The sequence below is a fragment of the Rhizobium sp. P2_G2 genome, assembly GCF_056403555.1.
Genome location: NZ_JBFUFF010000014.1, coordinates 56346 through 114016, shown reverse-complemented (window position 1 = coordinate 114016; position 57671 = coordinate 56346). Strand labels below are relative to the sequence as shown.

The window sequence follows — 57671 nt, the reverse complement described above, 5'->3', positions numbered from 1 at the left end:
ATCGAGCAGCTATGATCCGACCGCGCTTGCCGATGGCCAGCACACGGTCACCATTACGGAGACGGACCTGGCTGGTAATGTCTCCACCTCCGCCAGCATTACCTTCACGCTCGACACCAGCGCTGCGGCGCCGACCGTCGGCCTCACCAACGACACCGGTTCCTCCAGCACGGATACGGTCACGAATGATGGCAGCCTGACCATCGATGGCAAGGAGACGGGTGCGACGCTGAGCTACAGCGTCGACGGCGGCACGGCATCGGGCAGCTACGACCCGACTGCGCTTGCTGATGGGCAACATACGGTCACCGTCATCCAGACGGACAAGGCCGGCAACGTCTCCACGGCCGGCAGCATCACCTTCACGCTCGACCGGACCGCGCCGGACGCGCCAGGCCTCGCCTTGACCGACGACACCGGCACATCGAGCACGGACAATGTGACGAGCGACGGCAGTCTGACCATCACAGGCAAGGAAGCCGGCGCGACCTTGAGCTATGTCGTCGATGGCAGCAGCGCATCGGGCAGCTATGATCCAACCGCGCTTGCGGAAGGACAACATACGGTCTCGATCACCCAGACGGATGCGGCAGGCAATGTCTCCGCCGCAGGAAGCATCACCTTCACGCTCGACTATAGTGGCGCCACGCCGGTTATTAGCCTGACCAGCGACACGGGCACGTCCAGCGCCGACCAGATCACCAGCGATGCCGCCCTGACCGTCACCGGCATAGCGAGCGGCGCGACGCTGACCTATGTCGTCGATGGCGGCACCGCGTCGAGCAGCTATGATCCGACGGCGCTCGCCGATGGCGAGCATACGGTCACCGTCACCCAGACCAATATGGCGGGCGTTGTCTCTGCCGCCGGCAGCATCACTTTCACGCTCGACACCAGCGCTGCGGCACCGACCGTCAGCCTGACCGACGACACCGGCTCCTCCGACACGGACGAGATCACGAGCAATGGCGCCCTGACCATCACCAAGGAGTCCGGCGCCACGCTGAGCTATAGCGTGGATGGCGGAAGTGCATCGAGCAGCTATGATCCCACTGCGCTCGCCGATGGGCAGCATACGGTCACCGTCACCCAGACGGACAAGGCCGGCAACGTCTCGACCGCGGGCAGCATCACTTTCACGCTCGACACCAGCGCCGCGGCGCCGACCGTCGGCCTGACCGATGACACCGGTTCCTCCAGTACAGACAACGTGACGAGCGACGCCACCCTGACCATGACCAAGGAAGCCGACGCGACATTGAGCTATGTCGTCGATGGCGGAACGGCGTCGAGCAGCTACGATCCGACTGCGCTTGCCGACGGCCAGCACACGGTCAGCGTCACGGAGACGGACAAAGCGGGCAATGTATCGACCGCAACCCGCATCACCTTCACGCTCGACCAAAGCGCACCCTCGGCTCCCTCCGTCGCACTGACGGCCGATACCGGCTCTTCCGACACCGACCACATAACCGGCAATGCCGCGCTGACCATAACCGGCACCGAAACCAGCGCGACGCTGAGCTATGTCATCGACGGCGGGGCGGCCACGGCCAGCTACGATCCGAGCGCGCTTGACGACGGCCAGCATACGGTCAGCATCACCGAGACCGATGCGGCGGGCAATGTCTCGACGGCCACCAGCATCACCTTCACGCTCGACCGGGATGGGATTACGGCGCCTGTTGTCGCCTTGACCTCCGACACGGGCGCCTCCGGCAGCGACAAGATCACGAGCAATGGGGCGCTGACTGTCACCGGCACGGAGACCGATGCGACACTGAACTATACAGTGGATGGCGTCACACTGACAGGCAGCTACGATCCGACCGTGCTCGCTGATGGCCAGCACACGGTCAGCGTGACCCAGACCGATGAGGCGGGTAATGTGTCCATGGGCGGCAGCGTGACCTTCACGCTCGATCGGACCGCACCGACCGTGACCGGGCTTAACGCTTCAGGTTCGGGTATCGATAACGGCTCCGGCACGCTCACTACCGGCGATACGGTCGAACTCAGCCTGACATTGAGCGAGGCCGTCGCGGTCAACAATGGCGACAGCCTATCGCTGTCGCTGAGCAATGGCGTCCATGCGACATTCGATGCGGGCGCCTCGACGGCGACAATGCTGGTCTTCACCTACACCGTGGCCCTGGGAGACACTGCGGCCGACCTTTCGGTGACGAACGTTCAGCTGCACGGAGCGTCCCTGACGGATGCGGCCGGTAACGTGGCGGATCTGTCGGGCGCGGTCGGCAACCTCGCGGGAACGCTGGTCATCAACGGCGATACCGGCACGGCCGGCAAAGATTCCATCAAGGGTACGGATGGAGACGATGCACTGCGCAGCCTCGGGGGCGATGACGTGATCTCGGGCCGTGGCGGCGACGACATGATCCTGGGCGGCGCCGGCAACGACAAGATATCCGGCGGCAGGGGCAACGATAGTCTGCGTGGGGGTGCCGGCGACGCCGGGCATGACACGCTGGTCGGTGACGCGGGCGATGATACGCTGCGGGGCGGTCCAGGTCGTGACATGCTTTCGGGCGGGGCCGGCGACGACAATCTTTATGGCGTCACCGGCAACGACCGTTTGCTGGGCGGCGCAGGTGACGACGAGTTGCATGGCGGACAGGGAGCCGACAGGCTTGTCGGCGGCACGGGCCACGACACATTCGTATTCTCAAGCCTGTCCAGCAGCACGGTCAAGAGCGCAGGGCGCGACACCATCGCCGACTTTGGCAAGGGCGACCACATCGACCTGTCGACGATTGACGCCAATAGCGATGCGCAGGACAACCAGTCATTCTCTTTCATCGGCATCGGAAGTTTCGACGGCAGCGCCGGCGAGCTGCGCTACGAGACGCAAGGCGCCGACACCTATGTCTACGCCGACACGGATGGCGATGGCCATGCAGACTTCAGCCTGCAGCTCAATGGCATCATCAAACTCTCAAGAGAGGATTTCATTCTCTAAAGCCAGATGGAAAATGCGCCGGCGACACCGCGACCTGCGTCAAATTGGCGCTGGCGAAAAGAATCCTGACCATCGACCAGTCGCCGCGGCTGGTGTGGCAGTCCGCTGCATCGCAGCGGCCACAATAGCAGGCGATCTGCTGATGTTTGTCCTTGTCGTGCACAAACGCAATACACGCCGGTTCTCGGTCAGCTGCCGGGAAAAGCCGCCATTTCTTGCTTTCACAGCCATTCCACAACCACACATCTTATGGATGGCCAGCATRCCATGCCGAAGCAGGCGACAGCCGGCGCAGCGCGATTGAGCAAAATCGAGCCTCTTGCACATTGATCCACAGTCCATTTTTTGGCACTGCAAACTAAAGAAAGCTCAGCCTGCAAGACGAAAATGATCGTCCTTTTCCCGCTTTAAAACAGGCAATGAACGTTCAAATCACCGGATTTCCGCGCATTAAGCAAACGGATACCGCGTTGCTTAGATGAATCGTAATTCTTGTCAGATATCAATTTCCCTGTCACCGCCAACCGTCCCAATATTGTCATCAAGGAGTAGGGGATGTCGAAACTGCTTGCACGCTTCCTTAAGGAAGAATCCGGCGCGACTGCCATTGAATATGGCCTGATCGCTGCTCTGATTTCCATCGCACTGATCACCGGGGCAACCGCTCTCGGTACCGCCCTCAACAACCAGTTTGAAGCGCTCGCTGGCAAGCTGAACGCCACCTGACAGTAGTCTGGTCGCCACTCGACGGCGCGGCCACGCGATCGCAAGGTTCATTGTCTTTCTCCGTCTCCTGAAAGGCAGTGGACCTTGCGCCGCCGGCCGGCTGTTTTGGCCGCCTGAGGCTTCAGAACCGAAATGCCGAACCGCGGGGCATCCACCCACGCGGATAGCCGTATTTTCAGGCAATTTTCGACGCCATCCGCATGAACCGGTGCAACGTCGACTGCTCAGCCTCGCAACAGCACGATGACGAAAAGCAAGCCGCAATAGGTCAGGTGATGCAGCAGCTGGTCGGCGCCATGCAATGCCCAGAACGCGCGCGAATTCGTCGAATTCTGATGCGTGTGTGAATAGACCACCTTGGCGAAATCGATGAGATAGTGGATGGCAAACTCGCCGGCCGTGAGCCCTACCATCGCCAGACCACCCAGGCCCGCGACGAAATAGACCGGCAGTGAGCCGATCGCGTGCAGGCCGGCATGAACATAGCCTCCCGCCATGCGGAAATCGCCTTTGCCGCGCAGGATCCAGCCGGATTGCAGCAGATAATCGGCGACAAAATGCTTGACCTGCAGCCAGACCAGCATCCCGATCACCAGGCTTGGCGTCGTCATTCCTTCCTCCTCACTCCCCCGTCCCAATCCGTCGGCCGGACCGGCACGATCCGTCCCGCCACCGGCAGGACGCTGAAATAGGCCAAGACCGGGACGGGGCGTTTGTCAAGAGCGGCCCTGCGCAAACGACATCGAAGCGAAGGTCCGTACAGCCGTAAAACACCGGTGATGAGGACGTGTTGGCTGGTCATTTCCCCTGGCAGATCGGCAATTCCTTGATCGGTCCCGGAGGATGGTCCTTCTTGTACTGGACGATGATCGGCTCGAGTGTTTCCTTGTGCCAGAATTTCGGCGCGCCGATTTCCTTCAGGCAGGTGTCGTTCCAGTAGAGACCCTGGTTCGCCGGCGATTTGCCCACGGCGACGGCCTTGTCGATGGCGTTGATGTCACGCGCCTGCGGATAGATGTAGAGCGTCGTGGGATTGTTCTGGATCATCGACATGACATGCTTGGCATCAGTCTGCGACCAGCTGGTGCAGCCATCACTGCGGCCGCCGTTATAGTCGACCAGCTTGCCGAACGGCACGAAACCGTCATGGTTTGCATACTGGCTCTTCGGATCTTTCATCCGGCACATGCCGCCGAGCTTCACCGCCGGATGACCGCCGATCAGGCGTTCCTGGGCATTTGCCGTATCCCCCTCGCCGCTGAACTGGACGAAGCTGCGAAGAAACGGAGCATCCTGGCCCGGACGAGCCTTGTAATACCCCTTGAACGTCTTCTTCATACCGGCCGTCACATAGACGCCGCCGGTCGTCAGGTCGGAATCCATGGCATTGCCGAAATTCTTTACGCAACGCCTGCCGTTGGAGAAATTCGCAACGCTGCCCAGTTTGCGGCCACTGCCGTGGCCGGCAGGGATCGCCTCGAAATCATGGCTGGCTTCGCAGATGATGTAGAAGCGCTTGCCGAGCTTGAAATTGCCCATGTCGTTGGGGCGCGTCGCGTCCATGGCGAAATAACAGGGATTCTTGACCGCGCCGGCCGCCAGCTTTTGCAGATAGAGCGTCCGGGCCCTGAGCAGCACGACCTCCGTGATCTGGCCGTCATTGTTGCCGACATGGGCTTTGAGCCAGTCCGGTATGTCTGCCGACTTCGCCGCGCCAGATGGTTCGGAGCCAGATATGGCAAAAACGCACGCCATGCAGACGGCGATCAGTATGCGCGCTAAGAACGTCAAAGCGTATTTCCCTTCCAGATCGAGCGCTCGCCTTGCAACAGCCGAGCACGACGACGCGCCTGCCCCGATGCCCACAGGCGCACATGCCGATTGAGTTGCTTATTTGCATTGCGCGAATATGACCATTCAAATTGCTCGCCCCGCTATCACGAGAATTTGACAATAGCCGGGCCGATCTCCATCGCATCCTCTGCCCGACCGTTGCTCCGCCACGAGCCTCAAGGGGGGCGACAGACCAGATGCTCCCAAGACATCCGCAGGCAGAGGCATCGTTAAGAGAGGTTGCAAGGTAAGGTTACTTTAGCAATCCATTTTTCACCGCCGCGCCTTTATGCAATTTTCGCTCCGCCTGAGAAGGCACGGGCGTGGCGGCAACGCCAGGGGACTTACCCCATGCAAGTCCCTGTCCGGTCAGCCCTGCATCGGACCGCCCATCATCATCCCCGCTCCGGCCGCCGAGGTCGGGATTCGCCCAATACCGCACGAAGGTTTCCGTCGACGGAAAAGCCGTCTCTGGGAAGCAATGTCATGAACCCGATAGCTCATCCATGGTTGCCCCGAGGCAAGTTTGAGGCAGAGTCCGGGCCGGCAGAAGGGCAAATCGATGTAACGCATTGTCTCAAAGCTTCATTGGTCTTGACTGATTTTTCCGGAACCTTCCCTTCCCTGTCGCCTTTTGTCGGCATCGGTACGCCGAAACGAAAGGAACAGATGATGAAAGCCACTCTCCTTATTGCTACCGCCGCCGCCCTGTCGGCCAGCACTTTTGCATATGCCGGCGATAACGGCGGCAAGGTCACCGGTCTCGTTGGTGGCGCCGCAACGGGCGCCGTCATAGGCGGCCCTGTCGGCGCCGTGATCGGAGGCGCCGTCGGCCTCACTTTGGGCGCGGCCATCGACCCGCCGCCGGATCGCGTCGTCACCTATGTCGAGGACCAGCCGGTCGAACGCTCGGTCATCGTCAACGAAACTATCCGCGTCGGCCGGCCGCTGCCGGAGCGCGTTGTCTTGACACCGGTTCCCGATGATCGCCGATATGCCTATGCGATCGTCAACCAGCACCGCGTCATCGTCGACCCGCGCAACCGCGTCGTGGTTCGCGTGATGGAATGACAGGTCCAGGGACGGTCTCGGACGGCCGTTCTTCTGAGGTCGGCGCGTGCCGCCGGCCGCCGCAGGACATCGCAAGGCCGATTTCCTTCCAGTCTGACGTCTGCAGGAAGCCTCACGCCGAGGCTTCCACCTGGCGCCGATTGACGACGCCATCGGCATCGCCAGAGCCGCGGCCGGGCGGCCTTTGGGTGGAAGATGATCGTCAGACGTCTCGACACCAGCGTCAGTGAATTGTTCCATCACACTCGGCCGCCGCGCCACTCCCGCGACGCCACGTATATTTTTCAGCTGACCGCTTGATAAGTGTTCTCATTTGCAGAATAAGACATACACATCATTCTTCATTTGAGATCGAAATGGATCTTTCCAACGTCGAAATATTCCTCGCGGTTACCGAGACGTCGAGCATCACCCGCGCCGCGAAGGTCCTCGGTCGCGTGCCGTCGAATGTGAGCGTTCGGGTGCAGCAGCTGGAACAGCAACTGGATGTCACGCTCTTCAGCCGTGACGGCAAGAAGATGACCTTGACCCGCCAGGGCGAGACGTTCCTCACCTATGCACGGCGACTGCTTGCGCTGGCCGCCGAGGCGCGCTCCGCCGTCAGGCCGCTAAGTCCGTCCGGCAGCCTGCGGGTCGGCACGATGGAAAGCACCGCCGCCAGCCGTCTGCCCGAAGTCCTCGCCGCCTTTCGAACCCGTTGGCCCGATGTTTCATTGCGGCTGACCATGGGGCCGACGCGGGAACTGGCGCAGGCCGTGCTCGCCGAAGAGCTCGATTGCGCCCTGATCGCCCGACCGTCCGAGGCGTTGAAGCGGGAGGACGAAGTCTTGGGGATCGATCTCTCCGATCTGGTGTCGCAGACGGTCTATGTTGAAGATGTGATGCTGGTGATCCCGGCTGGCCATCCAGCAATACGAACCGCTGCCGATCTCCGGGTCGACGCGCTCGTAGCGCTTGAGCCCGGATGTACCTATCGCCGCATCGCCGAGCACTGGAGCAAATCGGCGAGTGATCTCAAAGTGGTGGAGTTGAATTCCTATCACGCCATCGCTGCAAGCGTTGCCGCCGGCAATGCCGTCGGCGTCATGCCGAAATCGGTGTTCGATCTCCTGCAACGTCCCGCAGGAAGCACGACCTACGCGCTTGCCTCGGTCGATACGCTCCTGGTTCAGCGTCAAGGCGATCAATCGCCTGCGCTTCGTGCCTTTGCCGAAACCCTTCACGCCCGGGCGCCGGCACGCTGATCTCGCCCAACCCCTCAATCTTCCTGGTCACCTGTATTTTTCAGTCTCGTGTTCCCATGCTTCACCGTGCAGATCTCACCTCCGGAAAGGCCGGACAAACCAGCGTTCAGATTTTTCGCCCCATCCTGGCGGGCGCAACGTTGCGCGAGCGGTTGATCGCCTGCCTCGGCGCACTGATCGGCATCGCATTGACCGGATTGATCTGTGGCATGATCGCAGGGCAAGGACCTGATCTGCCGCTGATTGTTGCCCCGATGGGGGCTTCCGCCGTACTGCTCTTCGCCATACCGGCCAGTCCCCTCGCCCAACCCTGGTCGATTATCGGCGGCAATACGATCTCGGCGCTGGTCGGCTATTGTGTCGCTCAGTTCATCCATGAGCCGATCCTGGCGATCGCCGTCGGCGTCTCGCTTGCCATTGGCGCCATGTCATTCACCCGCTCCCTGCATCCGCCGGGTGGCGCTGCGGCGCTGACGGCCGTGATGGGCGGTCCAGCGGTGGCCAAATGGGGCATACTTTTCGCTTTCATGCCTGTCGCGGTGAATTCCTGCATCCTGGTCGGCCTCGGCGTGCTGTTTCACAAACTGTCGAAGCGCAGCTATCCGCATGTCGCAGCGCTCGTCCCAGCCAACACCCACAATACGGCCGATATGCCGCCGCGGGCACGTGTCGGATTCCGGGAGGAAGACGTCGATCGCGCACTCGCCGCACTGGACGAGACGTTCGACATCGACCGCACCGATCTCAGCCGGCTGCTGCAGCAGGTGGAATTGCAGGCATCGATCCGCTCGCACCGGGACCTGACCTGCAATGATATCATGTCGCGCGACGTCATCGCGGTCGGGCCGCAAACGGCGCGCGACGAGGCATTGGCGCTGCTCCTCAAGCACAATATCCGCACCCTGCCGGTCAAGGATGACGACGGCCGGTTGATGGGCACGGTGGGCCTGCGCGAATTGTTGCAAGGGTCCGGCAACGTGAGTGAAATCAAGTCGAAGGCCGCCACCGCTTTTGCGGATGATCCTGTCATGTCCCTGGTGCCCGCACTCACGGACGGACAGATGCATGCCGTCATCATCATCGACAAGGATGGATATGTTCAGGGCCTGATATCCCAGACCGATTTGATGAGCGCCGTGGCCCGTTCGCTGGCCGAGAAGGATTCCGCCGCCTGAGGCTGGGCACGCTTGCTGGCGGCGACATATTTCCGAGGCCGTTCGCCGCGCATGGCTTTCCTTAAAGGTGCCGTCGTCATGCCGGCTTGGATGCGGCAAATGAACAAAATTGCTCGTTTGATGCGATAATTTTGCTTCGACCCGGCCTTTGGTGCAGAATAACAGGAGTCGTTGGGTTCATCCGCCAGATAGGATAGGATGATGCATGTCCTTGCACATCAAACGCGTTTACGACCCAAGTGACRACAGCGACGGCAAGCGCATCCTCGTCGATCGCCTATGGCCACGCGGTTTGAGCAAGACAGAGGCCAGGGTCGACATCTGGTTGAAAGAGGTGGCGCCGAGCCCGGTCTTGCGGCGCTGGTTTGGCCATGATCCCGAGAAATGGACTGAGTTCCGTCGTCGTTACCGCGATGAATTGGAGAAAAATTCCGAGGCGGTCGATGCGTTGAAGAAAGAGATCGGCCGTGCGACGGCAACGATTCTCTATGGCGCCAAGGACAGTGAGCATAACCATGCCATCGTGCTCAAGGATTTCATCGAAAAGACGTAGAGCGCTCTATTCATCGGTGACGATGATGTCCATGGCGATGTCATGCGGCTGCGGATAGATGGTGCGGATGCGGCTCCCGCGATAGCCGACGCCGATGGCGATCGGCTTTTTCGCCATGGCCGCCAGCGTCCGATCGAAATAGCCGCCGCCATAGCCCAGCCGAAAATTCCCCGCATCGAAGCCGACGACCGGTGCGATGACGATATCCGGCACGACGACTGCCCCACGCGCCGGCACCAGGATGTTCCAGATGCCGCGCTCCAACGGCTCGCCGGGTGACCACAAACGGAATTGCAGCGGCGCGCTTTTTTCCACGACCACCGGAAGCGCTATCCGTTCGCCGCGGTCAAGCGCTTCGATCAGCCAGTTGCGCAGGTCGGGCTCGGCCTTGAACGGCCAGTAGAGGCTGACGATGCGGCTGCCGATCTTGCCGATCGCCTGGTCGAGATTCTTGGCGATCTTTTCCGACCCGACTTTCCGCGCATCCACGTCCATGCCCATGCGGTCCGCGATCAGCCGTTCGCGCTCGGCCTTGCGCCAGCGCGCCACATCACTCCATGTGGAATTGCTGGCCAGCGAGCGGAGTTCCGGCATGAGCTCATGCCTGGAACATGGCGGAGAGGCATATTCGCAAGGCAGGTCGTCGTCATCGGGCATGTCRGATCTCTTGGCAGTTCACGCCAGCGATAAGGTGCGCCGCTTGAAAACCGAAGGCAAACGGAATTACCGGACCAGCGTCATTGCGCTCGGCGGCGAACTGAGCCTGTGGAATCCGCGGCTGCTCGACTGGCTGGTCGAGATGAAGAAAACCAAGCCGGAAATCGCGCTCCGCCCCCATGTCGGGCTGGCGGAGCAATAACTGGACAGGCACGGCAGCAGCTGCCTCTGGACTGATCGACGCTTTCAGGCGTGACGCGGGCGCAGCAGTGAATTGATCACCAGTTCGCGGCCGGCACGATTGATGCCCACTGCGTTCGCGCGTCGCTCCGCCAGGCCGAGCGCAATCAACTGATCCGCGAGTTCTACCGAGAGTTCCGGATATGGTCCACGGTTCATGCGCCGTAGCGCCGTCTTCTGCTCCTCCTGCAGATCGTCCCAGTTCGGCGCCATCACATTCTCCTGTCTGCAGACACAACACACTGGAGGCGCTAAAGATCGCGACATGCTTCAGGCGAGACGCCGACATCATTCCGCACAAGCGTCCAGTTCGGTAACCGCAGGGTAACCGACACCGCACAGCTGTCCCAACTTGGGATTTCAGATCGCTCAGGCAAAAAATCTACCTAAACTCGTCGATTCCATCTGTTCAATCGAAAAAGATCGGCTATGGTTTAACTACCGCTGATAGGAGGCAGGCCAAGCATACCATCTTCGGGCGTGGATGATTTTGCCCGCAAGGCGCTGATTTGATCGGCACAGTTCTGCGAGGGAGCGATGTTGACGAAGTTGCCGGATCCGGTCGATATTTATGTGGGATCGCGCATCAAGTTGAAGCGTCAGGCGCTTGGTCTCAGTCAGCACGGTCTCGCACCGCTGATCAATGTGACCTTCCAGCAGTTGCAGAAATATGAGCGCGGCATCAATCGCGTCGGCCCGTCGCGGTTGCAGCTTCTCGCCAAGATTTTTGGCGTGCCGGTCGGCTATTTCTTTGACGACAATCCAAAGGGGCCACCGACACTTAATGCCGTCGATGCGAATCCCGAGACCAACCTCATCATGTCTTTTCTCGGCAGCCGCGACGGTCTCGATCTCAATCGGTCCTTTCTGAAGATCAAGGACATGGCAACGCGCAGAATGATCGTCATGCTCGTCAACACCGTCGCCGGGCTCAATGAGCCGCAGGCCTCGTCGGAAATTACCCTGCCCCCCGACCCTTCCATGTCGTGATCATTTGCACCTCTTCATGTTCACCCCTTACGTCGCATCCCTTCTTCCGCCGCTGCCTCCAGCCTTTTGACGCCCCAGCCTTTTGACGCCCTTGTGACGCCGGCCATGTTTCATTCCTTGCCAGTCGAGTAGAGGGGAAGGGTTGAAAAATGGAAGACACGATTCTTGTTGAGAATATCGAAACGGACCTCGTCCATGAACTGGTGTCGCTGACGCGGCTGGTCACCTATGCGCGCAATTGCGCCCGCGATCTCAAAGTCGAAATGCCGTCCTATTGCCTGGATATGGCACTTTCGGCGCTTCTGACCGAGGTCGAGAAGCGGGGCTTGTCGATCAACGAGGTGACAACGAAGGACAGCTACGGCATTCCGGCGGCGTTCCACTGAACAACGATTGCGATGTCACCAAACTGGCGTTTCTTAAAGCGTGCCTCGCGAAAGTGTGCCGCGTTTCGCGAATGAGGTATGCTCTAGGAGACGCCGGCAAGGCGCAGGCCGTTGTAAAATTCTTCGTTGGCCGCACTGTTCTTGTCCGGCGAAAGCCTGACGATTTCGCGCGCCGTCATGCCGGGATAGATTTCCATCAATCGATCGGCGGCGTTGCGGGCCTCGTCGAGATCGCCGCTCAATGCCAGGCTCGCGGTCAGCACACGCAGTGCCGGCTCGTCATTGCTCATTTTTCTGCACAGTTCGACCGATTTGCCATAATCGCCGATCTTGAAGGCGATGCTGGCGCCGGCCCACCAATAAATGTCGGGCGCCATCGGATTGAGATCGATCGCCAGCTCGAACCGCTTCCAGCCCTCGGCAGGTTCGCCGAAATGAGCGAGCGCATCGGCATATTGCAGCAACAGATCGGCCGAATGCGGCGCGAGCGTCTCGGCTTCGGCGAACTTGAGCGCCGAGCCCTCGTAATCGCGCTGGTAGAGCGCAACCACCGCCGACATCCAATGGCCCATGCACGAGGCCGGATCGGCTTCGATCGCCGCCTCTGCTTCCGCGCGCGCGCGTTGCAGCAGATAGGGATCGTTACCGCCGAGCATCAGCCATTCGAGCTGCAGCGTCTGCGCGATCCGGGCACGGGGTGCCGCCATGCCGCGGTCGAGGTCGACCGCTTGGCGAAACTCCCGCCGGGCGCGCCGCAAAAGCGGAAGATCGCAGTTCTTGAGAAGCCGCTGCCCCTCCAGGAGATGCAGATATGCGGTGGGCGTGTAGACGCCCGACGGGTCCAGGCTGTGCCTTTCGATCACCTCGGCGACGGTCGCAGCAATGCTTTTCGACAGGAACCGGAAGGCAAGATGAAAATTCTTGCCACCCAGGACATATTCCGCCGACCAGAGGATTTGCGAGCTTGCTTCATGCACGACCGAACAGGAAATATGGTCGGGGGTGAGCAAGGTGCTGCGAACGGTGAAGTCGAGATTTGCAAGCCGATCGGCCGGCACCTCGCCCGACATGGCAAAGGTCGTATGCGGCGCGATTACCGCGAAAGAACGGAAGCGCGTCAGGCTATTGGCCACATCCTCGATGAAGGCATTGATGATCGGCGATGCGGCCGTGCCATCCACCTGTATCGGGGCACGGAAACCGACACGTGAGACGGTGTGATTGCGCGCGCTGACCTCATGCGGGATAACCAGCGCGTTGCCGCTCAGCACACGCTTATGGATCGCCGTCACGGCAGCGGATGGCGCGCGCTGCTCGCTCTTGAGGACCCGCGACAGCGTCTCATAGGTCCGTGCAATGCCGTCGGTGTGGCCGGAGCGCGCATAGGCTTCCATGACCAATCGGTAGCTGTCTTCACGATCCGGCTCGTAATCGATGACGAGCTTGGCGACAGCGGCGATATCCCGCTGCTTCGAGGCACCGAAACGCGTGAGGTCTTCGAGCAGGGTCGCCGCGAGACTGAAGAAATGATCGCGGATGCGACCGCGTTCGGAGAGCAGCCAGAGATAGAACTGATCCTGGCCGGTATCGATCCCATCGAGCAATTGTCCGCGCATCAGCGACAGCGCACGCATTCTTTTCTCGATATCCGTCGCCTGACAGCCCTCGAGGAAAAAGGCGAGATCGGAGCGCTCGCTGCCGGGACCAGCCACCAACATAGTGCCGGGCGCAAGCACGAACGGCTCGTCTTCCGGCTGCAGCTTTTTCAAGCGCATCAGCAACTGCCTGAGATTGGCGAGCGCACGCGCCTGGTCGACATCCTCCCACAGCATCGACGCGAGCACCTGTCGGGACTGCTTTTTCTCCGGCGCCAGAATCAAGGCGGCGATCAAGGCATAGCCTTTTTCCGGAAATGTCGTCGGCGTTGCGACTTCGATTTCCGGCACTCCCAATATTCTGATGAGCGCGCTGCGAAATTTCATCGGCGCGCAACATGTTTGGCGAGACGCCATGACGGTCGCCGGAAATCCGGGGATGGTATTGCAAGCGAATCGTTAGCCGTGATCATCCGACAGACGCGTTGTTGGCGTTGACATTGTCCGGGAGAAACATTGCCCTGCCCTTGCGGCGCAAGACTTTCGAAACGCATCGCAATGCGCCGCCGTGCTCGGCAACAGATTCCGCCCCGCCGACCAATATGACGTCAAATCCGAGGGAATGCCATAGCGCAACATTTTCGTTGTCGAAGGCCAGCAGAGAATAATTTTCCCCAAAAGACGGCATCCAGACCAAAGGCTTCGCTTCACCCGGCCGAATGCCATTTTCGACGATCACATTGTTGTAGAGTCGGGGAAAAAACCTCTGGCCGGCCAAGCCCGGCGCGAAGGGCACGGGATTGCGGAGAACCGCGAACCCAGCCCGCGACAGATGACGGGCGCAGGCATCGATCTGCCTCTTTGCTGAAACGACCTGGGCCGCATGGGGATGCGACGGAGAGACAGGGTCGGCAATCAGAAGCAACGGCTGTCCGGATTGGGAAAGTCCGGTGATGGAGACGAACTGATCGACATGCAGCCCGAACTGATACCATCGATCTGCCTGGCAGATGCTGGCAGCCACCGCCGTCAATCCAGCAGTCGGGAGGTGGGGGGCGGGTGACCCGGCATGCCGCGCCCTCAACTCGTCGGCACGAAAACCGAAGACATGCACCGGCCTGGCATCCAGCGCTTGAATGCGGTCAAGCGCGTGCTGCAAGCCGGAATCGCCGCCGAAGTGGCGCGCGGCGGACAGTCTTATGCTGTCGAAGCCGACGATGCGAAAATCCGGCCCCACGAGATGGTTGCCGCCGGCCATGTGCAGTTCCAGGCGCTCCCAGGTGCAGCGCTGCTGCCGCGCCAGCCATCGCGCCAGGGAATTGGCATTGTCCGTAAACGTGTCGCCGATGCGATAGCCGTCACAGCCGATACGAACATGCAGGCAATCCTGGATCCAGAACCCACTCTTGCTCAACGCACCCTCGCCGACATCGACCAGCGTGGCCGAACAGCGGAGCGCCAGATGCGACAGCCATGCCTCGGCGCGAGCCCGTCCGGAGCCTTCGCAGAGCAGCAGCACATGCATGTGTGGCTTGAACGAAGCAACGAGATTGCCGATCATCGCTAGGACCGCCGCTGCTGCACCTTGATCCTTGTCGAGAATGAATTGCGGCAAGGCTATCGCAATCTCCTCGATCACATCACCGCAGTCCTCGACGAAACTCGGCTGCAAAGCAGATCGACGCTTGTCGGTCACCGAATGCGCTCCTCCAGGCGGCTGAAGAACCCTGTACGCTGGAAGGTCCAGCTCCTCGCGGCAGACCCTGCAGCAGGTTGCAGCAGATGATCGAGCAGACGCACCGCATCCTGCCGCTTGGCCTGTCTGTGGTGCTGCGACAGCGATGCAATCGCGCTTGCCCGCTCCTCATCGGCAATATTTGCCGCAGCCAGGATCATCCGCCAGGACCGCTTTGAAAAATGCAGGCTCCGGGCAGCCTGCAGCAGCGATTGCCGCTGCGACGTGGAGAAAGGCAGGTTCGGCTGTTCGAGGGTCGCCTCGACGTCGACAAGCGCGAGCGACACCGGTTGATAGGCCAATTCCGCCGGCGCGTGCGCGACCGCGACATCGGCATCGGAGACGCGGCGGCCGGAGGCATAGTCCTCGAAGATGGCTCCGATCCCCTCCATGCCGAATGCGGCACATTCAGCGGCCCGCAACGCCCCCATGCTGGCCGCGCCAGCCACATGGATACCCTCGGACAGCGCATGGAGGATTTCCTTGTGCCACACGGCGGCCGTGTCGCCGTAAAGGCCATCGATCAACCCGATCGCCGAGACGCCATCACGGACGGCGGCGAGAATATCCCCCGCGGCCGCCGGCCCGCGAAGACTGAGCGCACGATACCGGCTCATATCGACACCGAAGATGCTCGGCCCTGCAAAGACGACGGTTTTCATCGGACGCCGGCCCTCCCGAGAAAATCGCCGAGCGCGTTGGCCGAGAAGATCTGCAGGCCGGTGCTGGCGACCGACAGTCCCGGCACCAGCACCCGGACCACGACAACGCCATCCACGCCGGTCGGCAAGGGAAAGACATAGATATCCTCGACACCGCGCTCAATCAGCCAGGCCGCGAGCCGCTGCCAATCCGGTACAACAGGCTCCGGCACAACAGGGTCCGGCGCCAGATCCAGCCGTCGGTTGTYGAGCGGCGTCCCCATTGTCGGGCGATGATCCGGCGCAGATGTGGGACCATAGCGGCTGGGCTCGAGATCGTCGCGCGCGCCGGAAATGTCTGTGAGCCGCGATTGTACCGCTTCCAGCAAGGCAGCCAGCGCTGCCTCTGCCAGATCGAGCCGACAGGCGAGGCCCGCCGAGCGACGCGTCGCCGGGCCTGACGGGGCACTGATATCGCGCGGGATGACGGCCATCACGGCCGGGACAGCCAGATTGCTGGTGATGTCATAAAATTCGGGTGTAATGCCGGCATTCGCCAGGCGCCGCACGGCCTCGTCCAGATCGGCATTGATGCCGCCCCGGTAGTCGAGACGGCGATGATCGCGGCCCATCGCGCCGAGCGCGTCGATCAGGAAGGCGCTGTGATGTTCGACCAGTTCCAGCAGCGCGCGCAAGGTGGCGAAATCGAGATCGAACCCCGCCGCAAGCCCTTGCGACGTCATCTTGAAACTGGTGCGATCCCAGGGGAAATCGACCCGCATGTCCATCCCGATCAATTCATAGGGCGCATACACGTCCCGACCCGTCCGGTGGCTGAACCCCTTGACCCAGGCCCGATCGACCTGCCGGTCCAGCCTGGGGAAGTCACAGCGTGCCAGCTGATCGAGAGGCACGATCGGCATGCCCCGCTCGACAACCGAAACAATGGAGCCGATCTCGGAAATCAACGGCTTCGTCGCCTCGGCCACCGCTCCCTCGATGGCTTCCATGATGGCGCCGATGCGCGCCATGTCGGCCCGCAGCGCCTTTCCCTGGGAAACGGAAAGACAGCGGGAATTCGGCCGGCAGGCAAACCATACGGGAATGCCGATAATATCGAGATCGGTGACATCGCCGACGCGGGTGATGCCGAACCGCTGCGATATGGCGGCTGACAGCAGCTCTTCGGGATGCCTGCTGTCAGCCTTGGTTTTCGTGAATGAGACGGTCACGCGTTTATCGAGTGCATGCCGCTCACTTCGGCGTGTCGGACAGGATCGCCTGCGTCAGGTCGGTCCCCGTCGCCGACGGCCCGGTCGCCTTGAGCGCGGCCTGGATCGGCATCTGCGACATGCGATTGAGGTCCCAGTCGCCGTCCGAAACCGCGCCGACAAAGGTGAATTCGGCTTCGGAGATTGTCGCGCCCCCGGCCAGCACCGTTTCGATGCCTTGCGCCTGGTTGGGGTCGATGTGGGTGTTCGGGTTGCCGTCCTGCGTCGCAAGCCAGGTCCGTGCGGCGGCACCGACATGCGCATAGCCGTCGACGCCGGGATTCAGCGCTTCATAATCAAGGATGGCCTGATGCGGCACCAGCGCCGCACGCAACGGCACTGTCCTGATAAACAGGACCCCGGCGCCCTTTTTGCCGATGACGTAAAAGTTGGAATCAGCCATTTGTCTCCCCTTTCTAGACGATTAGCCAAATTCTGCTCTTCCCGCAGAGGAAGAAATTCCGTGTATATTTCGTTTCCGCCGCTTCTCGAAAAGTTTATCCCCCCGGGGATTGGCAAATACACTTGCACGCTTGAAAACACGCACACAGTTTCCTAAAATAAAGAATGCCGGGAGAGATAATTTTAACAATTGTCAATCGCGACAATCGACGATATTCCTGCAATGGAACTCCTGCTCTCGATACTCTGTGCTTACATTCTGTCGAGTTGCATTGACATTAGACGCGACACACCTGGGAAATGGAAGAGGGCAAAAATCCTGGTTTGACGCTCGTGTGACGCTCATTCTGTATTTCAAGCTGCTTCGACCCACCATCTAAAATGGTATGTCAGACTCTTGATTTCGGTTGTAGCAGGCACGGGATTGTACAGATGAAATTCAACAAATCCTTCGCCAGGTTCCAGGAGCATGTGAAGCCGTTTGCGCGCGCCGACGATGTCGGTTTCGTGATTACCGAGTTCCTTTGGTTCGCAGGACGCCCCTTCTACCCTCTCGCGTCGATATTGGAATCGACCGTCGCCAGCGTTTGCCTGAGCGCGCAGGATGCGCCGCCGGCGGACGAGGACGATCTCGACCTCATCTTCCGCATGCGGGCGGAAAACGGCGGGCATTTCTATGAAATCGTCCTGCGATCGGAAGCCGGCACATCCTATGGCGGCTGGACCTGGGGTCAGGATCTCGAAATCTCGCAGGACATCGTCAACGGCTATCACGTGCTGGTCGTCGATGCCAAAGGCGTCAGCGAACGCTTCGAATACGATTCCGTGCTTCGCCGATACGGCTGCCCGGGATCGATGTTCCTGAAAAATCAGGGGTCGCCGGGGCGGCTTTATCGGGAAATGTCGCGGTAAGAGCGGCTTGGCGCCTGGCGCCGAACCCGGCACCTGCAATCAGGCCTGGGCATATGCCGTCCCAGGGGCGGCTCACGCGAACATCTTCCTGGCGGAAATAGCGGGGCAAGACCTCCATAGCGCGACCTTCATCATGCACCAGGACCGCCAGCGCCAGCTGACAGCGGAAGCCCGGCACGCGTAATAGCGATAAATATCAACGCCTTGCAATTTGTCTCCAGCGAGACGGATTCTAAACAGTTGCGCCAACCGAAAAAGATGATAACGTTTCAAGTAAATTGATTGTTATATGGTTTCCATCACCGTTTGGGAGGACGTGACATGACCAGCAATGAAAAATACATGCCTGAAATCCGCCGCCGCACCCTGCTTGCCGGGGCGGGCAGCGCCGCCGTATTGTCGATGACGAGAGGCCTCGCACGCGCCGCCGATGCCGTGAGCGGCGAGATCGTCATCCTCAACTGGCTTGGTGGGTCCGAGCTCGACATGATGCATGCCATCCAGAAGGCGTTCCTGGCGAAACATCCCGGCGTGACCATCCGCGAGGTCAACATCACCGGCCAGGGCGACATGCGCGGCGGCATCCGCACGGCGCTGATGAGCGGCGAGGTCGTCGATGTCGTCATCAACACATGGCCGGCTTTCCGTAAGGAACTGGCCGACGCCAACCTGCTGCGACCGATCGACGATCAGTGGAAATCCTTCGGCTGGGACAAGCCGCTCGGCCAGTCCTGGCGTGACCTCGGCTCGATCGGCACCACCACCTATGGCCTGACCTACACGTACGGCGACCGCTCCGGCATCTGGTACAAGAAGGAGCATCTCGCCAAGGCCGGCATCACCGAGCCGCCAAAAACCTGGGACGAATTCCTCGGTACTTTCGCCAAACTGACCAAGGCGGGGTTTGCCGCACCGGTCGCCATTCCCGGCAAATATTGGGCGCATGCCGAATGGTTCGAGACTCTGCTCCTGCGTTCGGCGGGCGTCGAGACGGCGGCAAAACTGGGTGCCCACAAGATCCCGTGGACCGACCCCGCGGTCAAGGCGGCGCTGACCAAATATGCTGAGATGCTTACCGCCGGCTGCTGCGGCGCGCCGAACACCATGCTCGCCAATGACTGGGACGGCGAGGCCGATCAGGTTTTCCAGGCCAATGCCAAGAATTACCTGCTGATCGGCATGTGGATGAACAACCGCGCCAAGAACGACTACAAGCTCGTCGAGGGCAAGGATTACGGCCTCTTCCAGTTCCCCGCGCTGGGCATGGGCCATGACGACACGACCAGCGTCGACGCCAAGGAATTCCTGGTGACGGCCAACGGCGCCAATCCGAAGGCGGCCGACGCCTTCCTCGATTTCTGGACGCGTGCCGAGGCGGCCAATATCCTCGCCAAGACCGGCTATGCCTCGCCAAGCAAGGAGACGGATACATCGCTCTATGGCGAAGTGCAGAAGACGGCAACCGCCGCCGTCGCCAATGCCAAGCCGCAATTCGTGCTCGGCGATCTCCTGCCGGGTGACCTGGTCGACGAATATCGCGTGCAACTGCAGAAATTCCTGCAGGATCCGTCGCCCGCCAATATCGACACGGTGCTCGCCGCCATCGAGACCAAGGCACAAGGGGCCTATTGATGGGCGCCTCCGCCTCCTCGATGCGGGAACCGGTGGGCGTGGTGCAGGCCTCGCCCCTGGCGGCGGGCCTTGCCAGCCGCCGGCGCCTGCTTGGGGAGCGGCCCGCCGCGCTGATCCTGATCGCGCCGGCGATCGTGCTGTTCGCGATCGCCGTCCTCTACCCGCTCGAGGAAACCATCCGCCTGAGCTTCTGGGACATCCAGGGGCTCAAGAAACCCTCCTTCGTCGGCTTCGGCAATTATATAAAGCTGTTCTCCGACGTGGCCTTTCGCAATACGCTGCTGACCACGCTGATCTTCACCATCGGCGTCACCGCGATCTCCGTGGCGATCGGCTGGGTGCTGGCGATGCTGTGCGCCTTTGCGCCCAGGGAGACCCTGCCCTTCCGGGTGATGATCTTCGCCGCCTTCGGCGTCTCGGAAGCCGTGTCCGGCTATATGTGGATCGGCATCTACCGTCCGGATGCCGGCGGTCTGCTCAATTCGCTGATCCAGCTTTTCGGCTTTCCCGGCTTTTCGCACGCCTGGCTTGGTGATCCCAATACCGCGCTCTGGGCGCTGATCATCGCTGCCTCCTGGAGTGCGGTCGGCCTGCCGCTGATGCTGATCTTCGCCTCGATCCAGGCAATCCCGAAATCAGTGCTCGAAGCCGCCTATATGGACGGCGCCAAGCCGATATCGACTATGCGTCACATCATGGTGCCGCTGTCGCTGCCGGGCGTGCGCGTCGGTGTGTTCATCAATCTGCTGACGGCGTTGCGCAGCTTCGACATCATCTTCATCCTGACGGGTGGCGGGCCGGTCCGCTCCACCGAAACGGTCGGCTATTTCATGTACCGGGAATCGATGACCCAGTTCAAGCTGGGCTATGGCGCGGCGGCCACCGTCGTTCTGCTGCTGGCCGTCCTCGTCGTCTCGACGCCCGCCATCATCCAGAGAACGGCAGGTGCGAAATGATCGGCAAGGCGCCCCGCTGGATTGTGATTGTCGTCGGCCTGGTCGCCTGCATCTGGATGATCCCGATCGTCGGCGTGATCGTCACGTCGCTAAGGCCGCCCGAGGGCGCGTCCCTCGGCTGGTGGCATTTCGACCATTTCGATTTCACCTTCGATGCCTGGCGCCGGGTCTGGGACAAATATCCGCTCGCCGCCTCCATGGTGGTGACGGTCAAGGCGGCGGGCATCGCGACGGTGCTGACCATGCTGCTGGCGCCGGCGGCGGCTTACGCCTTCCACTTCCTGAATTTCCCCTTCCGTCGCCTGCTCCTGGTGATCATCATCAACGCTTTCGTGCTGCCGCAGCAGGTGGTGATCATCCCGCTCTTCACCCTGTGGCGGCAACTGGGGCTGATCGACAACATCGCATCCGTCCTCATCCCCTATGTCGGACTGTCCTTCGCCTGGTCGATCTTCCTGGTCAAAAACTTCTTCGAGGATTTCCCACGCGAACTGGTCGAGGCGGCCAAGGTCGACGGCTGCAGCCCACTGGCGACCTTCCGCCATATCGTCCTGCCCAACAGCCTGTCGCCCATCTTCGCCGTCGGCATCCTGCAGTTCCTCTGGACCTGGAACGCCCTGCTGCTGCCGATGCTCTTCCTCCGCAACAACATCCCCCTGCCCGTCCTGCTCGCCCGCATTTCCGGCAGCTACGACGTCAACTGGGACCTGAGATCGGTGGCGGCCATCATCGTCACCATCGTCCCCCTCTTGGTTTTCCTCGTCTTCCAACGTCAATTCGCCGCGGGCTCGCAGACACGCTCCGGCGCAAAGGAATAGCACCATGCCCAAGCCCCTGAACAAGCCGCTCCGTTACCGCCAGATCCATCTCGATTTCCATACGTCCGAGCATATTCCCGGCATCGGCGCGGATTTCGATCCCGACACGTTCGTGTCGACGCTGAAGGCCGCGCATGTGGATTCGATCACTATCTTTGCCAAGTGCCATCACGGCTGGTCCTACTATCCGACCAAGGTCGGTAAGCCGCATCCGCATCTCGCCCGCCCCGACCTGCTGGGCGACATGGTCAAGGCGCTCTCGGCCGCCGATATTGAGAGCCCGATCTACATCTCCGTGCAATGGGATGAACTCTCGGCGCGCGAACATCCGGAATGGCGCGTGCTGAGCGCTTCAAACCACTACCACCGTGACCGGCCGGCCGACCCGTCGTCCGCCAAGCAGCTCAGCCCCGCCTGGCACACGCTCTGCCTCAACCATGCGGGCCTGAGGAAATACATCCTCGACCAGGCGCGCGAAGTCGCCAGCATCTACCCGACGCAAGGCCTGTTCTTCGACATCATCCTGACGCCGGATTGCGTCTGCTCGGCCTGCATCGAGCGGATGATCTGCGAAGGCCTCGATCCTGAAAACCCGGCCGACCGGCTGAAGAATGACGAAGCGGTCAACGAACAGTTCCGCCACGAAACCAGCGAGGCGCTGTTTGCCGAATTCCCTGGCCTGCGCGTCTTCTACAATTGCGGCCATATCCACAAGCAGGGGCCGGGCCGCTTCGGCAGCTATTCCCATCTGGAGCTCGAAAGCCTGCCGACCGGCGGCTGGGGCTATGACCACTTTCCCTCCAGCGCCCGCTATGCGGCGACGCTCGGCATGGATTTCCTCGCCCATACCGGCAAGTTCCACACGACCTGGGGCGAATTCGGCGGCTTCAAGCATCCCGACGCGCTCGACTATGAATGCGCCCAGATGGTGGCGCTCGGCTCCAAATGCCTGGTCGGCGACCAGTTGCATCCGAACGGCGCGATCAATCCCGACACCTATGCCTCGATCGCGCCTGCCTATGAGCGCATCGCCAAGCTCGAACCATATCTTGAAGGCGCAAGGCAGGTTTCCGAAATCGCCATCCTCTCGGCCGAGCATATGGACCCGCAAGGCGGCCGCAACCATCCGAGCGATGACGGCGCCGCCCAGATGCTGCAAGAGCTCAAACGTCCATTCGATATGCTCGATCTCACCGGGCGGTTCGAACAATACCGGCTGATCATCCTGCCCGACCAGATTCCGGTGGACGCCGCCCTGGCGGCGCGGCTGAAAGCTTACGTCGCGGGCGGCGGCAAGATCCTGGCCTCCTGGCATTCGGGCCTCGACGCCGACGGCAAGTTCGCCCTCGATTTCGGCATTTCACGCGGGGCTGCCCCGATCGCCTTCCGGCCGAGCTATGTCAAGGCTGGCAAGGATCTCGACCCGTCCATGCCCGAAACCGCCTTCGTGATGTATGACGAGGCAGAAACAGTGCAATCGACAGGGGCCAATGTGCTGGCCGGCATCTACCCGTCTTATTTCAACCGGTCCTACAAGCATTTCTGCTCGCACCAGCACGCACCCGACGATACGGCCGCCGATGCACTCGGCGCTGCCGTGACCGAGCACAATGGCCTTGCCTATATCGCCTATCCGATCTTCAGGCTCTACCGAGCCGTCGGCCAGCCGCTCTATAAATATCTCGTCCGTGGCGTGCTCGACCGCCTGGTGCCGAACCCGGCCATGGTCACCGACCTGCCCTCCTCCGGCCGCGCGACGCTGACGCAGCAGATCGAGCACGACCGCCACGTGCTGCACCTGCTCTACGGCCCGCCGCAGATCCGCGGCAAAGAGATCCGCACCGAGGACAACGGCACCCGCGTGATGGAAATGATCGAGGACATCCCGGCAATCGGCCCGGTCAACGCCACCGTCCGCCTGCCATCGACGCCGCGACGCGTCTTCGATGCGCTGACCGGCGAAGACCTGCCCTGGAATGCCGCCGATGACGGTCTCGTCAGCATTACCGTGCCGCGCCTGCGCATCCACAGCGCCGTGGTTTTCGAAGGCGCCTGATGCCGGCGGAAACCACTGACATGTCGATGTTTTCGCCCGCCGGCCGTGCTGGCGGGCGGCGGGCGGCTGGGTTATACGACAGGGAGACGCGACGTCGGACATTTTCTTTGAAGTTTAAGTGCAGGAGCCCGCTTGAAATGCGACATGTGAACAAGACGACCGGCCGGCGACGCGGAGCCACGGTCATCGACGTTGCCAAGGCAGCCAATGTGGCGATCGGCACCGTGTCGCGATATCTCAACGGCCAGACCATCCGCCGCTCCAACCGCGAGCAGATCGAGCAGGCGATCCAGGAACTCGGCTACCGCCGCAATGTCGCGGCCGCCTCGATCCGCACCGACCTCACTCATATGATAGGCTTCCTGGTGCCGACCTTCGACGAATTCCATGCGCGCATGCTGGAGCACCTGGCCAATTCCGTGCGCCGCACAGGCCGGGCGCTGCTCACCTATTGCCACAGCGGCGACCCGCGCATCGTCGCCGAGGCCCTGGATTTCTTCGCCTCCCAGCGGGTAGATGCGCTGATCATGGATGGCACGGCCGAAGTCTATGACCGCGTCGACGACCTGATCGAGCACGACGTGCCGATCATCTTCTACAACAACGACGTTCGTGGCCTCGCCGCCGACCGGGTCATGGTCGAGAACCAGCGCGCCAGCCACCGCATCGTCAGCCACCTGATCGATCTCGGCCACCGCCGCATCGGCATCCTGACCGGCGATCCGCGCAATTCCTCCGGCATCGAGCGGCTTGCCGGCTATGAACAGGCGCTGCGCGACCGCGGCATCGCCATCGAGCCGGCCCTTTCGGCGCGCGGCAACTGGGTGATCGATGGCGGCTACGAAGCGACGAAGCGGCTGATGACATCGGACAATCCGCCGACGGCAATCTTCTCCGCCAATTACGGCATGGCCATCGGCGCGCTAAGCTGGCTGAAGGAAAATGGCCGGCATGTGCCGGATGACGTCTCGCTGGCGAGCTTTGACGATGTGCCGGTCTTCCGCCTCTACGAGGCCGGCGTTACCACCGTAGCGCAGCCGGTCGCCAGGATTGCCGAGACGATCACCGACATTCTCGTCGAACGCCTGGCAGAGCCATCCAGCGGGATGACGCGCAGCGTCGTCCTCGAATGCGACATCATCCTGCGCGGCTCGACCCGACGCATCACATGACGCCCTAACGCGTCGAACGGTTGAAGGGAGGAAGCCTTGGCCCGCGTAGAACTCAAGAACATCCACAAATCCTATGCGAGCTTCGAGGCGATCGCCAATCTCAACCTGGCAATCGATGACGGCTCGTTCACCGTGCTTGTCGGCCCGTCCGGCTGTGGCAAATCCACCCTGCTGCGCATGATCGCCGGGCTCGAGAAAATAACCGCCGGCGACCTCGTCATCGACGGACGGCGCGTCAACGATGCCGACCCGATCGAGCGCGGCGTGGCCATGGTTTTCCAGAACTATGCGCTCTATCCGCACATGACGGTCGAGCAGAATATCGGCTTCTCGCTGCGCATGGCCGGCCTGGGTAAGGCCGATATCGAACGCAGCGTCACGGCTGCCGCCGCCACATTGCAGCTCGAAACGCTGATGAAGCGCAAGCCCGCCGAGCTTTCGGGCGGCCAGCGCCAGCGCGTCGCCATCGGCCGCGCCATCGTCCGCAATCCGGCCGTCTTCCTGTTCGACGAGCCGCTCTCCAATCTCGATGCCGAGTTGCGCGTGTCGATGCGCGTCGAAATCGCCAAGCTCCATCGCCGCATCGGCTCAACCATGATCTATGTCACCCATGACCAGACCGAGGCGATGACGCTGGCCGACAAGATTGTTGTCATGCGCGCCGGCAAGATCGAACAAACCGGCACACCAGATATGCTTTATGCCAATCCCGACAATCTGTTCGTCGCCGGCTTCATCGGCTCGCCGCGGATGAATTTCCTCGATGGCCGGCTGGGCGGAGACGGCACTATACGACTTGACTGTGGCGCGAGCCTGCGCAGCGGCCATGTCCCATCATCCGCCGACATGCCGGTCAAAGTCGGCATCCGGCCTGAGCATTTCACCGGCAGGGATGCGGCCGGCGGCACGATCGAGGTGAAGATCGACGTCGTCGAAAATCTTGGCGGCACGCGCTTCCTCTACGGCACGCTGACCACCGGGCAGGCTGTGATCGTCGAGGACCGCTCGGAAACCTCGTTCCGGCCGGGTGAAACCGTGAATGTCGGCTTTCCCGGCGCCAGGGCGCTGGTCTTCGGCGCCGACGGCAACCGCATCCGCGCCGTCGAATCAGCCAGCATCGCGCCGGCAGCCTGATCATGACCGATAATCGCCTCTGGTATGACACGCCGGCGCGTCTCTGGACCGATGCGCTACCGCTTGGCAACGGCAGGCTCGGCGCCATGGTGTTCGGCGATCCGCTGCATGAACGGCTGCAGATCAACGAGGACACGTTCTGGGCGGGAGGCCCTTATCAACCGGCCAATCCCGACGCACTTGCCCATCTCGACCCTGTCCGCCAGCTGATTTTCGCCGGCCGCTATGCCGAGGCACAGGCGCTCGCCGACCTGCATCTGATGGCCCGGCCTCTGAAGCAGATGTCCTATCAACCGGTCGGCGACCTCCACATCGACATGACGCATACGGGGCCGATCTCCGCCTATCGGCGCGCGCTGGATCTGGACACGGCGACGGCCACGGTCTGCTATCAGGCGGACGGAACCGAATTCCGACGCGAGACCTTCGTCTCGCCGGTGGATGGCGTGCTTGTCCTGCGCCTTTCCGCCGACAAAGCCGGTGCGGTCGGATGCAAAATCTCGCTCACCAGTCCGCAACAAAGCCAACTGGCCGCAGCGGAAGATGCGCGGCTGACGCTGTCGGGCATCGGCAAATCCGAATCCGGCATCGCCGCCGCGCTGCGCTTCACCGTGGGAGTCCGACTGGCAATCTCGGGCGGAACGGTGCGGCGCGAGGCAGACGCCCTCCAAGTGGCGAATGCCGACGAAATCCTGATTCTGCTCGACGCTGCCACCAATTTCCGGCGCCATGACGACGTCTCCGGTGACCCCGCCGCGATCGTCGCCGACCGGCTGGACAAAGCCAGCCGCCGCCATTTCGAGGACTTGCTGCGCGACCACGTCGCCGAACACCGCAGACTGTTCCGCACCTTCGCCATCGACCTCGGCACCGCCCCTGCCGCAGCRCTGCCGACGAACCAGCGCATCGCCGCCTTTGCAGGGGGCGACGATCCCGCGCTTGCGGCGCTCTATGTGCAGTTCGGCCGCTACCTGATGATCTCCTCTTCTCGGCCGGGCACGCAACCCGCCAACCTGCAAGGCATCTGGAACCAGGAGATCGACCCGCCCTGGGGCAGCAAATACACCGCCAACATCAATCTGCAGATGAATTACTGGCTGCCGGCGCCGGCCAATCTGCCGTACTGCATCGAACCGCTCGTCGTGATGGCCGAGGATCTGGCCGAGACCGGTCAGACGACCGCGCGTATCCAATACGGCGCGCGCGGCTGGGTCATGCATCACAACACCGATCTCTGGCGCGCCACCGCCCCCATCGACGGCGCCCCCTGGGGCCTGTGGCCAACAGGCGGCGCCTGGCTGATGACGCAACTGCTCGACCTCAGTGACTATCTGGACGATGCCGAGGCCATGCAACAGAGGTTGTTTCCACTCGCCAAGAGCGCCGCACTATTCCTGTTCGACATACTCCTCCCCCTTCCCGGTACCGACCATCTGGTGACCAACCCCTCGCTGTCGCCGGAAAACGTCCACCCACATGGCGCCTCGATCTGCGCCGGGCCGGCCATGGACAGCCAGATCATCCGCGATTTCCTCCACCGCCTGCGCCCGCTTGCCATCTTAATCGACGGCGAGACTGACCTGATCGCCGAAATCGACCGCGTCCTGCCGCGCTTGCCGCCCGATCGCATCGGCGCGGCCAGCCAGTTGCAGGAATGGCTCGACGATTGGGACATGCAGGCCCCGGAAATCCACCATCGCCACGTCTCGCATCTCTACGGCCTCTATCCCAGTTGGCAAATCAACATGGACGACACACCGGCGCTTGCCGCCGCCGCCCGCCGCTCGCTCGAGATCCGCGGTGACGACGCGACCGGCTGGGGTATCGGCTGGCGCCTCAATCTCTGGGCACGCTTGCGCGACGGCGACCACGCCTTCGACGTCCTCAAACTTCTGCTCAGCCCCGAGCGGACCTACACCAACCTGTTCGACGCCCATCCGCCCTTCCAGATCGACGGCAATTTCGGCGGCGCCGCCGGCATCCTTGAAATGCTGGTTCAGTCACGCCCAAATGAACTCCATCTCCTGCCTGCCCTGCCCTCCGGCTGGTCCCGCGGCGCACTGCACGGCCTCCGCACCCGCGGCGGCCTGCTTCTCGATCTCGAATGGCAAAATGGCAGGCCGACAGCGATCACCCTCACAGCCAGCCGGGCGGCGACCTTCGTGCTGCGCTTCGGCGGGTGGAGGCTGCCGATGGACTTGGCAAAGGGAGACCATCGCAGCGTGATGATTCCGGACACTTTTTCGAGCGATTAGCCGGATTGGTCGACACGCCGCCGCGCCCCGGCCCGGCAGACCGACCAAAACCACGGCGATCACGCTTACATCGCTCTTCCAAGGACGGCTTTAAATGCGGGTTAACCATGGTCGCGTTAGATGCAGCCATGACCCAGCAAGCAGCCCCGATCCTATCCTTTCCGACCGACCGCCGTCGCGCAGACATCCGCGAAGCCGCGTCGGAAATCATGCGCCTGACCAGCGAGGACGCCTTGGCGTGGTGGAAACGGCGCGCCAGAGCCATGGCCGACGAACTCCGGGCCGCCGGCGTCGACGAGGCGCAGGTGACAGCTCAGGTCGGGCTGTTCCAAACGGCGGTGTTTTTCGAGATGGCGGAGTTGTCGCAGGTCTATTCTTGAGTGATGTGCCAGCGCGGATTGTTGCCCGTTTTCGCCATCTGCTCTTCCAATCCTGCCGGTCTCTCCGGTGATGAATATCTTGAGATAGGGTCAGGAGCGCCGCGAATACGCCGGTTATGATGATCTCAATCCCCTTGCCCCATCTCCCAATCTCGGTTTTACCGTAGGTTCAGAGCCAGCATACTGGATGGCTGGGCGGCCTGAGGACCGGTCAGCTGCAAGAAGATATCTATGATGTTACGATGGCGCGAAATATGATTCACCGGCAAAGCCTGGTCGATCCTTGAGCCCAATCCGGCAGGCACGGGATACTTATGGCGGGCTGCCAAAAATTAGATGTCGGCCAACCGATTTCCGGAAAAGCCGGAAGTAACCGCAGATTTCGAATAGACTATTGCAGTGCAACGTTTCTTCTGCGTGTATATCTTATATTCATGATACAACACTGACTTCGTTGCAAAGGTTGAAAATTACCCGTATCTTTGGCAGTCCATCGAGGGCTGAGGACATGCGGAGAATTTCTGCTGATGACCTGATCGCTTGGAAGGCCAGTTCACTGGTTCTCTCGCCGAAGCATTTCGTTCTCGTGGCCGCCGCAGCCGGCCTGATGGCTTTTTTGCCCGTCAGCATCGCGGCGCCGTGGCACATCCAGCTGGCGCAAGCCGGGGACGACAAGACCGCACCGTCCTCGGCCGATCAATACGAGCCCGACGACAGCAGTAGCAAGAACAATAACAAGCAAGACGACGACGCCAACCAGCAACAGGACGATGCATCRCCTCCGGCCGACGATAACAACGACCAGCAGCAGGACGACACCAGCAAGCAGCAGGATGATGCATCGCCTCCGGCTAACGACAACAACGACCAGCAGCAGGACGACGCCAACCAGCAGCAGGCCGACAACACCGAGATCGAGCCCCTCAATCCAGGCGAGGCGGTGGTGACGCGGTTCTCTCATGTCGTCGATGGCAAGGACATCGATGGAAAGCCGATCAAGGTCATCGACCTCGACGGCACCAGCGCCAGCATCCTCGATATCCGCAATCCGGGTCAACCACCATTCGGGCAACACTGGATCAACGAACCGCAGCGGATGTTCGTCACCGCGCGCGATGTCGGGCAGGTTTTCGGCGTGGCAATCGCGCAAAAGGAAGGCCAGGACCCGGTCATCTTCCTCTCCGCCACCGCTGCCTACGGACTTCACAGGATCGCGACCGACCCCAAGAACACCGACTGGATGGAGGGGCAGTGGGGCCCCTATGAAGGGCCTGGAACAATCTACCGCCTCAGTGCCGACAATGGCTACAAGGCTGAGGCATTCGCCGAGGTCAAGCTCGATGGCCGCGACAATACCGGCGCTTCGCTCGGCAACATCGCCTATGACAAATGGCATGGGCGGCTGTTCGTCTCCGACCTGGAAACGGGGATGATCCACAGCCTCGACGCCGAGACCGGCAAGGACATGGGTCACTACGATCACGGCATGACGGGACGCACCAATTTCCTGGATGCGTGGACCGGCCAGCACATGGCACTCGATCCGGTCGTCTTCGATCCCGCGACATCAGCCAATATCGACAAATGCGGCAGCGACTTCGAAAAATCGCCGCAGTGCTGGAACCTGGCCGATTTCCGCCGGCGCGTCTGGGGCCTGAAAGTGCGCAGTGACGAAAGCGGCGCGGTGAGGCTCTATTATTCCGTCTGGGGCAGCGATGCGTTCGGCAATGCCGACTGGCCAAAAGCCGGCGACGACCGCCGCAACGCCGTCTGGTCGGTAGCGCTCACCGGTGACGGACTGTTCGATACGAGCTCGGTGCGCCGCGAATTCTTCATGCCGGCCTTCTGGCCGAGTGATCCCTCGTTCGGCGAAAAGGCCGGCAACAGCAATGCGCCTTCGGATATAACCCTTCCCGAATGCGCAACCCAGAATGTAATGCTGGTCGCCGAACGGGGCGGCATGCGCAATCTGGGGCTCGACAAGATCGAGCCGTTTGCACGCCCCTATCAGTCGCGCGTGGTCCGCTACGAACTCGGCGCCGACAATCTCTGGCGGCCCAAAGGGCGCTACGACGTCGGCTTTCATGATCGCAGCATCAAGGATGGCGAGCCGCTATTGTTTGCCAATGCGGCCGGCGGCGTCGATTTCGATTACCGGATCAGCGAAAACGGCAGCCTCGATCTTTCTGCGCCCTCGCAATCGGTGTGGATGACCGGCGATGGCCTGTGTTCGCCCCTCGGCGGCTGYAACGACGACGACAAGGGCTCAGGCAGCGACACGCACGAGGTCCATGGACTGCAGGGTACGCCGGCGGACGCTTTCGTTGCCGTCGAACCGGCGCCAAAGCTCGACCCCGGCGCTCTGCTCAGGTCGCTGATGATCGATACCGACATCAATATTGACGACAACGGCAATCCCATCCCGGAAGAAATGACACGCAACGATGCCACAAAGATCGGCGACGTCGCCATCTATCAGGTGTGTCAGGCCGTAGAACCCTTGCCGGCCATCGACGTTCCGTCAGATGACGGCCAGCCGCCGTCGAATGAACCACCGGTTGGTCAGCCGCCGGTGCATACGGTCGACATGAGCCATGCGAAATGGGCATCGTCGGGCCACCGTGTGCAGAGATCGTGGCATTGGCGCCTGGGTTCGTGGCATGACGCAGACCGTTCCTGGCATTATCGCGACGGCTCATGGCATGATCGCGACCGCTCCTGGCACTGGCGCGACGGATCATGGCACCAGGTTGATCGCTCATGGCATTATCGCAACGGCTCGTGGCACGATCGCGACCGCTCCTGGCATTGGCGCGACGGCTCATGGCACGAGGCCGACCGCTCATGGCATATGCGTGACGGATCATGGCATGACCGCGATCGGTCCTGGCACCAAAAGACCAGATCCTATCACACGCGGGATCGCAGTTGGGGCGGTGACGATCATCCAAACCATGACAAGCGGCTCTCCATGCACGTCAAGGGTCAGAGTTGGGGTGGTGACGTCCTGCCGCGGCACGACACCCGCCTGTCAGCGCATGTCAAGGGCAGGAGCTTTGGCAACAACAACAGGCCGCAGCATATCAAGGGCCGGACATGGGCCGGAGAAGTGCCCCAACAGCACAACAAGAGGCTCAGCGACATCAATCACACGCCGCGGCCGACGCACAACAAGACGGTCAGCCGCGCCGAAAACACGCCGATCCATTCGAGGGCGAGCTCGATGCAGCATTATCCGAGGCCCATCCACCTCAAGCCCATCAGCCGCGCCGAAAACTCGGTGCCGACGCATTCGAGGCGGATGAGCTTCATGGGGCACAATCCGCGACCCTGGCATCAGAGGAACGAGAGCCTCGGGATGCAGCGGTACCCCCGGCAACATTTCAACCATCCGTGGCCACATCAGAATGATGGCGGATATCGGCGACAGCATTTCAATAATCCGTATCCGCACGACAATTACGGGCGGTTCCCGCACGACAATGGCGGGCAGTTCCGGCACAACAGGAGAATGAGCATGTTCGAATGAGGAAATGGAAAGAATAGCATGTGCTCGTGAATCCTGGGAGAAATGCCGTGAAGCCGTCGTGCCGCGTGATCTGCCAAACTGCACTTCTCAGCCTGGTCCTGGGCGCGCCGCTGCCGGCGCTCGCCGGAAAGACGCAGGTCTATACCAACCAGACCTATGTCGAAGAGGCACACAACGTGCCGGACTTCGCAATCGGCGACATGCCCTCGGTGCTGTCGCTGGTGCTCGGAAGCCTGCCCGACACGGTCAAGGTCTATCCGACCGAGAATTATTATTACTTCTATTTTGACTACCAGGGGATCAAATATAGCGGCAATCTCCGCTTCGATGTCGCCGATCGCGACCAGGGCCTCGTCCATTTCAACTATTTCAAGGATTTCACCAACTGGCAGCGGGACGAAAGCGGCTACAGCTTCCTGATCGGCGCGAAGCAAGGGGTGATGGTCACCAAGGCGGGAAAGCTCGCCTATGATGTCGCATTCAAGGGCAAGAAAGTGCGCTTCGAGCTCAACGATCTTTCCGGCGTCAAGCCGCCAGCCGGCGTGGTGCAGAAGGACGAGAGCTATATCGGACCCATTTTCGACGAATCCGGCATTCGTTTCTTCCTGGTCTTCAACACCAAGGTGAAAACCTTCCATTATATCCTGGATGAAACCGTCCCGGTCGCCGACCAGTTCAACCCGCTTGCGGGTGCCGACCGGATCACCGTCGGCATTCGCACCGGGTTTGCCTTTTACGCCGACCGCTTCGCCAACCGAAAGATCCTGGTCGGCGTCAACGTGCTCAACACCTCGGTCAACAACTATCTCGACGGGCCGTTCGACCAATTGCCCGACAACACGCTGGAAGGCGATGTCCTCGAACGGGCCATCCTCGCCGTCAGCCCGGAAAGCAAGGGCCATATCGACCGCTTCGGCAATTCGCCCGACGGCGAGACGCGCTTTCTCATCGCGCCCTACATGCAATATGAGGATGTCGGCGAATTGAGCACGATATCGGGATGTGCCGCCAGCGAGGTGCCGCCGGTTTACTACAAGTGTTTCTCCTTCGAGGACTCGGAGGATTCCTCCGACGACAAGTCGGGTGACCCTTCCAACGACGAATCGCCGGGTGACGCTGGCAAGAATTGAGCGGCGAGAGCAATCTGAACGTCCGGCCTTGCATCGTTCGCCAGTCTTGCCAGTCACAAGATCTTCAGGATATCCGTGAACAATTTGACCGCATCGGCCCTCACCTCGGCGTGCTTGTGGTTGATCGGTCCCCAGTGCTGCCTGTGGCCACGAAGAAATTGAGCGGTGTAGAGCACAGCGAAAAGCGGGCAATTCTTCATCGTCTCCTGAAACTTGGCGCCGGCTCCGCTTCCGTGATTCATCCAGTTTGAAGCACTGCAGTTGACGCCAACGCTGAACACATCCTCGAGATCGGTGCGGTTCTTGTAAGCATCGAACAAAGCCTGACGAAGCGGATCGCCATTGATCGAATCATAGCTCACCTGAAACAATCCAGCCTCTGCATTGGCTTCGGTTGTCGGTTCGCCACGATCCTCCGGCGTATCGGCACCGACGCAGTAGCGACCCGAGCTCTCCCGCATGCCAAGCCCCAACATGATCGAAAACAGCGCAATCAGCCGGCCCTCGGCGGTATCTGCCGATGCGCCGGCAGCCTGGAGCTCGTGCGAATACCACGCGAGAACATCGTGACCCGTGTCTCCGATTTGGCCCGTCGTGGCGCGGCTTATAGCCTGTTTGTCCGCAGTCCCGTCATCAGGACTGTGAAGGATTGCAATCGCGCGTGCAAACGCAAGTCCCATGCCATGATAATAGGCTTTCGGCGCAGGTCCGCGGTCAGGCCAGTCGTGGTGCAGCAAAGGCGAACCGTCCGCAATGCCGGCAATCTGCGCGTCTGTGGTCATTGGAAATCCCCTATTCAAGAGTATGAATGTTCGGTCGCTTTCAACGCTTGAGGCCAGCCAACGACATCAAGCGTCGAAAGGCGTTCGGTCAGGTTTTTGCTTTGGTGAGATGAAGCACCTTGGTGACGTTGTCGAATACGCTATGGAAACCACCCGCGCCTGCCAGTGGCTGCAACAGCGCGTAGGTCTGGTCACCGAAATGACGCAGTTCCGTGATCGCACTGCCCGCCTTGCCATGTGCGACAACCGTCGAGTCCGAGACCGGAGTGACATCCAGATCGAAATGCTTTTCGAGATCGGAAAGCTTGGCGACCACGTCTCCAAAGAGGTTCTTTGCTTCCAGGTCGCTTGCCTTTCCGTCAATCGTCACAGCCACCGGGCTGGAAAGCCCTTTCGGATGATCGATGAAGGTCTTCACCTCGAAATGCATCGGGTCGCTGAAAGCCTTACCCCAACGGAAACCCATCCCTTCAAAAACAGGGGCGACTGGGGCAACGGATGCCCCGTTCGAACCATCGTCAGCGTTGAGATCGATCGCGATCCCGAAAGCATGGTTTGAGGGTTCCTTGCTCAACTTGCCCGAGATCGGTCTCTTCAGCCGAAAATTCAGCGAACCAGCGCAGGTCTTGATGTGGTGCATCAGGCCAAGCCGTTCGATCTCGGCGAAGACCGCCAACACCTGCGCATGCGCTCGTTTGTGGAATCTGAGGTTTCCATTGCTCGAGCCGGGAATTTTTTCGAGTTGGGGAATGTGAACAGTCTGAATATCATTGACGTCGAACCCGCTTGTGAATTCGATGTCATCGCCAAAGACCCATGTAGAATGCCTGGTCTTGAAGGTGACGAGACCGAAAAGCGGATGATTGTAGGTGGCTGTGGGCATAGAATCCTCCTCCAAAGTGGCGCACGCAGAGTGCGGCAACCTGTGGACGAATGATCTGGCGCTTTTATTCGCAGGCCTCCAAAGCCGTGGACGTTTATCGTCATTTTGGGTTTAAACGGTGCCCCGACCGACGCGCGCCATCTTTTCAGGCTCATCAGGGACATATGTCTCGCCGCTGGGATTTAGGCACCCTGACAGACGCGCATCCGAACGGTCGCTTCGGGAAAGTGTCATCATGTCGTCCAAGCAAGCCCACTGTCGCAACCGTGAAAATATGCGTGTTGATGGCCGCCGGGCAGCACCACGTATTTACCGCCGTTTCATATTCATGGAAGAGCCGGATACTGCTTGATGGTTCCACGCAACGCGGCTCGCACCGAATCACCAGAAAACCCTCGGAGCCACTATGCGCCCGAAGCGTGACCCAGGACGACGTCTATGTCGACGAGGCTCTGAAGCTCACCATCCCCGCACCTGTTAGGAAATCGCTTCCCTGTTGTATGAAGAGGATGAAGCGGGATTCCCGAACACGAAGAGAAACGGGCAGCATGATCATGCGGTGCACAGACGTAGACGGCACAGACGTCCGCTCCCGCCACCGGCCTCGCAAGTTTCGGAGACTTTCAGTTATTGCAGTTAATGACGTACCTCCTTATATTGGTTGGCAAGGAGAACATGCCATGGCCAGCCAAGTCGTCCAGTTCGCCGGCCTTTCGGACCGGGACCGCAAGAAGATGCCGCATCTGCCGAAACTCGGCGAGGGCGACCACGTCGAATTGCATGTCCGGCGCCAGGACGGTGAGGAGCAAACGGTCTCGCTGCCGCCGGCCGCGGCCAACGCCATCGAGACCCTGCTTTCGCGGCTGCTCAGCGGCGAACGGGTGGCGGTTCTTGCCGAGGACCAGGAATTGAGCCCCACAGAAGCCTCCACCATCCTCGGCATCTCGCGTCCGCTCGTCGTGCATCGGATGGAAATCGGCGATCTGCCGTTCCGCTATGTCGGAAAGCATCGCCGCGCGTCGCTCAAGGATGTGCTGGCGCTGAAGGCGCAGCTCGACGTCCAGCGCAAGGCGATGGAGGATTTGGCCGCCGACGCCGAGGACCTTAATCTCCGCTATGGCATTTAATCCTGTCGTCGCAGTCTGCGATGCCTGCATCCTCTATCCGTTCCACTTGAGAAATGTCATCGTTCAGGCGAGCGTCGACCGCCTGTTCCATGCGCGCTGGACCGATGCGATCCACGATGAGTGGATGCGGAACCTCATTTCCAACACGCCGGGCCTTTCGATCGATCGCCTGGAGGCCACGAAGCGCCTCATGAATGTCGCGCTGCCGGAAGCCACAGTCGCTGGATATGAAAAGCACATCCAGGCGATCAACCTCCCCGATCCCGATGATCGGCATGTTGTTGCGGCGGCCATCGAGGCCGATGCATCGACAATCATCACATGGAACCTGCGTGATTTCCCAGTCTCCGAACTGACGAAGCATAATTTGGTGCCCCAAACGCCGGATACGTTCTTGATCAGTCTTTATGAACATATTCCAGACCGGCTAGCTGGCTCAATCGCGAATGCGCGCCGGAATTTGAGCAGGTCACGTGTCTCGGAGTCCGACTTCATCGGCATTCTGCGCGATCAGAAACTCACCGAACTGGCCGCACGGGTCGAGAAAGATCTCGGCAATATATAGGACGATTTTCTTTCCTTCAGGAAATCCTAGTTTACAACTTTACGCTGATTGAAGCGCCGTAAAATCCGGCGCGCAGTTTTCGTCCGCCGCACAAATTTCGGCATCGATAATGGCATCCGAAAGACCGGACGCTGACGTCCCCTGCTCACACCCAGAACACCGATGATCTGCTGTTTGCTGATTCGTTCATCTTAAGGCAAACTGCCAATGTCGTAAGCGGCCGGTAACCCCCGCATCGGAATAAGCTTCCCCAGCGCACGATTTCAACCGCATCACCAGCCGGAAGATCCGAGATTTTTCGATATTCGCATTTGGAAAACTGGAGCGGGCGAAGGGATTCGAACCCTCGACCCCAACCTTGGCAAGGTTGTGCTCTACCCCTGAGCTACACCCGCTCATCTGCGACGGTCCGGGGTAGATCGTTGGACCGAAGGTCGCTACCGTCCGGCGGCGACGGGGGCTATATGGCCCAAGCCATTTTGAAATGCAACAGGGAAATGACAAAAACCCTGAGAAATTTTGCGAGACTGATCTAAGAGGCTGTTTTTGAATGGGTTTTGTCTTTTGGGTGGTCGCGGAATTCGATTGCTCCCGGGCGCGAACCGGGCTATCTGTCGCGCCTCTAGAGTTGATGCGGAGAGAGTGGGAATGAGCGAAGCGCAGCCGAAGACAGCCGACGATCTGTTCCGATTCCTCGATGGGCTGGGCATTGCCCACAAGACCAAACAGCACGCGCCGGTGTTCACCGTCGCCGAATCGGCAGCCTTGCGCGACGAGATTGCCGGCGGGCATACGAAGAACCTGTTCCTCAAGGACAAGAAGGACCAGTATTTCCTGCTCACCGTGGAAGAGCATGCCACCGTGGACCTGAAGACCGTGCACCAGATCGTCGGCGGCGCCTCGAAATTCTCCTTCGGCAAGGCGGAAAAGCTGATGGAATATTTCGGCGTCATTCCCGGCGCCGTCACCGCCTTCGGGGTTTTCAACGATGCCGGGCAGAATGTGACCATTGTGCTCGACGCCGATTTGATGAACAATGACATCATCAACTGTCATCCGCTCTCAAACGATGCCACGACCTCGATCAGCCGCGATGATCTGATCCGCTTCATCGAGGCGACCGGGCACAAAGCAAATGTCTTGAAAGTCACGGTCTAAGATACGACATTGGGGCGGAAAAACGGGAGTTTCGGGCAATGACGGGCTACAGCAATCCTTATAACATCAGCTATGGCGGCCAGGCGCCTGCCCCCAAGGCAAACGGCGCCGAGCCGGGCGGCCTGATCAAGGAGACGACGACGGCGACGTTCGCCAAGGATGTCATCGAGGAATCGCAGAAGCAGCCGGTGCTGGTGGATTTCTGGGCCGAATGGTGCGGCCCCTGCAAGCAGCTGACGCCGGTGCTGGAAAAGGTGATCAACGAGGGCGCCGGCAAGGTCAAGCTCGTCAAGATGGATATCGACCGTCATCCCTCGGTTGCCGGCCAGCTCGGCATCCAGTCGATTCCAGCCGTCATCGCCTTTGTCGGCGGCCGGCCGGTCGATGGCTTCATGGGCGCCATTCCTGAAAGCCAGATCCGCGCCTTCATCGACAAGGTTGCCGGCCCCGGCGGCGGCCCGGCCGACCAGGCAGCCGAGATCGAGGCTGTGATCGCCGATGCCGAAGCAGCCCTGGCCGAAGGCGATTTCGGYGGTGCGGCCGATCTGTTCGGCGCCGTGCTGCAGGCCGATCCGGAAAATCTCAAGGCGCTGGCCGGCATGGCCAATGTCATGATCGCCGCCGGCCAATGGGAAGATGCACGCGACCTGCTCGCCAGCCTGAGCGACGAGCAGAAGAAGGATGCGGCGCTCGCGGCCTTGATCACCCGCATCGGCCAGATAGAGGAAGCCCGCAAGCTGGGCGACCCGCGCGCGCTGGAGCAGGAGCTGGCGGCCAATCCCGACGATCATGCGGCACGCGTCAAACTTGCCAAGATTCTCAATGTCGAGGGCGATCGCGAGGCGGCCACCGATCATCTCATCTATATCGTCAAGCGCGACCGCGCCTGGGAAGATGATGGCGCCCGCAAGCAACTTTTGCAGTTTCTAGAAGTTTGGGGTTTCAAGGACCCGGCCTCCGTTTCGGCCCGGCGCAAGATGTCGGCCATCCTGTTCTCCTGAGCCGGCCGAACAGCAAGTGGAGATGCTGCGATGCACGTGGGAAATGCTCGCTATCTGACCGAAGCCGATCTGCCCGAGGCGATCGCGGTGTTTCCGCTGTCGGGCGTGCTCCTCCTGTCGGGGGGGCATCTGCCACTCAATGTCTTCGAACCACGCTACCTGACGCTGGTCGACGATGCGCTCAAGGGCAACCGGCTGATCGGCATCATCCAGCCGGTGTTCAGCGAGACCGATGAAAGCCCGGTGGGCAATCCGGAGCTGTGCAAGGTCGGCACGCTCGGTCGCATCACCACGTTCGGCGAAACCGGCGATGGCCGTTATGTCGTGGATATCAGCGGCGTCTGCCGTTTCCGGCTGAGGGACGAGGTGCAGCAACATCATCCCTATCGGAAATTCCACATCGCGCCCTTCATGTCCGACCTGCACGAGCCGGAGGACGACCCGTCGGTCGGCCGCGAGGCGCTGCTCGGGGCCTTCCGCAGCTATCTCGACGCCAACAAGCTCGAAGTCGATTGGGAAGCCGTCAGCAAGACCTCCAACCGCACGCTGGTCAATTCGCTGGCCATGATGGCGCCGTTCGGCCCGCGCGAAAAGCAGGCCTTGCTCGAAGCCCCCGACCTTAAGACCCGCGCCGAGACGCTTGTTGCGATGACCGAAATGGTCCTGACCCGCGCCTTCGGCGACGCCGCCAAGACGCTGCAATAGGATTGGGAATGGACGAGAATATTTCCAAGCCCGACCCGAAAATGCTGGAACTGCTGGTCTGCCCGCTCACCAAGGGCCGGCTGATCTGGGATCGAGAGAAGAACGAACTGGTCTCGGAAAAAGCAAGGCTTGCCTATCCCATTCGCGACGGCGTTCCGATCATGCTGGAATCGGAAGCACGGCGGCTGGATAATTAAAGGGCAAAGCCGCTCGGGTCGACGGAAACGGACCGTTTCCACCTGACGCCATCACGTCCCGATCACATTCTTTTGACACCCCTATTGTCAAGAATCTGTTCCCTGCGGAACAGCCCCTGCCCCCTCCCGGCGTGACGATGAATGCACCACGCTGACAGCCAGATCGACTGCCACGGGCCCCACCACCCAGCTCTAGGAGGCTCAACCATGGGCGCATTCATCGAAATCGGCAATCGCAACTCCACCTACAACGTTGCAGACTCGAATGCGAGCATCAATCTCGCACAGTTCGACATCGTCAACGTCACCAATAGCAATGGCATTTTCGAATCCTCGGCCTTCAATTCGAACGCGTTCGGCATCGACGGCGAAATCCATGTCACCAATGGCAGCGCCATGCGCATCAGCGGCATGGACAACAAGGTCACCGTCGATTTCGACGGCATCCTCACCGGCAATATCGGCATCTGGCTCGACAACGGCAATACCAGCCCCGGCCTCAACGGCAACAGCGTCGTCGTCGAGGGCCAGATCGTCGCCACCGGTGACGGCATCCGCAACGAGGACCACGGCACGTCGATCCTCAACCTCGATCATATCGAGGGTGCGACGGGCATTGCCGGCACGACATTCGGCGTCACGGTCACCAATGACGATCTTGGCACGATCAAGGGCAGCACCGCCGGCATCGACCTGTCTGCGATCAACGACCCGACGCAGACATCGAAGATCACCAACCATGGAACGATCACCGGCGCCAACGCCATCATCGGCGGCGGCGAGCAGGAAACGGTCGTCAATGACGGCACGATCAACGGCAATGTCATCCTCGGCGGCGGCAGCGACGTCTTCGACGACCGCAAGGGCACCGTCAACGGCTTCATCGAAGGCGGGAGCGGCAACGACACCTATATTATCGACAATGCCGCCACCAAGATTGCCGAGTTCATCGCCGGCGGAACCGGCGACACCGTCGAATCCACCGTTAGCTATACCCTTGGCAACAACCTGGAAAACCTCATCCTGCTCGGCAGCGCGACCCGCAACGGCACCGGCAATGGCGAGGCCAACAATATCCATGGCAATGACGGCATCAACAAGCTGAAGGGCCTGGACGGCGACGATTTCATCACCGGCGGCAAGGGTGACGATATCCTGACCGGCGGCACCGGCGCCGACACGTTCATCTTCCAGACCGGCTTCAACCACGACACGATCACCGACTTCCACGCCACCGGAACCGGCCACGATGTCATCGACCTCTCCGATGTCGCCTCGATCACCAGCTTCTCGGATCTGATCGACAATCATGTCCACACATCGCACGGCAATGCCGTGATCGATGCCGGCCATGGCGACACGATCACGCTGACGGGTGTCAGCGTCAACAGCCTGACCTCGGGCGACTTCACCTTCTGAAACTCCTCCAGCGTCAGCCAGCGCCGGAGCTTTCCGGCGTCAGCCCGCCTTGCCGTTCATCTTGCGGATCGCGGTCGAACTGACGATCGACCGCGGTCCATGGATGAAGGTCCAGGCGGGCGCCTCCGTCCGTCCCAACGTCAGCGCGTCGTGCTCGTCGATGCGGGCATAGTCGAAGGTCTTGGCCATGGTCGAGGAGAGGAAAGACAAAGTCGCGCCGGGCCGGTCGATCACCGCGATCGGGAAGGTCATGGCGATCTTCTTCCAATTCTGCCAGCGGTGAAAATCGCGCAGATTGTCGGCGCCCATGATCCAGACGAAGTTTACATGCGGATTGCGCATGCGGACGCGTTCCAGCACCTGCGCCGTATAGCTGGACCCGAGCGACAGTTCGAAGGCTGTGACGCGAATGCGCGGATCGTCGGCCATCTGTTCGGAAAGTGCGATGCGTTGGGAAAGCGGCGCCAGATAACGGCCGCTCTTCAGCGGATTGCCCGGCGTCACCATCCACCAGAGCTGGTCGAGACCGAGGCAACGCAGAGCGATGCGCGCCACCAGCCGGTGCCCTTCATGCGGCGGGTTGAACGAGCCGCCGAACAGGCCGACCACCATGCCGCGCTCGACATGCGGCATGACGAGATAGCGTCTGTCGATCCCCTCCCCCGTCACGTCGTCAGGGCCTGATCTGGCCGCTGCCGCGGACCCGGTACTTGAACGATGTCAGCTGTTCGACGCCGACAGGGCCGCGCGCATGCATCTTGCCGGTGGCGATGCCGATCTCGGCACCCATGCCGAACTCGCCGCCATCGGCAAATTGCGTCGAGGCATTGTGCAGCAGAATGGCGGAATCGATCTCGTTGAAGAAGCGCCCGACCGCGTTGACATCCTCCGACAGGATCGCCTCGGTATGATGCGAGGAATAGCGGTTGATATGGGCGATCGCACCGGAAATGCCGTCGACGATCTCCACCGAAATGATCGCGTCGAGATATTCCGTCGTCCAGTCGGCATCCACTGCCGGCTTGGCCTGACCGTAATTGACCAGCACTTCGGCCGAGCCGCGGACCTCGCAGCCGGCGGCGGCCAGCGCATCGAGCAGCGGCTTGAGATGCGTCGCGACAGCCGCCCGGTCGACCAGCAATGTCTCGGCAGCACCACAGACGCCGGTGCGGCGCATCTTGGCATTGACGACAATCGATTTTGCCATGTCGATCGCGGCGGTCCTGTCGACATAGATATGGCAGAGGCCCTCGAGATGAGCGAAGACCGGCACGCGCGCATCGGCCTGCACGCGGGCGACAAGGCTCTTGCCGCCGCGCGGTACGATCACGTCCACGGCGCCGTTGAGGCCGGTCAGCATCTCGCCGACGGCGGCGCGATCGGTGGTCGGCACGATCTGGATCGCATCCTCCGGCAGGCCGGCATCGCGCAGCCCCTTGGCCAAGCATGCATGGATCGCCGCCGACGAATGCTGCGAATCCGAGCCGCCACGCAGGATCACGGCATTGCCGGCCTTGAGGCAGAGCGCGCCGGCATCGGCCGTGACGTTCGGACGGCTCTCATAGATCACGCCGATGACACCGAGCGGCGTGCGCACGCGCTCGATATGCAGGCCGTTCGGCCGGTCCCATTCGGCAATCACCTCGCCCACGGGATCGCGGAGCTCGGCAATCGTGCGGATGCCGTCGGCCATGGCGCGGACGCGGGCTTCGTTCAAGGTCAGCCGGTCGAGGAAGGAGCCGGTCATGCCGGCGGCATGGGCATTGTCGAGATCGAGTGCATTGGCGGCAAGGATGTCGTCCTTGCGGGCGACGATTTCGGCCGCCATGGAGACGAGGGCCGCATGCTTGCGTTCGGCCGAGGCGATGGCAAGCGGCTGCGCCGCCGCCCGGGCACGGCGGCCCAGATCGAGCATCAGAGCGGCGATATCGTCCTTCACCTTGTCAAGCATCGGCCTGCTCCTTCTGCTTCGCCCCCGTCATCACCAGGTCGTCGCGATGCACCATGGCCGAACGACCGGCATAGCCGAGGATGGCGGCAATCTCGATCGACTTCTTGCCGGCGATCTGCTTCGCCTCCTGCGCGTCATAGCCCACGAGACCGCGCGCGATCTCCCGGCCGGCGAGCGTCAGGATCGCCACCGTATCGCCGCGTGAAAACTCACCCGAAACGCTGCGCACGCCGGCTGGCAGCAGGCTCTTGCCGGTATGCAGCGCCCGTTCAGCACCTTCATCGACCGTCAGTCGGCCCGCCGGCAGCAACTGCCCGGCAATCCAGGTCTTGCGCGCCGTCACCGGTTCGGCCGAGGGCGCGAACCAGCTGTGCCGCGCGCCGTCGAGGATCGATTGCAGCGGATGCTCGACCTTGCCGGAGGCGATGATCATAGCGCAGCCGGCCGAAGTGGCGATCTTGCCGGCATCGATCTTGGTGCGCATGCCGCCACGCGACAGTTCCGAGGCAGCCCCGCCTGCCATCGCCTCGATCTCGGGCGTGATGGCAGGGATGAATTCGAGGAATTTGGCATTCGGATCGAGATGCGGCGGCGCGGTATAAAGCCCATCGATATCGGATAGCAGCACCAGCAGATCGGCGCCGACCATGGTCGCCACCCGTGCCGCCAGCCGGTCATTGTCGCCATAACGGATCTCGGTGGTCGCCACCGTGTCGTTCTCGTTGATGACGGGCACGGCCTTGAGTTTCATCAACTGCGCAATCGTCGCCCGCGCATTGAGATAGCGCCGGCGCTCCTCGGTATCGCCGAGCGTCAGCAGGATCTGCCCCGCGACGATCTCGTGCCGCGACAGGCTTTCCGACCAGGCGCGTGCCAGAGCGATCTGGCCAACCGCCGCAGCAGCCTGGCTTTCCTCGAGCTTCAACGCACCCGACGCCAGGTCGAGCACGGTGCGGCCCATGGCAATGGCGCCGGAGGAGACGACCAGCACTTCGACGCCGCGCGCCACAAGCGCTGCGATATCCTCGCACATGGCATCGAGCCACGCCTTCTTCAGCCCGGACCGACGGTCGACGAGCAGCGCCGAGCCGATCTTGATGACGATCCGCCGGCAGGCGGACAGCGAGCGGCGGTCACTCGTCATCGTCGTCCCAATCATCCTCATCGTCCATCGGCGCCATCTTGACCTTGCGGTTGAAGTTGATGGCGCTGTCGGCCGACGGCAAGTCCGGATTTTCCGCCTTGCTGGCCTCGATGACGCCGGCCAACTCGCGCAGCACCTCCTGCATGCCGAGCCCGGCAACGGCGGAAATGACAAAGGGCGTCTGCCCCGCGGCGCGCTTCAGCGACGCCTTCTTCTTCTTCAGCTGATCGGCATCGACCGTATCGACCTGCGACAGGGCGACGATCTCGGCCTTGTCGGCGAGACCGGCGCCATAGGCTTCGAGCTCGGCGCGCACGGTCTTGTAAGCCTTGCCGGCATTCTCTTCCTGCGCCGAAACGAGGTGCAGCAGCACGCGGGTACGCTCGACATGGCCGAGGAAACGGTCGCCGAGGCCGACGCCCTCGTGTGCGCCTTCGATCAGGCCCGGGATGTCGGCCAGCACATATTCCTTGCCGTCGACGCTCGCTACGCCGAGATTGGGATGCAGGGTCGTGAATGGATAATTGGCGATCTTCGGCCGCGCCCGTGTCGTTGTCGCGAGAAAAGTCGATTTGCCGGCGTTCGGCAGGCCGACCAGGCCGGCATCGGCGATCAGCTTCAGGCGCAGCCAGACGGTCTTTTCCTCGCCCTCCTGGCCGGGATTGGCCCAATCCGGCGCCTGGTTGGTCGAACTGCGGAAATAGGCATTGCCGAAGCCGCCATTGCCGCCTTTGGCGATGCGGAATTTCTGGCCGATCTCGGTCATGTCGCAGATCAGCGTCTCGCCGTCTTCCTCGAAGATCTGCGTGCCAGCCGGCACTTTCAGCGTAACGCTGCCGCCCTTGGCGCCGTGCCGGTTGCGGCCCATGCCATGGACGCCGGTCTCGCCCTTGAAATGCTGCTGGTAGCGGTAATCGATCAGCGTATTGAGGCCGTTGACGGTCTCAACCCAGACATCGCCGCCACGGCCGCCATCGCCCCCGTCGGGACCGCCGAATTCGATGAATTTCTCACGCCGGAACGACACGGAGCCGGCGCCACCGTCACCTGCCTTCACATAGACTTTGCATTGATCGAGAAACTTCATCTGTCCGTCTTTGTCCTGGGGTCGCTTGCCAATTCCCGGCAAGCGTGTTCGATATAGCGGCTAACGGGGAAAGGTCAAAGAATATCATGAGATTTGTGAGCTTTAACATCCAATACGGCATTGGATTGGACGGCGTTTGCGACTTCGAGCGCATTGCCGATGCCGTCAGAGGGGCCGATGTCATCGCTTTGCAGGAGATTACCACCAACTTCCCCAAAAATAGTCACGCCGATATGCCGGCGGTTCTGGCGGCACTTCTGCCGGAACATTTCCATGCTTTCGGCGTCGGAACCGACACCGATGCCGGCTCCGAAATCGTCGACGGCAAGGCTGTCATGCGCCGCCGCCAGTTCGGCAATATGATCCTGTCGCGCTACCCGATCTACACGACCCGCAACCTGCTCCTGCCGCGCACCCGCACCTATGATTATCTCAACCTGCAGCGCTCGGCGCTGGAAGCGCTGATCGGCGCCCCGTCCGGTCCAATCCGGGTCTATTCGCTGCATCTCGACCATCGCAGCCCGGCCGAACGCATCGCCCAGATCGAATTCCTCAAGGAGCGCGTCACCCGTTACGGCATCGAGGGCGGCGCCGTCAGCGGCGGGGCCGAATTCCATTTCCTCGACGCGCCGCATCCCGACGATTTCGTCATCATGGGCGATTTCAACATGCTGCCGGAAAGTTCTGAATATGTCGCCATGGTCGGCCCCAAGGACCATTTCTATGGTCGTACCCCGCGCTACAACGATCCGATCGATGCGCTGGGCCATCTCTGTCCGAGAACGCCCGACGCTTTCACCTGGGAAGAGCCCGGCCGGCCGGAAAGCCGCCAATATCTCGACTATTGCTTCGTCTCCGGCTCACTCCGCAATCGCCTCAAGAGCGGCGGGGTGGACGAGGCCTGCATCGCCTCCGATCACAAGCCGATCTGGGTGGAGATCGAATAGGGAGAGGCCGAGGCATGGTCCCCTTTCTCGACAGACTGGATGGAGCGACCAATGTTCTGCTGGCCGGATGCGGCGGCGGCTTCGACGTCTATTGCGGCATGCCGTTGGCAACCCGCCTTCTCACGCGCGGCGCCTCCGTCGCACTGGCCAATCTCTCCTTTTCCAATCTCTGGGATTCCGGCGCCGAAAAGCTCGATCCGTCGACATGGCAGATCACGACCGGTGCGCGGGAACTGCCCTATTTTCCAGAGAAATGGCTGGCGGAATGGCTGGCGCATCGGTCTCTCGACGTGCCGGTCTATGGCTTCGGCAAATCCGGCGCAGCACCGCTTCGCGACGCCTATCGTACACTGCTCGACCGGCATGATTTCGATCTTGTCGTCCTGGTCGACGGCGGCACCGACAGCCTGATCTTCGGCGATGAGCCGGGCCTGGGCACCATCACCGAAGATGCGGTCTCGCTGGTCGGCGCCGTCCAGGCCGCAGGGGATCGGGTCGTTCTCGCCTGCCTCGGCTTCGGCATCGACCATTTCCACGGCATCTCCCACCATTCCTTCCTGGAAAATGCAGCCCGGATCACGCGCGCCGGCGGCTATCTCGGCGGCGTGTCGCTGGTTGGCGGAACGGCTGAAGCCGACGCCTTTCTCGATCTTGTCGCCTATGCCAATCAGCGGCAGCCGCGCCACCGCAGCATTGTCTGCAATTCGATCGCCAGCGCGATCCATGGCGAGTTCGGCAACTATCATGCCACCGACCGAACCGGCGAAAGCGAACTGTTCGTCAATCCGCTGATGAGCCAGTATTGGGCTTTTTCCGGCCCGAAAGTCGTCGCCTCGATGGCGTTTGCCGATCGCCTTGCCGATACATCGACTTTCGAGGAAGCATCTGCGGTGATCGAACGGATGCGAAACGGGGTCACACCCCGCATCCGAAAGCCAATCCCCCTCTGACGCACCCTACGGTGCGAAATGCTGTAACTCGTCCAGGGAATTGAGCTGGAACGGTTTCAGGTCCACGCCGTGCGTCTGGCCACCAGATGGATCGAAATCCGCCGCCAGCATCTTCGTCGGATTGTAGCGGCAATGGACATTGTCGCATTTGGCGTTGGGAATCTGGTCCTTGTCCTGCATCTCGATGAACAGCTGCACATAGGACGACAGCCACCAACTCATCGAAAGCGTCTGGATCGGCACACGGGCGCCCGCCGGACAGGCGCCATCGGCGCTGAGCGTCTCGACACAGATTGCCGTATAGACATTGATCGGGATGACATCGTCGAAGCCGACGCGATTGACCGTCTCGAAGCGATTGTCCAGCACATGGCCCTGCCGGGAATTGAAGAAGGCATTGAGCGGCGAGAAAGCGGCGTCGATCTTGGGGCCGGTGAATTCGAGCGGCGGATGGCGGATGTTCTTCCGGCCGTCGAATTTCCACAGGCGGGCAGGATTGTCGTCCACCGGATCGTTGCCGATGCTGATCACCGTGCTGTCGATCCCATAGCAATCCAGCGCATCGACGATGTTGAAGATGCTGACAAGCCCGCTATTGTCGAAATAGCCGCCATCGACCAGTTGCCCGACAAGCGCGCCGCCCCGGCTGCGGATATTGCCCTGGCTGGAGATGATCGGGAAACGCGCCGAGGTCACGATCGCTGTCGAGATGCGGATGTCCCTGCCCACCTTGCTCGGCGCCACCTTCGGATCATCCGAAGCGCCCAGGAGTTCGAAAATGTCGTAGGAATCGGGGATGAGTTCGGAATAGGGCAGATGGGCGGGATAGGCTTTGCTGCCGTTGCTGACACAGCTGTCCCGATCCGGAAATTGCGACGACGGGTCGATCTCGCTCGCCACGACATTCTGGCCGCGTTCGACCAGCGTGCTGTTGAGCAGCAGCGCCGGCAGCCAGGCCTTCGACCGGTCGCCATGACCGAAACGCGCGCACAGGCCTTCGAATTTGCCGCAATCCGTTTTCGTTATCCTGGCATAATGCTGTTCCATCGCCTCCTCGAGCAGCGCGGAACGATCAGCGAAATGAATGAGGTCAAGGCTGGCCGGCGCGGCCATCCACCAGTCCCTGAGCGCCAGGCCGACAAAAGCCGGCGTCAGATAATCCGCCGAAACCAGCAGCTGCAGGCATTTGCGCCAACTGCTCTTGGCCTCGGCCGCATGCGCGCTCTTGTAGTAAAGCCAGTTGCGCGTGCTGCGCCCATCCGAAACCCTGCAGGGCGGCTTGCCGTCGGCGCTGTCGGCCAGCGCCTGCCGCACGGTGGCCAGCCCCAGCGAACCGCCGGAAACGCCTGACAACAGGAACAGCCGATTGCGGAAACCGGCCGGCTGCTCATCGAGCAGCTTGCCCATCACGGTCGCCACCTGGAAGGCCGCACGGCTGGCGCCGCCCTCGGCGGTGACCAGCACCGCCCGCACCGGGCATCGCTGCGGCGGGGTGAGCTTGTCGCAATTGTTGGCCTTCTTCCAGGCGCCGACAAAATCCGCCAGCGCCAGCTCCGGCGACGTTCCAGACGTGGATTTGTCGGCCGGAAGCACCCGGAGATCGTGGAAATGATTGCCGGAATAACCCGCGCCGAAGACGAAGGCCGCCAGGGCCATGACAGTGCCGATCTGCACCAGCCGGCGCCAGAACAGGGTGGTGTTGGCGATCACGATCAGCCCGACCAGCGGCATGATCCAGCTGCCGAGCAGCATCGGCACGAACATCAGGCCGCCGAGCAGGCTCGCCAGTTCGAACGGCCAGGAGAGTGCGATCAGCAGGAAGACAAGCGAAATGCAGGTGAAGGCGATCGAAATGCGTCTGCCGACCGCGGCCGACATCGTCGTCTTGGCGTCCTCCCTGACAGTCAGATAGATCAGGAAGGCGAGGAGGCTGGCGAGAGGCACGATCCACAGGCCGCCGCTCGGCGCCCTCAAGCCATAAACGGCAAAGCGCGGTGAGAGCGCGGTATAGGTGCTCGTCTCCGAATGGACGCTGAAGAACAGCGCCAGCAGCGCCACGAAAGCGAGATCCCGCGGCAGCCAGCGATCAAGCCGGCTGCGCGCCATCAGCGCCATGCCTCTTTTCTTCAGCTCCGCATCCAGCAGGATCCGCGCGCCCAGATGCAGCGGAACGATCCAGAAAACCATCAGGAAGAGGATGAGGATCACGACATCCAGCGCATCGAACGACCGCGCCAGCAGGTCGACCACTTGCGACAACGTCAACAGCAACACGCCGAACAACAGCGACAGGAAGGACGGCCACACGACAAACAGCCGTTTCAGCAGATGGACGATATCCTCGATGACCGACCAGCCGAACAAATGGCGGATCGCCGACAGATGATCCCAGAGGAAACTCCAGCACGCCTTGTAGAAACTATCCGCCCACGCCCTGATCTTGCTTGCCATCGCAGTCTCCCCCGACATGGCGCAATGGCAGATAGTATAGTTGATGCCGGCAAAGCTGGAAATGGAGAGAAAGTCCTATGACCGGCCCGGAATTAGAAGCAAAGGGCGGCCCGAAGCCGCCCTTTTCCTACATCGGGACATAGCCCCCGAATGTCAGTTCGGTGGTGATCAACTTCACCATCGCGACCCTCGACTCGGAATAGCCTTCCGTGACGCCGGTAATGTCGAAGCCGAGCTTGCCTTGCAGCCTGAGCGACGCCGGATTGTCGACAATCACAGCCGAATAGAGGGTCTCGCCCATATGCGCGGCGAAGAATCGGGCGACGACGGCGTTGAGCGCCTCCGTCATGATGCCCTTGCCCCACTGGCTCTCATCGAGCCAATAGCCGACATGAAAGCCCGCACGGCCATGCGCCTCGCGCCACTCGATGGCGACCACCCCGATCAGACGATCGGCCTCGTTGCCATTGGCGGCTTCGGCACCCGGCATCAGGATGGCGCGGACGCCACCCAGCGTGATCGCGAACACCCAGGCGCCTGCACCATCGGCCTCGAGCCCACCGAGCCAATCCTCGGCATCTTCAAGATGATAGGGCTGCGGCACCCGCGTCAGCATCTGGGCGACACGATAGTTCGCCAAACCTGCCGTGATCGCTGCCGCATCCTTCGCCTCCGGCCGGCGCAGCGTCAGCCGCCCCGTCCGGATTGTCGGCTGCGGCCCGAGCGGGCCGGTGTCAACAGGCTGGCCAAGGCCGGGCGGCAGCGGCAGGTCGGCGAAGAAATCCTTTGAAAGCGCGTTCATCTCGCACCTCCCCAATGTCTCAGCGAACCCCAGGTCTTGCGGTCGAGCCGGAACCACTCGACCGCGACCGTACCGCCCAGCGCCAGCGACGGCATCATGCCCGTGCCCTGGAACTGGAAGCCGCATTTCTGCAGCACCCGCCGCGAGGCGATGTTCATCACCCGCACCCGGCCATCGATGAAATCGAGGTCGGAATGCTGGAAGCCGAAATCGATCAGGGTCTGCGCGGCTTCCGTGGCGAGCCCCCTGTTCCAATGCGGTTCGCCCAGCCAGAAGCCGATCTCCATGCCGTGTCCGCCGGCCTGGACCTCCAGCGCGCAGCAGCCGAGGAACTCACCGGTGTCGTTGCGTGTCACGGCATAGACGCATTTGCCCATCGCGCCCGAAATCACGCGGCCGACAAAATTCTCGGCATCCTTCGGCGTATAGGGGTGCGGCATGCGCGACACTTTGGACGCGACATTGATGTTGTTGGCGAGATGGGCAATTGCGTTGCTGTCCGTGACGGCGGGCGCGCGCAAGAGCAGGCGCTCCGAAGCCAGGACCGGACTGGTCAGTTCCTGCGGCAACGGCCGCGTCTCACTCAAGATTGGTTGGCTTGAGCTTTGCTGTAATGGACTTTGCATGACTGCCTCCATGGTCAAAACGAAAAGGGAAGATGGGTACCGCCCCATCTTCCCTTTTGAACCCTGGAGATCTTGCGACCTGAAGTGCCAGCCGGGCCTATGAGGCGCCGGCTGTTTTTAAGAGCACCGGCTTACTCTGCTGCGGCCGCCGTTTTCGGCATGACGGACACGTACACTCGGCCATTGGCTTTGGTACGGTATTCGACATTGCCTTCGGTGACCGCAAAAATGGTGTGATCCGTGCCCATGCCGACGTTTGCGCCGGGATGCCACTGGGTGCCGCGCTGACGCACGATGATGTTGCCGGAAATCACGGCTTCGCCGCCGAACTTCTTGACGCCGAGGCGCTTCGAGTTGGAGTCGCGACCGTTGCGCGAGGAACCGCCAGCTTTTTTATGTGCCATTGTAGTTCTCCTAGTCCTCTAACTTCGATCAGGCCGCGATTTCGAGAATGCGAACCGTGGTGAAATGCTGGCGGTGGCCCTTCTTGCGCTTGGAATTCTGGCGGCGGCGCTTGACGAAAGAAATGGTCTTCCGCGTGCGGCCCTGGCCGACGACTTCCGCAGTCACGACAGCGCCTTCTACAAAAGGCGCGCCGATCTTGGCGCTGGCACCCTCGCCGACAACGAGGACTTCTTTGAATTCGATCTTCGTACCGGCTTCGCCTTCGAGCTTTTCGATGGCGATCACGTCGTTGGCAGCAACCTGGTACTGCTTCCCGCCGGTCTTGATGACTGCGAACATCTTTTATCCTTTCATGTTCTTGAACACGATCTCGATCCTGGGCTTGCAAGCCCCGACCGGATGGTCTTTTTGTCAGTCGGTTGGTCTTTGGCGGAAATCCGCCGGTGAATGCCTGCCTTTCGGCAAACATAAACTCCAGCCGAGGATAGAGCTATCCGCAGCTTTCTGCACTGCGTGTACGTGAGGGTCACGAGTCTGTCAAGCCAAGCCCCGGCAAAGAAACACGGTTTGGCTGGTTTTTCTGACCCGAGCTTGCCTTTTTCGCCGCCACACCTCCGCCTTGCCAGGCTCGGCCAGCCACTGTCAGGAACGAAAGCCGTTATAGAGAAGGTGGAGGGGTTGACTGCCTGAAAAACGACAGTCACTCGCCCTTCCCGGAATAGACCGTGATTGCGAACTCGAACAACTGTCGCGCGCCCGACAATGCCTCGCCGCTGTCAATGCCCTCGATCGTATAGAGCAGAGAACAAAACTGCTTCCAACGAACAGCATCGCCAGCCGCTGAACTGGCTGCCACTCTCGGTGATACCTATGAGGCGCGGCGTCAGATAGCTTGCCGCAAGCTCACTGGCAAACCGAACGCGTCAAGACCAGCCCGGCGGTCAAAATGCGAAATTCTTGAGACGGTCTTCAAGCCCAAGGATGGTCGGAATATCGGCATTGGCGAAGGCGAAACGCAGGTAACGCTGCTGCCCTTCACCGAAATAGTCGCCGGGAAGGCAGACAACGCCGAATTCGCGCGCCAGCCTTTGGGCCGCGACCTCCGATGACACATTGGCGAACGGATGCCGGACATAGGCAAAATACGCACCGAGTGACTCGATCTTCCAGGCAGGCAACGCCTCCACCACCTGCCGGAGCGCCGCAGCGCGACCGGCAATCTCCCGCAGGTTGGCGCGCCGCCAATCGACGAGCGCCGGAATGGCCTTGGCAACCGATGCCTGTGCCGCGCGCGGCGCGCAGATCTGCAGATTATCCATCACCTTCGTCACTTGTCTGACCATTTCCGGGCTCGCAGTGATCGCACCCAGGCGATGGCCGGCGATGCAATAGGCCTTCGAAAAGCTGTAGGTCAGCGCAAGCCCGTCTTCCCAACCTGGTGTCGACAGCAGTTGATGCGGCGGCATTTGATTTTCGTCGACAAAATCGCGATAGGTCTCGTCGATGACGAGCCATGTGCCGTTCTGCTGGCAGAGCGCGAAAATCTCGTCGAGCAATGCCGGCGAGCAGATGGCGCCTGTCGGATTGTTGGGCGTTACCAGCACGAGCGCCTTGAGGCCGGGCCTAAGCACTGCCTTCACCGCCTGCAGGTCAGGCAGGAAAGCGTTCTGCGCATCCACGGCGAAGGTTGTCAGCTTGATGCCGAGCATATCGAGAGCGGCTTTGTGGTTGAAGTAAAATGGATTGGTCACGGCGACCGTATCCCCTGCCCCGGCAATCGCCATGATCAGGCACACGAACGCCTGGTTGGCTCCGGACGTTATGTGGATGTTCCCGGCAGAAATCGGCGCACCGTAGAGTTCTGCGACATGTGCTGCATAGGCTTGGCGCAACGCGAGTTCGCCTTCGATATCGCCGTAACCGGTATAGGTTCGCGATCCCGCGGCCTCGGCGAGCCAGGCCAGCATGTCCGGATGTGGCGGATAACCGGGCACCGCCTGGCTGAGGCTGATGAGCTCGCCCCGCGAGCCATCGTAGGCGTTGCCCCAGGACATCGCCGATGGCACCGCCGGCGGCGACAATGTAGCGACGCGTGGATTGAATGCAGGCATGATCAACCTCCAGAGCATCTCGCACCGCGACGACTTCGCGCCTATGCGTCTGCCCACTTTCGAAATGACTGGCGTCCAGAGTTCCGGTTTCCCGAAGCAGCGCCAACCGCCCATAAAGCTCAGAACCAGGAGGATTTCCAGAGTTCAGACGCACCAACTACCCGGATTGGGAGGGTAACGCGACATCATGCCTCTCGACGCGATCCTTGGCATTGCCACATCGAGCCAATCTCTTGATGAGCCGGCACACTGAAGCCACACAGAAGCGGCGCCGACGTGATCCCAGCCGCCACAATAAGCTCACATCCACTGCGCAAATTCTTCACAGCCTATCTTGCGCTTGCCTTTTTTCGTCGCTATATCCCCGCCCACGCTTCGCCCGACCGGCTCGACCAGCCACCACCGAGGGCGAAAGTGAATGCGGAGAGGTGGTAGAGTGGTCGATTGCACCGCACTCGAAATGCGGAGTACCTTTACGGGTACCGTGGGTTCGAATCCCACCCTCTCCGCCATCTTTGCTTTGTCCGACCCGGAGACATAGGTAGCAGAATGTCCCTAAGACATGGGTGACAACCTCGTGCCGAACGGGTTGTCGGTGGTTTGCAGAGTTCTCTGTTCCAAATCGATATATCCGAGATCATAGCGCATGACTGCGCCGAAATGACCCGCTCCGCGCTCGCCGCACTTGGCAAGCGCAACCCCTCCGGCCTATGACCACTCACCACCAACAACCACCATCCCCCACCGCCATGTCCGACGACGAAAAGCACCCACAGCACCTGCTCTCCATCGATCCCGTCACGCGGGCGGCGATCGGTCGCATTACGCGTCGCGCGTCCTGCCCCTGCCTGACGGCCCGGACGAAGAAAGGGACGCCGCTGGTTTCGAAGATGCATGTCGAAGCGCAAGATCCAAACCAGCCCGGTTGGGCGTTGATCAAGCAATTGGTCGCGCATGCCGCAATCTCGCGTGCAACCGTTATCGAGCCGTCGGCGCATATCCCCTGGGACGATTGGCTGCATGTCGTGACACTTCCGGCAGACATCGGCTCTCTCACCGAAGTCCGCACGTTGCGCCTCTATGGCAGCTCCCTGCGCCGGCTGCCGCCGGAGATCGGCGCCATGTCGGCGCTGCAGGATCTGGACGTCTATACGTCCTATTGCCTGCATTGGCTTCCCTATGAAGTCACGCGTTGCCGGCATCTCACCTCCAGCCGGATGAGCACGCGCGCGCTCTATGGAAATCGGAAGACCCGGCTGCCGTTTCCACCGCTTCGTCAACCCATCGAAACCTTGCTGCCCCAGACCTGCAGCGTCTGCGACCGGGCGTTTGGCGAGCGGGCGCCAGAACTTTTCTGGACGACGCAGCGGATCGGCACCGACTTTGTGCCGCTGCTGATCCACGGCTGTTCACGCGACTGCATCAACTCGGTGCCATCCGCGCCCGCCGGATTTTTCGCGCGGCCGCACAAGGGCGGCGGCGGCGTGGGCATGCCGTTGACAGGTCAGGATTGACCGGTTCCGGTGAGTATGCGCCCCAGACAGTGCGAGACATCAGCCATTGCTGGGCGTCAGTGTTTTGCACCAACGTCTCCGCCTGCTTCCTCTCCGGAGCCAGGCAACCGTTCGTCAGGCACAGCGTTGATTGAAGAGGCGGGGTTTCAAGTTTTGTTTTTGTTTGGTTTTGTTTTCCGTCTCCGTTGTCTGTCTCAGTCTGCGCCTCTGTCTCTGTATGTCGACACCCATGCGACACCAGTGTCTCACCGGTGTCCGATGGGTGTCTGAGGGCTATCATAGGGCTGCCGCCATTTGTCGTAACTCGGCGCGACGCGCGCCCGGCTGAACCCGGCGGTCTTGATCTGCCGCCTCTTTCCCTCCGCCCTCTCCGCCTCTGCTGCTCGCCGGCCCACACTGGCAGCGGATCCCTACCTGCCGCTCTGCGCTGACCGCTGCGTTCGCACGCCGCTGGTCATCAAAACACGAAATCCGACTTGCCGAGATTGTCGATGTCGACATTCTGCAGCACCAGCACGTCGCCAAGGCCGTCATCGCACCAGGTGTCGTTGCCGTGGGCATGGAGCAGCGTCACGACATCCTGGAACGTGTCGATGCCCTTCAATCTCGTGAGGTCGACGACGTCGTGATTCTGGCCCCTGGCCTTGAAATCCTCGATCGTGTCGTCGCCGTCGCCCTTGGCGAAAATGAAGGTGTCGGCACCTGCATCGCCTCTTAACACGTCGTTGCCCCGATGGCTTGCGATGCGGTCATTGCCGGCAAAACCTTCCAGGAAATCATTGCCGCCGCTGCCGGAAAGCACATCGTTTCCGTGCAGGTGGCTCGACATATATTTGGGGATGAGCGCCGGGTGCGAAAGAACGTAGACAGCGTCTTCGACCGACAGCCTTATTCCGGCAATCGAGCCTATTTCCTGACCATCGCGCGTTTCGACGATTTTTGTCACGCTGCCCGATCGCACGTGGCCGAGTGAATCATGCGCAAAGCCCGATCCATGCACCTCGAAAGTGCCGACCGCGGTCTCAATATCGAACCGCGATCTGGTGAAATGGGTCGCCGAGAAAAGCGTGATCGTGCCCATTTCGAACGGGTTGTCATGCGTATTCATGGCGAAACCGGATTTCCAGACGACGCCCATGATCCACCTCCCAAACTTTGCCGCATAGTCATGGCTGCGGCATCACAGGATCGCAAACATCAGCGCCATTGGCTATCTATTTCATTAGCATTCGCAAATATATATCCTCCAAGCGTGCGATTTGACCACGACAATCACTGACCTGTAGCCCCGCCCGGCTGTGTCCGGGGCGCTCCCTGCGCGGACAGTCCCATCCGATGTCCGTTCGTCTTTCGCCCGCCAGGCGCGGGCAACATGCGCCTGGCGGGCGAGGAGGCAGCATTTCCGCTACGGATGGGTCGCCAATGCAAGGCGACTGGCCTCGATCCTCAGCCAGCCCAGAAATTCGTTCGCCGCCTGCTTCGGCTTGCGCCGTTTCGGCAGCACGACGAAATAGGCGTTGCGGGTTTTCACCGTGGCGTCCGTCAGTCTCGTCAGCCGGCCCTGCGCCAGCAGATCGTCGACGAGCCGTTTCCACCCCAAGGCAATGCCTTGCCCGTTCAACGCGGCATAGATCGCTTCGGTATAAAAGCTGCAGCGCAGGCCCGAGATTTTCTTCGGCGCTTTCACCGAGAAGGCGGCCAGCCACTCGGTCCATCCCGTCCATGTGGGATCGTCGACATCGTTGGAGATCAGCGGGTATTCGACGAGGTCGCCCGGCGACGAAATCCTTGCCGCGGCATGCGCATAGGACGGGCTGCAGATCGGAAATATCTCGTCGTCGAACAGCAGCTCCGCCTGGCCATCCCCCCACATGCCGCTTCCGAACCTGATTGCGACGTCGAGTTCGCCCGATTCGATATTCGGCATCGTGTCCTGCGTCACGATCCGCAGATTGATCTTCGGGAACTGACGCGAAAACTCCGAAATGCGGGGCAGCAGCCAGAAATGCGAGAAGGCCACGGTGGCCGATATGGTCAGCTGATCGGCTTGTCCCTCGCGGGTCAGCTCCGCGACCGATGTCGAAATGATGTCGAAGGCATCGGCGGCCGCCGATGACAATGCCCTGCCCTTTTCCGTCAGTTCGATCCGTCTGTGCAGCCTGGCGAACAGGGAAAAACCGAGATGCTCCTCCAGCAGGTGAATCTGGCGGCTGACGGCCGCCTGGGTGACGCCCAGCTCATCCGCCGCCCTGGTGAAGCTCGAAAGCCGCGCCGCGGCCTCGAATGCCGTCAGTGCGGTCAGCGGCGGCAGATTCCGTCGCAGCGCCATCATTAACCTCCGTCTACTGTTTTCTCGCGCCATTCTAACATTACAAT

The 57671-nt window shown here is 61.2% G+C and carries 53 protein-coding genes and 2 tRNA genes (1 of these 55 only partly in view); 31 read left to right on the top strand and 24 right to left on the bottom strand.

Going from position 1 to position 57671, the window contains the following annotated elements; translation table 11 throughout:
* Both AC1D06_RS13805 and AC1D06_RS13800 read left to right on the top strand, forming a co-directional pair.
* On the top strand, nt 1-2977 hold the 3' portion of the coding sequence (locus AC1D06_RS13805; protein ID WP_477986647.1) for a beta strand repeat-containing protein. 1796 nt of this gene lie to the left of the window's left edge; the window shows 2977 of its 4773 coding nt (coding positions 1797-4773); its start codon lies off the left edge, out of view; the stop codon is at nt 2975-2977.
* Between the two features lie 555 nt (nt 2978-3532).
* Nucleotides 3533-3703 (top strand): Flp family type IVb pilin, encoded by a 171-nt coding sequence (locus AC1D06_RS13800; RefSeq protein WP_477881141.1) that lies wholly within the window; start codon nt 3533-3535, stop codon nt 3701-3703.
* 224 nt (nt 3704-3927) lie between these two features.
* Here the strand turns inward: AC1D06_RS13800 and AC1D06_RS13795 are convergent, their stop codons facing one another.
* Together AC1D06_RS13795 and AC1D06_RS13790 are read right to left on the bottom strand one after the other, a co-directional pair.
* Nucleotides 3928-4314, bottom strand: coding sequence for a DUF3307 domain-containing protein (locus tag AC1D06_RS13795; protein ID WP_477986646.1), 387 nt, complete (start codon nt 4312-4314; stop codon nt 3928-3930).
* 187 nt (nt 4315-4501) lie between these two features.
* The gene (locus tag AC1D06_RS13790) at nt 4502-5458 is read right to left on the bottom strand and encodes a hypothetical protein (protein ID WP_477986662.1); all 957 of its coding nucleotides are present in this window, start codon (nt 5456-5458) and stop codon (nt 4502-4504) included.
* A gap of 747 nt (nt 5459-6205) precedes the next feature.
* Between AC1D06_RS13790 and AC1D06_RS13785 the strand changes: the two genes are divergently transcribed.
* From AC1D06_RS13785 to AC1D06_RS13770, 4 genes are all read left to right on the top strand, one after another.
* The gene (locus AC1D06_RS13785) at nt 6206-6607 is read left to right on the top strand and encodes a DUF1236 domain-containing protein (RefSeq protein WP_477881145.1); all 402 of its coding nucleotides are present in this window, start codon (nt 6206-6208) and stop codon (nt 6605-6607) included.
* Nucleotides 6608-6963: 356 nt separating this feature from the next.
* Entirely contained in the window at nt 6964-7851 is an 888-nt protein-coding gene (locus AC1D06_RS13780; RefSeq protein ID WP_477986645.1) for a LysR family transcriptional regulator, read from the top strand.
* A 56-nt stretch (nt 7852-7907) separates the two neighbouring features.
* The gene (locus AC1D06_RS13775) at nt 7908-9026 is read left to right on the top strand and encodes an HPP family protein (RefSeq protein WP_477986644.1); all 1119 of its coding nucleotides are present in this window, start codon (nt 7908-7910) and stop codon (nt 9024-9026) included.
* Between the two features lie 205 nt (nt 9027-9231).
* Nucleotides 9232-9579 (top strand): DUF488 domain-containing protein, encoded by a 348-nt coding sequence (locus AC1D06_RS13770; protein ID WP_477986643.1) that lies wholly within the window; start codon nt 9232-9234, stop codon nt 9577-9579.
* 6 nt (nt 9580-9585) lie between these two features.
* Here AC1D06_RS13770 and AC1D06_RS13765 read toward each other — a convergent pair whose 3' ends face one another.
* Nucleotides 9586-10236: a 5-formyltetrahydrofolate cyclo-ligase gene (locus AC1D06_RS13765; protein ID WP_477986642.1), complete on the bottom strand. Its 651-nt coding sequence runs from the start codon at nt 10234-10236 to the stop codon at nt 9586-9588.
* Nucleotides 10237-10279: 43 nt separating this feature from the next.
* Between AC1D06_RS13765 and AC1D06_RS13760 the strand changes: the two genes are divergently transcribed.
* On the top strand, nt 10280-10438 hold the full coding sequence (locus AC1D06_RS13760) for a hypothetical protein (RefSeq protein WP_477986641.1): 159 nt from the start codon (nt 10280-10282) through the stop codon (nt 10436-10438).
* 44 nt (nt 10439-10482) lie between these two features.
* On the opposite strand, the gene AC1D06_RS13755 is transcribed toward AC1D06_RS13760, so the two are convergent.
* Nucleotides 10483-10689: a hypothetical protein gene (locus AC1D06_RS13755; protein ID WP_477986640.1), complete on the bottom strand. Its 207-nt coding sequence runs from the start codon at nt 10687-10689 to the stop codon at nt 10483-10485.
* A gap of 324 nt (nt 10690-11013) precedes the next feature.
* Here AC1D06_RS13755 and AC1D06_RS13750 point away from each other — a divergent pair, with 324 nt between their 5' ends.
* Nucleotides 11014-11466, top strand: a complete 453-nt coding sequence (locus AC1D06_RS13750; protein ID WP_477881158.1) for a helix-turn-helix domain-containing protein — start codon at nt 11014-11016, stop codon at nt 11464-11466.
* 149 nt (nt 11467-11615) lie between these two features.
* Complete coding sequence (locus tag AC1D06_RS13745) at nt 11616-11852, top strand: hypothetical protein (protein ID WP_477881160.1); 237 nt, start codon at nt 11616-11618, stop codon at nt 11850-11852.
* 83 nt (nt 11853-11935) lie between these two features.
* Here the strand turns inward: AC1D06_RS13745 and AC1D06_RS13740 are convergent, their stop codons facing one another.
* The 5 genes from AC1D06_RS13740 to AC1D06_RS13720 all read right to left on the bottom strand — a co-directional run bounded on the left by AC1D06_RS13740 (nt 11936) and on the right by AC1D06_RS13720 (nt 17497).
* Nucleotides 11936-13834, bottom strand: a complete 1899-nt coding sequence (locus tag AC1D06_RS13740) for a BTAD domain-containing putative transcriptional regulator (RefSeq protein ID WP_477986639.1) — start codon at nt 13832-13834, stop codon at nt 11936-11938.
* Between the two features lie 82 nt (nt 13835-13916).
* Nucleotides 13917-15143, bottom strand: coding sequence for a hypothetical protein (locus AC1D06_RS13735; RefSeq protein ID WP_477986638.1), 1227 nt, complete (start codon nt 15141-15143; stop codon nt 13917-13919).
* Nucleotides 15140-15844, bottom strand: a complete 705-nt coding sequence (locus AC1D06_RS13730; protein WP_477986637.1) for a TfuA-like protein — start codon at nt 15842-15844, stop codon at nt 15140-15142. The genes AC1D06_RS13735 and AC1D06_RS13730 overlap by 4 nt, the downstream gene beginning before the upstream one ends.
* Nucleotides 15841-17055 carry a YcaO-like family protein gene (locus AC1D06_RS13725; protein ID WP_477986636.1) on the bottom strand — a complete coding sequence of 405 codons (1215 nt, stop codon included), beginning with the start codon at nt 17053-17055 and terminating at the stop codon, nt 15841-15843. Before AC1D06_RS13725 ends, AC1D06_RS13730 begins: the two co-directional genes overlap by 4 nt.
* A gap of 22 nt (nt 17056-17077) precedes the next feature.
* Entirely contained in the window at nt 17078-17497 is a 420-nt protein-coding gene (locus tag AC1D06_RS13720) for a hypothetical protein (protein ID WP_477881168.1), read from the bottom strand.
* Between the two features lie 431 nt (nt 17498-17928).
* On the opposite strand from AC1D06_RS13720, the gene AC1D06_RS13715 reads away from it, so the two are divergent.
* The 11 genes from AC1D06_RS13715 to AC1D06_RS13665 all read left to right on the top strand — a co-directional run bounded on the left by AC1D06_RS13715 (nt 17929) and on the right by AC1D06_RS13665 (nt 33470).
* On the top strand, nt 17929-18408 hold the full coding sequence (locus tag AC1D06_RS13715; RefSeq protein ID WP_477986635.1) for a hypothetical protein: 480 nt from the start codon (nt 17929-17931) through the stop codon (nt 18406-18408).
* Between the two features lie 321 nt (nt 18409-18729).
* Nucleotides 18730-20040, top strand: a complete 1311-nt coding sequence (locus tag AC1D06_RS13710; protein ID WP_477986634.1) for an ABC transporter substrate-binding protein — start codon at nt 18730-18732, stop codon at nt 20038-20040.
* Complete coding sequence (locus tag AC1D06_RS13705) at nt 20037-20996, top strand: carbohydrate ABC transporter permease (RefSeq protein WP_477881174.1); 960 nt, start codon at nt 20037-20039, stop codon at nt 20994-20996. The genes AC1D06_RS13710 and AC1D06_RS13705 overlap by 4 nt, the downstream gene beginning before the upstream one ends.
* Nucleotides 20993-21814: a carbohydrate ABC transporter permease gene (locus AC1D06_RS13700; RefSeq protein WP_477881176.1), complete on the top strand. Its 822-nt coding sequence runs from the start codon at nt 20993-20995 to the stop codon at nt 21812-21814. The genes AC1D06_RS13705 and AC1D06_RS13700 overlap by 4 nt, the downstream gene beginning before the upstream one ends.
* A gap of 4 nt (nt 21815-21818) precedes the next feature.
* Nucleotides 21819-23870 (top strand): alpha-amylase family protein, encoded by a 2052-nt coding sequence (locus tag AC1D06_RS13695; RefSeq protein WP_477986633.1) that lies wholly within the window; start codon nt 21819-21821, stop codon nt 23868-23870.
* Nucleotides 23871-24007: 137 nt separating this feature from the next.
* A complete protein-coding gene (locus AC1D06_RS13690; protein WP_477881180.1) occupies nt 24008-25042 on the top strand; it encodes a LacI family DNA-binding transcriptional regulator in 1035 nt (344 codons plus the stop codon).
* A 36-nt stretch (nt 25043-25078) separates the two neighbouring features.
* Nucleotides 25079-26176 (top strand): ABC transporter ATP-binding protein, encoded by a 1098-nt coding sequence (locus AC1D06_RS13685; protein ID WP_477881182.1) that lies wholly within the window; start codon nt 25079-25081, stop codon nt 26174-26176.
* Between the two features lie 2 nt (nt 26177-26178).
* Nucleotides 26179-28431 carry a glycoside hydrolase family 95 protein gene (locus AC1D06_RS13680; protein WP_477986632.1) on the top strand — a complete coding sequence of 751 codons (2253 nt, stop codon included), beginning with the start codon at nt 26179-26181 and terminating at the stop codon, nt 28429-28431.
* A 128-nt stretch (nt 28432-28559) separates the two neighbouring features.
* Nucleotides 28560-28811 carry a DUF6074 family protein gene (locus AC1D06_RS13675; RefSeq protein WP_477881185.1) on the top strand — a complete coding sequence of 84 codons (252 nt, stop codon included), beginning with the start codon at nt 28560-28562 and terminating at the stop codon, nt 28809-28811.
* A gap of 508 nt (nt 28812-29319) precedes the next feature.
* Nucleotides 29320-32340: a hypothetical protein gene (locus AC1D06_RS13670; RefSeq protein WP_477986631.1), complete on the top strand. Its 3021-nt coding sequence runs from the start codon at nt 29320-29322 to the stop codon at nt 32338-32340.
* Nucleotides 32341-32387: 47 nt separating this feature from the next.
* A complete protein-coding gene (locus AC1D06_RS13665; RefSeq protein WP_477986630.1) occupies nt 32388-33470 on the top strand; it encodes a hypothetical protein in 1083 nt (360 codons plus the stop codon).
* A gap of 53 nt (nt 33471-33523) precedes the next feature.
* Here AC1D06_RS13665 and AC1D06_RS13660 read toward each other — a convergent pair whose 3' ends face one another.
* Both AC1D06_RS13660 and AC1D06_RS13655 read right to left on the bottom strand, forming a co-directional pair.
* On the bottom strand, nt 33524-34252 hold the full coding sequence (locus AC1D06_RS13660) for a hypothetical protein (protein WP_477881188.1): 729 nt from the start codon (nt 34250-34252) through the stop codon (nt 33524-33526).
* An 88-nt stretch (nt 34253-34340) separates the two neighbouring features.
* Nucleotides 34341-35135: a M15 family metallopeptidase gene (locus AC1D06_RS13655; RefSeq protein ID WP_477986629.1), complete on the bottom strand. Its 795-nt coding sequence runs from the start codon at nt 35133-35135 to the stop codon at nt 34341-34343.
* A 680-nt stretch (nt 35136-35815) separates the two neighbouring features.
* On the opposite strand from AC1D06_RS13655, the gene AC1D06_RS13650 reads away from it, so the two are divergent.
* Together AC1D06_RS13650 and AC1D06_RS13645 are read left to right on the top strand one after the other, a co-directional pair.
* Entirely contained in the window at nt 35816-36262 is a 447-nt protein-coding gene (locus AC1D06_RS13650) for a MerR family transcriptional regulator (protein ID WP_477986628.1), read from the top strand.
* Nucleotides 36252-36827, top strand: a complete 576-nt coding sequence (locus AC1D06_RS13645; RefSeq protein ID WP_477986627.1) for a PIN domain-containing protein — start codon at nt 36252-36254, stop codon at nt 36825-36827. Before AC1D06_RS13650 ends, AC1D06_RS13645 begins: the two co-directional genes overlap by 11 nt.
* Before the next feature lie 320 nt (nt 36828-37147).
* On the opposite strand, the gene AC1D06_RS13640 is transcribed toward AC1D06_RS13645, so the two are convergent.
* Nucleotides 37148-37222: transfer RNA gene (locus AC1D06_RS13640), tRNA-Gly, on the bottom strand.
* A 253-nt stretch (nt 37223-37475) separates the two neighbouring features.
* Between AC1D06_RS13640 and AC1D06_RS13635 the strand changes: the two genes are divergently transcribed.
* The 5 genes from AC1D06_RS13635 (at nt 37476) to AC1D06_RS13615 (ending at nt 41307) form a co-directional block, all read left to right on the top strand.
* Nucleotides 37476-37985 carry a prolyl-tRNA synthetase associated domain-containing protein gene (locus AC1D06_RS13635; protein ID WP_477986626.1) on the top strand — a complete coding sequence of 170 codons (510 nt, stop codon included), beginning with the start codon at nt 37476-37478 and terminating at the stop codon, nt 37983-37985.
* Nucleotides 37986-38023: 38 nt separating this feature from the next.
* Nucleotides 38024-38986 carry a thioredoxin gene (gene trxA, locus AC1D06_RS13630; RefSeq protein ID WP_477986625.1) on the top strand — a complete coding sequence of 321 codons (963 nt, stop codon included), beginning with the start codon at nt 38024-38026 and terminating at the stop codon, nt 38984-38986.
* Nucleotides 38987-39016: 30 nt separating this feature from the next.
* Nucleotides 39017-39691: an LON peptidase substrate-binding domain-containing protein gene (locus tag AC1D06_RS13625; protein ID WP_477986624.1), complete on the top strand. Its 675-nt coding sequence runs from the start codon at nt 39017-39019 to the stop codon at nt 39689-39691.
* Between the two features lie 8 nt (nt 39692-39699).
* Nucleotides 39700-39888, top strand: coding sequence for a Trm112 family protein (locus tag AC1D06_RS13620; RefSeq protein ID WP_477881196.1), 189 nt, complete (start codon nt 39700-39702; stop codon nt 39886-39888).
* 207 nt (nt 39889-40095) lie between these two features.
* Nucleotides 40096-41307, top strand: coding sequence for a calcium-binding protein (locus tag AC1D06_RS13615; protein WP_477986622.1), 1212 nt, complete (start codon nt 40096-40098; stop codon nt 41305-41307).
* 39 nt (nt 41308-41346) lie between these two features.
* On the opposite strand, the gene AC1D06_RS13610 is transcribed toward AC1D06_RS13615, so the two are convergent.
* From AC1D06_RS13610 to obgE, 4 genes are read right to left on the bottom strand one after another with little or no spacing between them, the layout of a single operon-like run.
* Entirely contained in the window at nt 41347-41940 is a 594-nt protein-coding gene (locus tag AC1D06_RS13610) for a nicotinate-nucleotide adenylyltransferase (RefSeq protein WP_477881228.1), read from the bottom strand.
* A gap of 40 nt (nt 41941-41980) precedes the next feature.
* Entirely contained in the window at nt 41981-43258 is a 1278-nt protein-coding gene (locus AC1D06_RS13605) for a glutamate-5-semialdehyde dehydrogenase (protein WP_477986621.1), read from the bottom strand.
* On the bottom strand, nt 43251-44402 hold the full coding sequence (gene proB, locus AC1D06_RS13600; protein WP_477986661.1) for a glutamate 5-kinase: 1152 nt from the start codon (nt 44400-44402) through the stop codon (nt 43251-43253). The genes AC1D06_RS13605 and proB overlap by 8 nt, the downstream gene beginning before the upstream one ends.
* Nucleotides 44392-45489 carry a GTPase ObgE gene (gene obgE, locus AC1D06_RS13595; RefSeq protein WP_477986619.1) on the bottom strand — a complete coding sequence of 366 codons (1098 nt, stop codon included), beginning with the start codon at nt 45487-45489 and terminating at the stop codon, nt 44392-44394. Before obgE ends, proB begins: the two co-directional genes overlap by 11 nt.
* 86 nt (nt 45490-45575) lie before the next feature.
* Here obgE and AC1D06_RS13590 point away from each other — a divergent pair, with 86 nt between their 5' ends.
* Both AC1D06_RS13590 and AC1D06_RS13585 read left to right on the top strand, forming a co-directional pair.
* Complete coding sequence (locus AC1D06_RS13590; RefSeq protein WP_477986618.1) at nt 45576-46436, top strand: endonuclease/exonuclease/phosphatase family protein; 861 nt, start codon at nt 45576-45578, stop codon at nt 46434-46436.
* A gap of 14 nt (nt 46437-46450) precedes the next feature.
* Entirely contained in the window at nt 46451-47386 is a 936-nt protein-coding gene (locus AC1D06_RS13585; protein ID WP_477881203.1) for a DUF1152 domain-containing protein, read from the top strand.
* A 6-nt stretch (nt 47387-47392) separates the two neighbouring features.
* Here AC1D06_RS13585 and AC1D06_RS13580 read toward each other — a convergent pair whose 3' ends face one another.
* The 6 genes from AC1D06_RS13580 to AC1D06_RS13555 all read right to left on the bottom strand — a co-directional run bounded on the left by AC1D06_RS13580 (nt 47393) and on the right by AC1D06_RS13555 (nt 53781).
* Nucleotides 47393-49837 carry a hypothetical protein gene (locus AC1D06_RS13580; protein WP_477986617.1) on the bottom strand — a complete coding sequence of 815 codons (2445 nt, stop codon included), beginning with the start codon at nt 49835-49837 and terminating at the stop codon, nt 47393-47395.
* Between the two features lie 127 nt (nt 49838-49964).
* The gene (locus tag AC1D06_RS13575; RefSeq protein ID WP_477986615.1) at nt 49965-50639 is read right to left on the bottom strand and encodes a GNAT family N-acetyltransferase; all 675 of its coding nucleotides are present in this window, start codon (nt 50637-50639) and stop codon (nt 49965-49967) included.
* Nucleotides 50636-51265, bottom strand: coding sequence for a GNAT family N-acetyltransferase (locus tag AC1D06_RS13570; protein WP_477986614.1), 630 nt, complete (start codon nt 51263-51265; stop codon nt 50636-50638). The genes AC1D06_RS13575 and AC1D06_RS13570 overlap by 4 nt, the downstream gene beginning before the upstream one ends.
* A 131-nt stretch (nt 51266-51396) precedes the next feature.
* Nucleotides 51397-51669, bottom strand: coding sequence for a 50S ribosomal protein L27 (rpmA, locus tag AC1D06_RS13565; protein WP_477881209.1), 273 nt, complete (start codon nt 51667-51669; stop codon nt 51397-51399).
* Nucleotides 51670-51697: 28 nt separating this feature from the next.
* Nucleotides 51698-52009 (bottom strand): 50S ribosomal protein L21, encoded by a 312-nt coding sequence (gene rplU, locus AC1D06_RS13560; RefSeq protein ID WP_477881210.1) that lies wholly within the window; start codon nt 52007-52009, stop codon nt 51698-51700.
* 602 nt (nt 52010-52611) lie between these two features.
* A complete protein-coding gene (locus tag AC1D06_RS13555) occupies nt 52612-53781 on the bottom strand; it encodes an aminotransferase (protein WP_477986613.1) in 1170 nt (389 codons plus the stop codon).
* Between the two features lie 422 nt (nt 53782-54203).
* On the opposite strand from AC1D06_RS13555, the gene AC1D06_RS13550 reads away from it, so the two are divergent.
* Together AC1D06_RS13550 and AC1D06_RS13545 are read left to right on the top strand one after the other, a co-directional pair.
* Nucleotides 54204-54293, top strand: a tRNA-Ser gene (locus AC1D06_RS13550).
* A 378-nt stretch (nt 54294-54671) separates the two neighbouring features.
* Entirely contained in the window at nt 54672-55295 is a 624-nt protein-coding gene (locus tag AC1D06_RS13545) for a hypothetical protein (RefSeq protein WP_477986611.1), read from the top strand.
* A 457-nt stretch (nt 55296-55752) separates the two neighbouring features.
* On the opposite strand, the gene AC1D06_RS13540 is transcribed toward AC1D06_RS13545, so the two are convergent.
* Nucleotides 55753-56433 (bottom strand): hypothetical protein, encoded by a 681-nt coding sequence (locus tag AC1D06_RS13540; RefSeq protein ID WP_477986610.1) that lies wholly within the window; start codon nt 56431-56433, stop codon nt 55753-55755.
* Nucleotides 56434-56700: 267 nt separating this feature from the next.
* Nucleotides 56701-57624, bottom strand: coding sequence for a LysR substrate-binding domain-containing protein (locus AC1D06_RS13535; RefSeq protein WP_477986609.1), 924 nt, complete (start codon nt 57622-57624; stop codon nt 56701-56703).
* Between the last annotated feature and the right edge of the window lie 47 nt (nt 57625-57671).

What these genes read in the sequence shown, in the direction of transcription:
- AC1D06_RS13800 (WP_477881141.1), top strand. Translation starts at nt 3,533, where the DNA reads ATGTCGAAACTGCTTGCACGCTTCCTTAAGGAAGAATCCGGCGCGACT.
- AC1D06_RS13795 (WP_477986646.1), bottom strand. Translation starts at nt 4,314, where the DNA reads ATGACGACGCCAAGCCTGGTGATCGGGATGCTGGTCTGGCTGCAGGTC.
- AC1D06_RS13790 (WP_477986662.1), bottom strand. Translation starts at nt 5,458, where the DNA reads ATGGCGTGCGTTTTTGCCATATCTGGCTCCGAACCATCTGGCGCGGCG.
- AC1D06_RS13785 (WP_477881145.1), top strand. Translation starts at nt 6,206, where the DNA reads ATGATGAAAGCCACTCTCCTTATTGCTACCGCCGCCGCCCTGTCGGCC.
- AC1D06_RS13780 (WP_477986645.1), top strand. Translation starts at nt 6,964, where the DNA reads ATGGATCTTTCCAACGTCGAAATATTCCTCGCGGTTACCGAGACGTCG.
- AC1D06_RS13775 (WP_477986644.1), top strand. Translation starts at nt 7,908, where the DNA reads ATGCTTCACCGTGCAGATCTCACCTCCGGAAAGGCCGGACAAACCAGC.
- AC1D06_RS13765 (WP_477986642.1), bottom strand. Translation starts at nt 10,236, where the DNA reads ATGCCCGATGACGACGACCTGCCTTGCGAATATGCCTCTCCGCCATGT.
- AC1D06_RS13755 (WP_477986640.1), bottom strand. Translation starts at nt 10,689, where the DNA reads ATGGCGCCGAACTGGGACGATCTGCAGGAGGAGCAGAAGACGGCGCTA.
- AC1D06_RS13750 (WP_477881158.1), top strand. Translation starts at nt 11,014, where the DNA reads ATGTTGACGAAGTTGCCGGATCCGGTCGATATTTATGTGGGATCGCGC.
- AC1D06_RS13745 (WP_477881160.1), top strand. Translation starts at nt 11,616, where the DNA reads ATGGAAGACACGATTCTTGTTGAGAATATCGAAACGGACCTCGTCCAT.
- AC1D06_RS13740 (WP_477986639.1), bottom strand. Translation starts at nt 13,834, where the DNA reads ATGAAATTTCGCAGCGCGCTCATCAGAATATTGGGAGTGCCGGAAATC.
- AC1D06_RS13730 (WP_477986637.1), bottom strand. Translation starts at nt 15,844, where the DNA reads ATGAAAACCGTCGTCTTTGCAGGGCCGAGCATCTTCGGTGTCGATATG.
- AC1D06_RS13720 (WP_477881168.1), bottom strand. Translation starts at nt 17,497, where the DNA reads ATGGCTGATTCCAACTTTTACGTCATCGGCAAAAAGGGCGCCGGGGTC.
- AC1D06_RS13715 (WP_477986635.1), top strand. Translation starts at nt 17,929, where the DNA reads ATGAAATTCAACAAATCCTTCGCCAGGTTCCAGGAGCATGTGAAGCCG.
- AC1D06_RS13710 (WP_477986634.1), top strand. Translation starts at nt 18,730, where the DNA reads ATGACCAGCAATGAAAAATACATGCCTGAAATCCGCCGCCGCACCCTG.
- AC1D06_RS13700 (WP_477881176.1), top strand. Translation starts at nt 20,993, where the DNA reads ATGATCGGCAAGGCGCCCCGCTGGATTGTGATTGTCGTCGGCCTGGTC.
- AC1D06_RS13695 (WP_477986633.1), top strand. Translation starts at nt 21,819, where the DNA reads ATGCCCAAGCCCCTGAACAAGCCGCTCCGTTACCGCCAGATCCATCTC.
- AC1D06_RS13690 (WP_477881180.1), top strand. Translation starts at nt 24,008, where the DNA reads ATGCGACATGTGAACAAGACGACCGGCCGGCGACGCGGAGCCACGGTC.
- AC1D06_RS13675 (WP_477881185.1), top strand. Translation starts at nt 28,560, where the DNA reads ATGACCCAGCAAGCAGCCCCGATCCTATCCTTTCCGACCGACCGCCGT.
- AC1D06_RS13660 (WP_477881188.1), bottom strand. Translation starts at nt 34,252, where the DNA reads ATGACCACAGACGCGCAGATTGCCGGCATTGCGGACGGTTCGCCTTTG.
- AC1D06_RS13655 (WP_477986629.1), bottom strand. Translation starts at nt 35,135, where the DNA reads ATGCCCACAGCCACCTACAATCATCCGCTTTTCGGTCTCGTCACCTTC.
- AC1D06_RS13650 (WP_477986628.1), top strand. Translation starts at nt 35,816, where the DNA reads ATGGCCAGCCAAGTCGTCCAGTTCGCCGGCCTTTCGGACCGGGACCGC.
- AC1D06_RS13645 (WP_477986627.1), top strand. Translation starts at nt 36,252, where the DNA reads ATGGCATTTAATCCTGTCGTCGCAGTCTGCGATGCCTGCATCCTCTAT.
- AC1D06_RS13635 (WP_477986626.1), top strand. Translation starts at nt 37,476, where the DNA reads ATGAGCGAAGCGCAGCCGAAGACAGCCGACGATCTGTTCCGATTCCTC.
- AC1D06_RS13625 (WP_477986624.1), top strand. Translation starts at nt 39,017, where the DNA reads ATGCACGTGGGAAATGCTCGCTATCTGACCGAAGCCGATCTGCCCGAG.
- AC1D06_RS13620 (WP_477881196.1), top strand. Translation starts at nt 39,700, where the DNA reads ATGGACGAGAATATTTCCAAGCCCGACCCGAAAATGCTGGAACTGCTG.
- AC1D06_RS13615 (WP_477986622.1), top strand. Translation starts at nt 40,096, where the DNA reads ATGGGCGCATTCATCGAAATCGGCAATCGCAACTCCACCTACAACGTT.
- AC1D06_RS13610 (WP_477881228.1), bottom strand. Translation starts at nt 41,940, where the DNA reads ATGCCGCATGTCGAGCGCGGCATGGTGGTCGGCCTGTTCGGCGGCTCG.
- AC1D06_RS13605 (WP_477986621.1), bottom strand. Translation starts at nt 43,258, where the DNA reads ATGCTTGACAAGGTGAAGGACGATATCGCCGCTCTGATGCTCGATCTG.
- proB (WP_477986661.1), bottom strand. Translation starts at nt 44,402, where the DNA reads ATGACGAGTGACCGCCGCTCGCTGTCCGCCTGCCGGCGGATCGTCATC.
- obgE (WP_477986619.1), bottom strand. Translation starts at nt 45,489, where the DNA reads ATGAAGTTTCTCGATCAATGCAAAGTCTATGTGAAGGCAGGTGACGGT.
- AC1D06_RS13590 (WP_477986618.1), top strand. Translation starts at nt 45,576, where the DNA reads ATGAGATTTGTGAGCTTTAACATCCAATACGGCATTGGATTGGACGGC.
- AC1D06_RS13585 (WP_477881203.1), top strand. Translation starts at nt 46,451, where the DNA reads ATGGTCCCCTTTCTCGACAGACTGGATGGAGCGACCAATGTTCTGCTG.
- AC1D06_RS13580 (WP_477986617.1), bottom strand. Translation starts at nt 49,837, where the DNA reads ATGGCAAGCAAGATCAGGGCGTGGGCGGATAGTTTCTACAAGGCGTGC.
- AC1D06_RS13575 (WP_477986615.1), bottom strand. Translation starts at nt 50,639, where the DNA reads ATGAACGCGCTTTCAAAGGATTTCTTCGCCGACCTGCCGCTGCCGCCC.
- AC1D06_RS13570 (WP_477986614.1), bottom strand. Translation starts at nt 51,265, where the DNA reads ATGCAAAGTCCATTACAGCAAAGCTCAAGCCAACCAATCTTGAGTGAG.
- rpmA (WP_477881209.1), bottom strand. Translation starts at nt 51,669, where the DNA reads ATGGCACATAAAAAAGCTGGCGGTTCCTCGCGCAACGGTCGCGACTCC.
- rplU (WP_477881210.1), bottom strand. Translation starts at nt 52,009, where the DNA reads ATGTTCGCAGTCATCAAGACCGGCGGGAAGCAGTACCAGGTTGCTGCC.
- AC1D06_RS13555 (WP_477986613.1), bottom strand. Translation starts at nt 53,781, where the DNA reads ATGCCTGCATTCAATCCACGCGTCGCTACATTGTCGCCGCCGGCGGTG.
- AC1D06_RS13545 (WP_477986611.1), top strand. Translation starts at nt 54,672, where the DNA reads ATGCATGTCGAAGCGCAAGATCCAAACCAGCCCGGTTGGGCGTTGATC.
- AC1D06_RS13540 (WP_477986610.1), bottom strand. Translation starts at nt 56,433, where the DNA reads ATGGGCGTCGTCTGGAAATCCGGTTTCGCCATGAATACGCATGACAAC.
- AC1D06_RS13535 (WP_477986609.1), bottom strand. Translation starts at nt 57,624, where the DNA reads ATGGCGCTGCGACGGAATCTGCCGCCGCTGACCGCACTGACGGCATTC.